This window comes from Azospirillum brasilense (assembly GCF_007827815.1).
GTDB lineage: Bacteria > Pseudomonadota > Alphaproteobacteria > Azospirillales > Azospirillaceae > Azospirillum > Azospirillum brasilense_C.
The window spans coordinates 1-54,583 of the sequence record NZ_VITH01000024.1; the positions used below are offsets into that span (position 1 = coordinate 1).

At 69.8% G+C, this 54,583-nt stretch carries 57 protein-coding genes and 1 pseudogene (1 of these 58 cut by a window edge); 33 read left to right on the top strand and 25 right to left on the bottom strand.

Translation table 11 applies throughout. The features are described 5' to 3' along the window. Nucleotides 1–302 precede the first annotated feature (302 nt). The 5 genes from FBZ83_RS29755 to kduD all read left to right on the top strand — a co-directional run bounded on the left by FBZ83_RS29755 (nt 303) and on the right by kduD (nt 4,483). Nucleotides 303–674 (top strand): hypothetical protein, encoded by a 372-nt coding sequence (locus tag FBZ83_RS29755; protein ID WP_145690451.1) that lies wholly within the window; start codon nt 303–305, stop codon nt 672–674. Nucleotides 675–869: 195 nt separating this feature from the next. Then, on the top strand, nt 870–1,904 hold the full coding sequence (gene kdgT, locus FBZ83_RS29760) for a 2-keto-3-deoxygluconate transporter (protein WP_145690453.1): 1,035 nt from the start codon (nt 870–872) through the stop codon (nt 1,902–1,904). Nucleotides 1,905–2,041: 137 nt separating this feature from the next. After that, complete coding sequence (locus FBZ83_RS29765) at nt 2,042–2,794, top strand: GntR family transcriptional regulator (protein WP_145690455.1); 753 nt, start codon at nt 2,042–2,044, stop codon at nt 2,792–2,794. A gap of 56 nt (nt 2,795–2,850) precedes the next feature. Further along, nucleotides 2,851–3,687, top strand: a complete 837-nt coding sequence (gene kduI / locus FBZ83_RS29770; RefSeq protein ID WP_114862031.1) for a 5-dehydro-4-deoxy-D-glucuronate isomerase — start codon at nt 2,851–2,853, stop codon at nt 3,685–3,687. Between the two features lie 31 nt (nt 3,688–3,718). Continuing rightward, a complete protein-coding gene (gene kduD, locus FBZ83_RS29775; protein ID WP_145690457.1) occupies nt 3,719–4,483 on the top strand; it encodes a 2-dehydro-3-deoxy-D-gluconate 5-dehydrogenase KduD in 765 nt (254 codons plus the stop codon). A gap of 115 nt (nt 4,484–4,598) precedes the next feature. Here kduD and FBZ83_RS29780 read toward each other — a convergent pair whose 3' ends face one another. Together FBZ83_RS29780 and FBZ83_RS29785 are read right to left on the bottom strand one after the other, a co-directional pair. Then, a complete protein-coding gene (locus FBZ83_RS29780; RefSeq protein WP_145690458.1) occupies nt 4,599–5,483 on the bottom strand; it encodes a lipid kinase in 885 nt (294 codons plus the stop codon). Next, nucleotides 5,480–6,157: an HAD family hydrolase gene (locus FBZ83_RS29785; protein WP_145690460.1), complete on the bottom strand. Its 678-nt coding sequence runs from the start codon at nt 6,155–6,157 to the stop codon at nt 5,480–5,482. Before FBZ83_RS29785 ends, FBZ83_RS29780 begins: the two co-directional genes overlap by 4 nt. A gap of 204 nt (nt 6,158–6,361) precedes the next feature. Here FBZ83_RS29785 and FBZ83_RS29790 point away from each other — a divergent pair, with 204 nt between their 5' ends. From FBZ83_RS29790 to FBZ83_RS29800, 3 genes are all read left to right on the top strand, one after another. Then, complete coding sequence (locus FBZ83_RS29790; RefSeq protein ID WP_145690462.1) at nt 6,362–7,480, top strand: AI-2E family transporter; 1,119 nt, start codon at nt 6,362–6,364, stop codon at nt 7,478–7,480. Between the two features lie 314 nt (nt 7,481–7,794). Then, on the top strand, nt 7,795–8,418 hold the full coding sequence (locus tag FBZ83_RS29795; protein WP_247888538.1) for a DUF2076 domain-containing protein: 624 nt from the start codon (nt 7,795–7,797) through the stop codon (nt 8,416–8,418). A 387-nt stretch (nt 8,419–8,805) separates the two neighbouring features. Then, on the top strand, nt 8,806–9,864 hold the full coding sequence (locus tag FBZ83_RS29800) for a Glu/Leu/Phe/Val dehydrogenase dimerization domain-containing protein (protein ID WP_145690466.1): 1,059 nt from the start codon (nt 8,806–8,808) through the stop codon (nt 9,862–9,864). Between the two features lie 10 nt (nt 9,865–9,874). Here FBZ83_RS29800 and FBZ83_RS29805 read toward each other — a convergent pair whose 3' ends face one another. Beyond that, nucleotides 9,875–10,540 (bottom strand): MarC family protein, encoded by a 666-nt coding sequence (locus FBZ83_RS29805; RefSeq protein WP_145690468.1) that lies wholly within the window; start codon nt 10,538–10,540, stop codon nt 9,875–9,877. A 236-nt stretch (nt 10,541–10,776) separates the two neighbouring features. On the opposite strand from FBZ83_RS29805, the gene FBZ83_RS29810 reads away from it, so the two are divergent. The 3 genes from FBZ83_RS29810 (at nt 10,777) to FBZ83_RS29820 (ending at nt 12,898) form a co-directional block, all read left to right on the top strand. Continuing rightward, a complete protein-coding gene (locus FBZ83_RS29810; RefSeq protein WP_247888539.1) occupies nt 10,777–11,781 on the top strand; it encodes an alpha/beta hydrolase family protein in 1,005 nt (334 codons plus the stop codon). Beyond that, nucleotides 11,750–12,526 carry a class I SAM-dependent methyltransferase gene (locus tag FBZ83_RS29815; protein ID WP_282186919.1) on the top strand — a complete coding sequence of 259 codons (777 nt, stop codon included), beginning with the start codon at nt 11,750–11,752 and terminating at the stop codon, nt 12,524–12,526. Before FBZ83_RS29810 ends, FBZ83_RS29815 begins: the two co-directional genes overlap by 32 nt. Before the next feature lie 123 nt (nt 12,527–12,649). Then, nucleotides 12,650–12,898: a hypothetical protein gene (locus FBZ83_RS29820; RefSeq protein WP_145690475.1), complete on the top strand. Its 249-nt coding sequence runs from the start codon at nt 12,650–12,652 to the stop codon at nt 12,896–12,898. A gap of 17 nt (nt 12,899–12,915) precedes the next feature. On the opposite strand, the gene FBZ83_RS29825 is transcribed toward FBZ83_RS29820, so the two are convergent. Further along, a complete protein-coding gene (locus FBZ83_RS29825) occupies nt 12,916–13,746 on the bottom strand; it encodes a hypothetical protein (RefSeq protein WP_145690477.1) in 831 nt (276 codons plus the stop codon). Nucleotides 13,747–14,097: 351 nt separating this feature from the next. On the opposite strand from FBZ83_RS29825, the gene FBZ83_RS29830 reads away from it, so the two are divergent. Continuing rightward, on the top strand, nt 14,098–14,877 hold the full coding sequence (locus FBZ83_RS29830) for a response regulator transcription factor (RefSeq protein ID WP_145690479.1): 780 nt from the start codon (nt 14,098–14,100) through the stop codon (nt 14,875–14,877). 145 nt (nt 14,878–15,022) lie between these two features. Here the strand turns inward: FBZ83_RS29830 and FBZ83_RS29835 are convergent, their stop codons facing one another. From FBZ83_RS29835 to fliF, 8 genes are read right to left on the bottom strand one after another with little or no spacing between them, the layout of a single operon-like run. Continuing rightward, entirely contained in the window at nt 15,023–15,367 is a 345-nt protein-coding gene (locus FBZ83_RS29835; RefSeq protein WP_145690481.1) for a hypothetical protein, read from the bottom strand. Further along, nucleotides 15,367–15,672, bottom strand: a complete 306-nt coding sequence (locus FBZ83_RS29840; protein ID WP_211101717.1) for a hypothetical protein — start codon at nt 15,670–15,672, stop codon at nt 15,367–15,369. The genes FBZ83_RS29835 and FBZ83_RS29840 overlap by 1 nt, the downstream gene beginning before the upstream one ends. 39 nt (nt 15,673–15,711) lie before the next feature. Then, a complete protein-coding gene (locus FBZ83_RS29845; RefSeq protein ID WP_348982524.1) occupies nt 15,712–16,734 on the bottom strand; it encodes a flagellar motor switch protein FliG in 1,023 nt (340 codons plus the stop codon). Nucleotides 16,735–16,749: 15 nt separating this feature from the next. Next, entirely contained in the window at nt 16,750–17,073 is a 324-nt protein-coding gene (locus FBZ83_RS29850) for a hypothetical protein (RefSeq protein WP_247888540.1), read from the bottom strand. A gap of 4 nt (nt 17,074–17,077) precedes the next feature. Then, on the bottom strand, nt 17,078–17,860 hold the full coding sequence (gene fliP, locus FBZ83_RS29855; protein ID WP_175428873.1) for a flagellar type III secretion system pore protein FliP: 783 nt from the start codon (nt 17,858–17,860) through the stop codon (nt 17,078–17,080). Nucleotides 17,861–17,892: 32 nt separating this feature from the next. Next, nucleotides 17,893–18,234, bottom strand: a complete 342-nt coding sequence (gene fliN / locus FBZ83_RS29860) for a flagellar motor switch protein FliN (RefSeq protein WP_094305794.1) — start codon at nt 18,232–18,234, stop codon at nt 17,893–17,895. Next, nucleotides 18,222–18,953 (bottom strand): FliH/SctL family protein, encoded by a 732-nt coding sequence (locus FBZ83_RS29865; RefSeq protein WP_145690488.1) that lies wholly within the window; start codon nt 18,951–18,953, stop codon nt 18,222–18,224. The genes fliN and FBZ83_RS29865 overlap by 13 nt, the downstream gene beginning before the upstream one ends. Then, nucleotides 18,953–20,653, bottom strand: a complete 1,701-nt coding sequence (gene fliF / locus FBZ83_RS29870; protein ID WP_145690490.1) for a flagellar basal-body MS-ring/collar protein FliF — start codon at nt 20,651–20,653, stop codon at nt 18,953–18,955. The genes FBZ83_RS29865 and fliF overlap by 1 nt, the downstream gene beginning before the upstream one ends. A gap of 238 nt (nt 20,654–20,891) precedes the next feature. Between fliF and FBZ83_RS29875 the strand changes: the two genes are divergently transcribed. Genes FBZ83_RS29875 through FBZ83_RS29900 form a run of 6 tightly spaced genes read left to right on the top strand, consistent with a single transcriptional unit; the run spans nt 20,892 to nt 25,884 of the window. After that, nucleotides 20,892–21,341: a flagellar basal body-associated FliL family protein gene (locus FBZ83_RS29875; protein ID WP_247888541.1), complete on the top strand. Its 450-nt coding sequence runs from the start codon at nt 20,892–20,894 to the stop codon at nt 21,339–21,341. Nucleotides 21,342–21,358: 17 nt separating this feature from the next. Next, complete coding sequence (gene fliM, locus FBZ83_RS29880) at nt 21,359–22,462, top strand: flagellar motor switch protein FliM (protein ID WP_145690494.1); 1,104 nt, start codon at nt 21,359–21,361, stop codon at nt 22,460–22,462. Next, on the top strand, nt 22,443–23,114 hold the full coding sequence (locus tag FBZ83_RS29885) for a DUF6468 domain-containing protein (protein ID WP_145690496.1): 672 nt from the start codon (nt 22,443–22,445) through the stop codon (nt 23,112–23,114). Before fliM ends, FBZ83_RS29885 begins: the two co-directional genes overlap by 20 nt. Nucleotides 23,115–23,117: 3 nt before the next feature. Beyond that, a complete protein-coding gene (locus FBZ83_RS29890) occupies nt 23,118–23,852 on the top strand; it encodes a MotE family protein (protein ID WP_145690498.1) in 735 nt (244 codons plus the stop codon). A gap of 31 nt (nt 23,853–23,883) precedes the next feature. Further along, complete coding sequence (locus FBZ83_RS29895; RefSeq protein WP_145690500.1) at nt 23,884–25,218, top strand: flagellar hook-length control protein FliK; 1,335 nt, start codon at nt 23,884–23,886, stop codon at nt 25,216–25,218. 15 nt (nt 25,219–25,233) lie between these two features. Beyond that, nucleotides 25,234–25,884, top strand: a complete 651-nt coding sequence (locus tag FBZ83_RS29900) for a flagellar hook assembly protein FlgD (protein ID WP_145690502.1) — start codon at nt 25,234–25,236, stop codon at nt 25,882–25,884. A gap of 74 nt (nt 25,885–25,958) precedes the next feature. On the opposite strand, the gene FBZ83_RS29905 is transcribed toward FBZ83_RS29900, so the two are convergent. The 10 genes from FBZ83_RS29905 to flgF form a co-directional block, all read right to left on the bottom strand. Further along, entirely contained in the window at nt 25,959–26,579 is a 621-nt protein-coding gene (locus FBZ83_RS29905) for a NapC/NirT family cytochrome c (protein WP_014200142.1), read from the bottom strand. After that, nucleotides 26,576–27,058, bottom strand: coding sequence for a nitrate reductase cytochrome c-type subunit (locus tag FBZ83_RS29910; RefSeq protein ID WP_035682930.1), 483 nt, complete (start codon nt 27,056–27,058; stop codon nt 26,576–26,578). Before FBZ83_RS29910 ends, FBZ83_RS29905 begins: the two co-directional genes overlap by 4 nt. A gap of 11 nt (nt 27,059–27,069) precedes the next feature. Then, a complete protein-coding gene (gene napA / locus FBZ83_RS29915; protein WP_145690504.1) occupies nt 27,070–29,580 on the bottom strand; it encodes a nitrate reductase catalytic subunit NapA in 2,511 nt (836 codons plus the stop codon). A 44-nt stretch (nt 29,581–29,624) separates the two neighbouring features. Then, nucleotides 29,625–29,918 carry a chaperone NapD gene (locus tag FBZ83_RS29920; protein ID WP_035682956.1) on the bottom strand — a complete coding sequence of 98 codons (294 nt, stop codon included), beginning with the start codon at nt 29,916–29,918 and terminating at the stop codon, nt 29,625–29,627. Between the two features lie 7 nt (nt 29,919–29,925). Beyond that, on the bottom strand, nt 29,926–30,102 hold the full coding sequence (locus FBZ83_RS29925) for a periplasmic nitrate reductase, NapE protein (RefSeq protein WP_035682958.1): 177 nt from the start codon (nt 30,100–30,102) through the stop codon (nt 29,926–29,928). 211 nt (nt 30,103–30,313) lie between these two features. Then, nucleotides 30,314–30,808 carry a hypothetical protein gene (locus tag FBZ83_RS29930; protein ID WP_145690507.1) on the bottom strand — a complete coding sequence of 165 codons (495 nt, stop codon included), beginning with the start codon at nt 30,806–30,808 and terminating at the stop codon, nt 30,314–30,316. 19 nt (nt 30,809–30,827) lie between these two features. Next, nucleotides 30,828–31,574, bottom strand: a complete 747-nt coding sequence (gene flgH, locus FBZ83_RS29935) for a flagellar basal body L-ring protein FlgH (protein ID WP_145690509.1) — start codon at nt 31,572–31,574, stop codon at nt 30,828–30,830. A gap of 130 nt (nt 31,575–31,704) precedes the next feature. After that, nucleotides 31,705–32,424 (bottom strand): flagellar basal body P-ring formation chaperone FlgA, encoded by a 720-nt coding sequence (flgA, locus tag FBZ83_RS29940; protein ID WP_247888542.1) that lies wholly within the window; start codon nt 32,422–32,424, stop codon nt 31,705–31,707. A gap of 5 nt (nt 32,425–32,429) precedes the next feature. Then, entirely contained in the window at nt 32,430–33,215 is a 786-nt protein-coding gene (gene flgG / locus FBZ83_RS29945; RefSeq protein WP_137142720.1) for a flagellar basal-body rod protein FlgG, read from the bottom strand. Between the two features lie 18 nt (nt 33,216–33,233). Beyond that, nucleotides 33,234–33,962, bottom strand: coding sequence for a flagellar basal-body rod protein FlgF (gene flgF, locus FBZ83_RS29950; protein WP_145690513.1), 729 nt, complete (start codon nt 33,960–33,962; stop codon nt 33,234–33,236). Between the two features lie 143 nt (nt 33,963–34,105). Between flgF and FBZ83_RS29955 the strand changes: the two genes are divergently transcribed. The 3 genes from FBZ83_RS29955 (at nt 34,106) to FBZ83_RS29965 (ending at nt 38,432) form a co-directional block, all read left to right on the top strand. Beyond that, complete coding sequence (locus tag FBZ83_RS29955; RefSeq protein WP_247888543.1) at nt 34,106–36,514, top strand: hypothetical protein; 2,409 nt, start codon at nt 34,106–34,108, stop codon at nt 36,512–36,514. 70 nt (nt 36,515–36,584) lie between these two features. After that, nucleotides 36,585–37,472: a flagellar motor stator protein MotA gene (motA, locus tag FBZ83_RS29960; RefSeq protein WP_109070357.1), complete on the top strand. Its 888-nt coding sequence runs from the start codon at nt 36,585–36,587 to the stop codon at nt 37,470–37,472. 9 nt (nt 37,473–37,481) lie between these two features. After that, nucleotides 37,482–38,432: a flagellar motor protein MotB gene (locus tag FBZ83_RS29965; protein WP_145690515.1), complete on the top strand. Its 951-nt coding sequence runs from the start codon at nt 37,482–37,484 to the stop codon at nt 38,430–38,432. Nucleotides 38,433–38,437: 5 nt separating this feature from the next. Here the strand turns inward: FBZ83_RS29965 and FBZ83_RS29970 are convergent, their stop codons facing one another. Together FBZ83_RS29970 and FBZ83_RS29975 are read right to left on the bottom strand one after the other, a co-directional pair. Next, on the bottom strand, nt 38,438–39,646 hold the full coding sequence (locus FBZ83_RS29970) for an arabinose transporter (RefSeq protein WP_145690517.1): 1,209 nt from the start codon (nt 39,644–39,646) through the stop codon (nt 38,438–38,440). Between the two features lie 290 nt (nt 39,647–39,936). Then, the gene (locus FBZ83_RS29975; RefSeq protein WP_211111671.1) at nt 39,937–41,013 is read right to left on the bottom strand and encodes a LacI family DNA-binding transcriptional regulator; all 1,077 of its coding nucleotides are present in this window, start codon (nt 41,011–41,013) and stop codon (nt 39,937–39,939) included. A 318-nt stretch (nt 41,014–41,331) separates the two neighbouring features. Between FBZ83_RS29975 and FBZ83_RS29980 the strand changes: the two genes are divergently transcribed. The 10 genes from FBZ83_RS29980 (at nt 41,332) to FBZ83_RS32435 (ending at nt 52,857) form a co-directional block, all read left to right on the top strand. Then, entirely contained in the window at nt 41,332–42,096 is a 765-nt protein-coding gene (locus FBZ83_RS29980; RefSeq protein WP_145690519.1) for an SDR family oxidoreductase, read from the top strand. Nucleotides 42,097–42,163: 67 nt separating this feature from the next. Beyond that, complete coding sequence (locus FBZ83_RS29985) at nt 42,164–43,417, top strand: CaiB/BaiF CoA transferase family protein (protein ID WP_145690521.1); 1,254 nt, start codon at nt 42,164–42,166, stop codon at nt 43,415–43,417. Beyond that, on the top strand, nt 43,399–44,550 hold the full coding sequence (locus FBZ83_RS29990) for an extracellular solute-binding protein (protein WP_145690523.1): 1,152 nt from the start codon (nt 43,399–43,401) through the stop codon (nt 44,548–44,550). The genes FBZ83_RS29985 and FBZ83_RS29990 overlap by 19 nt, the downstream gene beginning before the upstream one ends. A 10-nt stretch (nt 44,551–44,560) precedes the next feature. Beyond that, a complete protein-coding gene (locus FBZ83_RS29995) occupies nt 44,561–45,358 on the top strand; it encodes an enoyl-CoA hydratase/isomerase family protein (RefSeq protein WP_145690525.1) in 798 nt (265 codons plus the stop codon). Between the two features lie 31 nt (nt 45,359–45,389). Next, the gene (locus FBZ83_RS30000; protein WP_145690527.1) at nt 45,390–46,574 is read left to right on the top strand and encodes a fumarylacetoacetate hydrolase family protein; all 1,185 of its coding nucleotides are present in this window, start codon (nt 45,390–45,392) and stop codon (nt 46,572–46,574) included. Nucleotides 46,575–46,620: 46 nt separating this feature from the next. Further along, on the top strand, nt 46,621–48,201 hold the full coding sequence (locus FBZ83_RS30005; RefSeq protein WP_145690529.1) for an aldehyde dehydrogenase (NADP(+)): 1,581 nt from the start codon (nt 46,621–46,623) through the stop codon (nt 48,199–48,201). 100 nt (nt 48,202–48,301) lie between these two features. Continuing rightward, on the top strand, nt 48,302–49,567 hold the full coding sequence (locus tag FBZ83_RS30010; protein ID WP_051658308.1) for an ABC transporter substrate-binding protein: 1,266 nt from the start codon (nt 48,302–48,304) through the stop codon (nt 49,565–49,567). Between the two features lie 229 nt (nt 49,568–49,796). Continuing rightward, complete coding sequence (locus tag FBZ83_RS30015) at nt 49,797–50,735, top strand: carbohydrate ABC transporter permease (RefSeq protein WP_145690531.1); 939 nt, start codon at nt 49,797–49,799, stop codon at nt 50,733–50,735. A 4-nt stretch (nt 50,736–50,739) separates the two neighbouring features. Then, complete coding sequence (locus tag FBZ83_RS30020) at nt 50,740–51,561, top strand: carbohydrate ABC transporter permease (RefSeq protein ID WP_035677626.1); 822 nt, start codon at nt 50,740–50,742, stop codon at nt 51,559–51,561. A 60-nt stretch (nt 51,562–51,621) separates the two neighbouring features. Continuing rightward, nucleotides 51,622–52,857: an ABC transporter ATP-binding protein gene (locus FBZ83_RS32435; protein ID WP_145690534.1), complete on the top strand. Its 1,236-nt coding sequence runs from the start codon at nt 51,622–51,624 to the stop codon at nt 52,855–52,857. A 179-nt stretch (nt 52,858–53,036) separates the two neighbouring features. Here the strand turns inward: FBZ83_RS32435 and FBZ83_RS30030 are convergent. After that, a pseudogene (locus tag FBZ83_RS30030) lies at nt 53,037–53,290 on the bottom strand (transposase); the annotation flags it as partial. A 319-nt stretch (nt 53,291–53,609) separates the two neighbouring features. On the opposite strand from FBZ83_RS30030, the gene FBZ83_RS30035 reads away from it, so the two are divergent. Together FBZ83_RS30035 and FBZ83_RS30040 are read left to right on the top strand one after the other, a co-directional pair. Beyond that, entirely contained in the window at nt 53,610–54,392 is a 783-nt protein-coding gene (locus tag FBZ83_RS30035; protein ID WP_145690536.1) for a class I SAM-dependent methyltransferase, read from the top strand. Further along, nucleotides 54,389–54,583: the beginning of an alpha-ketoglutarate-dependent dioxygenase AlkB gene (locus FBZ83_RS30040; RefSeq protein ID WP_145690538.1), read on the top strand. The gene runs 408 nt beyond the window's last position; the window shows 195 of its 603 coding nt (coding positions 1–195); it begins with the start codon at nt 54,389–54,391; the stop codon falls past the right edge of the window. Before FBZ83_RS30035 ends, FBZ83_RS30040 begins: the two co-directional genes overlap by 4 nt.

The window sequence follows — 54,583 nt, forward strand, 5'->3', positions numbered from 1 at the left end:
ATCGACGGCAACTTCGTCCGCATCATGACCTGGTACGACAACGAGTGGGGCTTCTCCAACCGCATGAGCGACACCGCCGTCGCCATGGCCAACGCGAAGTAACGTGACGGTTCCGGTTTTGCCCCCACCCCGGCCCTCCCCCGCTGACGCGGGAGAGGGTGCCTTCCGCGAAGCGGCGGCAGTCCCCTCCCCTGCGTTAGCGGGGGAGGGTTAGGGTGGGGGCAATGCGGCTCCCACCCCAAAAACTAAAATACCAGTTTTCAAAACCCATTTTTGAAAACGCCCTTTCAAGGAGCCGCGGCATGCCCCGGACCTCCGACCCGCCGACCGCGCGCATCGCCGCCCTGGAGCGCGACGCCGACGCCCTGCGGCGGGCCTTCCTGACCACGCCGGTCTTCGCCCTGGACGACCACGGCCTGCACGCGCGCTTCGAGGACTTCGGCCGCACCGCCCTCGCCCTCTTCCGGGAAACCGCCCGATCGGCCGGTGGCGAACAGGCCGCCCAACGCATCGAGGCCGCCTACCACCGCGTCCATGAAGCGCTGCAAGCCGTTGCCATGCTTGCGCTTTCCGACACGGAGGCGGGCTTCCCGGTGCACGGGAACGGCACCGCCGAACCACCGCCGCAGGACCTGCGACAGAGTGTCATCCGACGGGGTACGCAGTTCTCCTGACTTGCCTCGCAGCGCTGATATACTAGTATCCACTCTATCGGCGGCGCGATCCACGGACAGGCCCGACGGCCACCGGACCGGCGCCGCTCCCGCAGGGGATGCGCGGCACGCTCCCCCTCCATGCGCCGCAACCGGCAGCCACCACCCCGGACTTTCCATCGACGGCCCAGTCGGACCGCCCCAGGAGTACCGACTATGAACATCAAATCCCGGATCGACCGCATTCCCGGCGGCATGATGATCCTGCCCCTGTTCCTTGGCGCCTGCCTGAACACCTTCGCGCCGAACACGGGCAAGTTCTTCGGGTCCTTCACCAACGGCCTGATCACCGGAACCCTGCCGATCCTGTCCGTCTGGTTCTTCTGCATCGGCGCCAGCATCAGCCTGAAGGCCACCCCGCTGGTCCTGCGCAAGAGCGGCGTGCTCGTCACCGTCAAGATCCTCACCGCCGCCACCATGGGCATCGTCGCCTCCTGGTTCATCCCGCACGAGGGCGTCAGTTCGGGCTTCTTCACCGGCCTGTCGGTGCTGGCGATCATCGCCGCCATGAACGACACCAACGGCGGCATGTACATGGCGCTGATGCAGCAGTACGGCACCAAGGAGGAGTCCGGCGCCTTCTGCCTGATGTGCCTGGAATCCGGCCCCTTCATGACGATGGCGACGCTGGGTCTGGCCGGTCTGGCCGCCTTCCCCTGGCAGACCATGGTCGGCGCGCTGCTGCCCTTCCTGGTCGGCTTCGCACTCGGCAACCTCGACCAGGACTTCCGCAAGTTCTTCGGCCAGGCCGTGCCGGTGATGGTGCCCTTCTTCGCCTTCGCGCTCGGCAACAACCTGAACTTCGCGGTCATCCTGAACACCGGCCTGCTCGGCATCGTCCTCGGCCTCTCGGTCATTGCCATCACCGGCTTCACGCTGGTCGTCGCCGACATCCTGCTCGCCAAGGGCAACGGCACCGCCGGCATCGGCGCCGCCTCCACCGCCGGCGCGGCCGTGACCGTCCCGCCGATCATCGCCTCCATCGAGCCGAGCTTCGCGCCGAGCGCCCCGGCCGCCACCGCCCTGGTCGCCACCAGCGTCGTCGTCACCTCGCTGCTCACCCCGATCCTCACCGCCTGGTGGGCGCGCCGGTTCGGCGTCCTCTCCCCGCGCTATCTCGCCGCCCAGAAGGCCGCCCAGGAGAACACCCAAGCGCAGCCCCTGCCGGTCCAGCCCGCCCCCGCCGAGTGACGGCGCCCGGCTGAGCGCCGCCCCACCCCGGACGAAAGCCGGAGATTGCGGACCCCGTGATTTCCGGCTTGCGCCGCGGCACTGATATACTAATATGCTCCCTTAGGACCGGCCGAGCCGGCGCAACAGGTGCAGCCATGGACATGCCGACCACCCCGACGCCCGACGCCAGCAACGACCGCCCCGCCACCCAGCGGAGCGCCGTGAAGCCCTCCCGCGGGCCGGCGCGCGGCGCCTCCACCATGGCGGCGATCCACCGGTCGCTGCGCGCCGAGATCGTGGAGATGCGCCGCAATCCGGGCGAACCCATCGTCGAGAAGCACATCGCCGAAGCCTTCGGCGTCAGCCGCACCCCGGTGCGCGAGGCGCTGCAGCGATTGGCCGACGAGGGGCTGATCGAGATCTTCCCGCAGGTCGGTACTTTCGTCGCCCGCATCCCGGTCAACGCCCTGCCCGAGGCCATCGTCATCCGCACCTCGCTGGAGGGCACCGCCGTCCGCTACGCGGCGCAGCGCGCCACCGGCAGCCAGATCGCCGGCCTGCGCGCCAACCTGCTGCTCCAGCAGGAGACGGTGGAGGACGGCGACCTCAACGCCTTCCACGAGGCCGACGAGCGGTTCCACGCCCTGATCGCCGAGATCGCCGGCTATCCCGGCCTGTGGAGCATGGCCCAGCAGGTGAAGGTGCAGGTCGACCGCTACCGCCGCCTGACCCTGCCGGAGCCGGGGCGCCTGACCAACGTGCTGGCCGAGCACGCGGCGATCGTGGACGCCATCGCCGACGCCGACCCAACGCTGGCCGCCGACCGCATGGCCGTCCACCTCGACGGCCTGCTGACCTCGATCCCCCAGGCCCAGGGGGCGAACCCGTTCTTCTTCACTGGTCCCTGATCTGGCCCCTGAATTGGCCCCCACCGGCCCTGAAAAACACACACGAGGATACCGCCATGAAGATCACCGTCCGCCACGCGTCACACCAGGATGACGTCCGCAACTACGACACCACCAAGCTGCGCGACCATTTCCTCGTCCCGTCCATCTTCGAGGCGGACGACATCGTCCTGACCTACAGCCACATCGACCGCTTCGTGGTCGGCGGCGCCATGCCGGTGTCCGGCCCGCTGAAGCTGGAATCGGCCAAGGCCATCGGCTCGGCCAACTTCCTCGACCGGCGCGAGCTGGGTGCGGTCAACGTCGGCGGTCCGGGGCGCATCACGGTGGACGGCGCGGTGTTCGAGCTGGCCCCGCGCGACTGCCTCTACATCACCATGGGCAGCCTGGATGTCCGTTTCGAGAGCCTGGACCCGGCCAACCCGGCGAAGTTCTACCTGAACAGCGCCCCGGCCCACGCCCGCTTCGAGACGATGAAGATCTCCATCGCGCAGGCCAAGGCCGTGCACATGGGCGACCCGGCCCAGTCGAACGAGCGCACCATCTACCAGATGATCCACCCGGACGTCTGCCGCACCGCGCAGCTCGTGCTCGGCATGACCGTGCTGAAGCCGAACAACATGTGGAACACGATGCCGTGCCACACGCACGACCGCCGCTGCGAGGTCTATTTCTACTTCGACCTGCCGGAGCCGGCCCGCGTCTTCCACTTCATGGGCGAGCCCACCGAGACGCGCCACGTCGTCGTCGCCAACGAACAGGCGGTGATCTCGCCGAGCTGGTCGATCCATTCCGGCGTCGGCACGCGCAACTACACCTTCATCTGGGCCATGGCCGGCGACAACCAGGACTTCACCGACATGGACTTCATCCCCATGGAAGACCTGCGCTGATCCCCGGACGCCAAGAATAAGGAGCAGGACAATGGCTCAGGCACATCCCTTCGATCTCTCCGGCAAGGTCGCGCTGGTGACCGGTGCCCACACCGGCATCGGCCAGGGCATCGCCCTGGCGCTGGCCCAGGCCGGCGCCGACATCGCCGCCGTCGATGTCATCCCCCTCGACGAGACCAAGAGCCTCGTCGAGGCCACGGGCCGCCGCTTCCACGCCATGACCGCCGACCTGACCAGCATTGCCCCGGTGCAGGGTCTGGTTGAGGAAGCGGTGGGCACGCTCGGCGGGCTTGACATCCTCGTCAACAACGCCGGCATGATCCGCCGCGCCGACGCTGTGGACTTCACCGAGGCCGACTGGGACCTCGTGATGAACATCAACATCAAGACGGTCTTCTTCCTCTGCCAGGCCTTCGGCCGCTACGCCATCAGCCAGGGCCGCAAGGGCAAGATCATCAACATCGCCTCCATGCTGTCCTTCCAGGGCGGCATCCGCGTGCCCTCCTACACCGCCTCCAAGAGCGGCGTGGCCGGCATCACCCGCCTGCTCGCCAACGAATGGGCGGGCAAGGGCATCAACGTGAACGCCATCGCGCCGGGCTACGTCGCGACCAACAACACGGCGGCGATCCGCGCCGACGAGCAGCGCAGCGCGGAGATCCTCGGCCGCATCCCGGCGGGCCGCTGGAGCGTTCCCGCCGACATGGGCGGCCCGGCGGTGTTCCTGGCCTCCGACGCGTCGGACTACATCCACGGCACGATCCTGCCGGTGGACGGCGGCTGGCTGGCTCGCTGACCCACTGGCCCGCTGACCCGCTGAGGCGAGGATTGCCGGTTCGGTGACGACGGCCGGGCGTCCGCAAGGGCGCCCGGCTTTTCTTTGCGGTCTTCCGAGAACGGTCCCCCTCGCCTCACCGCGGCGGCGCGATCACCGCGACGGCGCCCGGCCGCACGCGGAAGCGCGCCGGGGTGTGGGTGGTGATGTCGCCGTCGGTGTTGACCGGGCGGCGGTGGCGGGTGGTGATCTCCACCTCCTGCCCGTACCAGGCGTGGACGTTCTTCCAGTGGCCGTGCCGCCCGCGGCGGAAGTCCGGGTACAGCAGGGGCCACTCCCACCAGCCGCGCAGATCGATGCTGTAGACGTCGAGTTGCCCGTCGTCGGGGGCGGCGTTTTCCTGCACGGTCATGCCGCCGCCGTAATGGCGCCCGTTCCCGACGCCGATCTGCACCGATTTGACGCGGTGCCGCTCCCCGTTGATGCGGATCTCGGCGCGGAAGGGCGCCATGCGCCGCGCCACGCGGAAGGCCGCCACGGCGTAGCCGAACACGCCCCAGCGCCGTTTCATTTCGCGCGTCAGTTCGCGGGCCAACTCGACGCTGAGCCCGATGCTGGCGACGTTGAAGAAGGCCACGCCGTTGACCTCGCCAAGGTCGATCCGGCGCACCGGGCCGCTGACCGCCAGCTTCGCCGCCTCCCGCACATCCAGCGGGATGCCCAGCGTGCGCGCCAGATCGTTGGCCGTGCCCATCGGCAGGATGGCCAGTGGCAGGCCGGTGTCGGCCAGCGCCGGGGCGGCGGCGTTCAGCGTGCCGTCGCCGCCCCCGATGACGACCATGTCCACCGAGTCGGCGTGGTCGCGGATCGCCCCGGCGATGTCCTCCCGCTCGCGGCACTCGGCGCGGATCAGGGTGACGCCCGCCTTCGCGGCCTCCTCCCGGATGTCGTCGAGCGCGCGCTGCCCCTGGCGGGCCTTCCCGTTGACGATCAGCAGCGCGCGGCGCCGTTCGGCGCTCAGCGGCGGCCTCCCACCTCGTCCAGATGCTCCAGCAGGCTGGCCGGGTCCTCATAGACGCGGAAGGCGCCGGCCCGCTCCAGCTCGTCCTGCCCGTAGCCGCCGGACAGCAGCCCGATGCTGAGCGCGCGGGCGCGCCGCGCGGCCAGGATGTCCCACACGCTGTCGCCAACCACGATGGCCGTTTCGATGGGCACACCAAGCCGCTCCGCCGCGGCCAGGAACAGGTCGGGGTCGGGCTTGGCGTATTTCACCTGATCGCGCGTCACCACGGGCACCCGGTCCGGGTCGACGCCCAGAGCCTCCAGCCCGGAGCGCGCCGTCTCGATCCGCCCGCTGGTCGCGATGGCCCAGGGGATGCCCGCCGCCGTCAGGTGGGACAGCAGCTCCTGCGCGCCGGGCAGCGGACGGACGCGCCCGGCCAGCCCGCGGAACGCCTCGGCGTGGCGGCGGCGCAGCCGCTCCAGAAGCTCAGGGCTGATGGCGAGCCCGGTCTCGCGCAGCAGCATGTTGGCGAACAGGCCGCCGCTCATGCCGATCTTGCGGTGGATGCGCCAGACCGACAGCTCGATCCCTTCATGGTCCAGCGCCTCCTGCCAGGCCAGAACGTGCTGGTAGACGCTGTCGATCAGCGTGCCGTCGAGGTCGAACAGGAAAGCCGTGTTGATGCGGTCCATGGCGTGAGTCCCCAAGGCTGAATCCCGCTCCGGCGGAGCCGGCCCCAGTGAGTTGGTGGCAGCCCCGCTGCGCCGCAACGTCCCCCCGGTGGCAATTCTGCGCTCCCGCCGGGACCAGGGCGTTGCGGAACTTCGCGGCCGGTTTCGCGTCAAGCTCATGCTGCCCGACCGGCAGCACGGCGCAACGGCGGGGAGCGGACGGTCTTGGCACAGCGGGAGGACGCGGACGGGAATCGGCGCTGGTCCATCGACCGGATGACGCTTGGCCTTTGGCTGCTCGGCCTGCTGGCCGCCGTCGCCGTCCTATGGGTCGTGAGCGCCGCGTCACCCGTCCTCATTCCGCTGGCCGGAGCCTTTTTCGTGGCGGTCGCCGTGGCGCCGGTCGGGCGCTGGGTGCGCAACCGGGTGCCGCCGCGGCTGGCCCTGCTCGGCCCGCTCGCCGCCATGCTGACGGTGCTGCTGGTGCTGGCCGTCTTCGCCGGGGGCCTGTGGTTCATCGGCCAGCGCGTGGCCGGCGAGGTGCCGCGCCACGCCGAGGAGTTGCAACGCCTGTGGGGGCAGGCGAACGGCTGGATCGAGGGATTGCGCGAGCAGTTCCTCGGCGATCCGGGTGACGGCTCCGACGCTGGAGGAGGCGGGGCGGAGGCGCTGTCCGGCCTCGTCGCGGCGGTGCTGACAGCGGCGCGGGAGGCCGTCTCGACGGTCGTCATCGTGCTGTTCCTCGCCCTGCTGATGCTGGTCGAGGCGCCGGTCTGGCGCGAGAAGATCGTCAAGACGCTGGGGCCGGAGCGCTGCGCCACCACCGTCACCGCGGTCATCGCCATCGCCCAGCAGTTCCGCCGCTTCCTGCTGGTCAGCACGACGCTGGGGCTGATCACCGGGGCGCTCTACATCGGCTGGCTGTCGCTGTTCGGGATCGACTTTCTGTTTCTGTGGGGCTTCCTGGCCTTCCTGCTGAACTACATCCCGGTGATCGGGTCGGTGACGGCGGGAGCGCTGCCGGTGCTGATGGCGCTGGCCCAGAGCGGATCGACCACCGCCCTGATGGTCGCGGGCGGGCTGCTGGTGATCGAGCAGGTGATGGGCAACTTCATCGGCCCAAGGCTGGAGGGCAAGCAGCTCGCCATCTCGCCCCTGGTGATCGTCAGTTCGCTGCTGCTGTGGAGCTGGCTGTGGGGGGCCGCCGGGACCGTGCTGGCCGTGCCGATGACCGTCCTGATCGCCATCGCGCTCAGCCACATCGACGCGCTGCGCCCCTTCGCCTTCGTGCTCAGCGACAAAAGCGATCGCCGCCGCTTCGAAGCGCGCACCCGGCCCGAGTAACGCAGCGCTGTTTTTGCGTAATTTTTCTGGCGCCCCCCTCTCTTGACAGGGTTCCCGGCCCTCCCCACGTCTCCGGGACCTGTGATCCGGGCCCCTCTGGCGACTTAGACGTGGTCGCGATGTCGGATCTCTTCACCTGCTCTTGCGCCGACGGGCGTGACCGCACTTGGAGGGACTGAATGCTCCCATGGACCCGCGATCCCCAGACCTCTCCCACACCCTCCACACCTGTCCGGCCCCCTCCGGACGCCGTCGCCCACCCAATGGACGACGCGCCGGGGCATAGCCGGACCCTCCCTCAAACCACCGAGAGCATGAGCACCGCCATGGACCAGACCGAACGCCAGATCATTGACGACCTCTTCGCCAAGCTGCGTCAGGCCGAGGCCCAGTCCGGCCCGCGCGACCCGCAGGCCGAAGCCCACATCCGCGACACCATCGCCCGCCAGCCGGGCGCGCCCTACCTGATGGCCCAGGCCATCGTCATGCTGGAGCAGGCGCTGGCCGCCTCGCAGAACCAGAACCAGGAGCTGGAGCGCCAGCTTCAGGAGCGTCCGGCCGCGGCGGCCGGCGGCGGCGGCATCTTCGGCGGCCTGTTCGGTGGCGGCGCCGCCAAGCCCGCCCCCGCCCCGCAGCAGCGCCCCGGCGGCTCGCCCTGGGGTCAGGCGCCCGGCGCCGCCCCGGCCTACGGCGACCCGCGCGTCGCCGCCTACGCCCAGCAGCCGCAGCGCGCCGGCGGCGGCTTCATGGCCGGCGCCATGCAGACCGCCATGGGCGTGGCCGGCGGCATGCTGATCGGCAGCGCGCTGTCCAGCGCCTTCTCCGGCGGCGGCGAGGCCATCGCCCAGGAAGCCCAGGGCGCCGTCGATCAGGTGGCCGAGGAGATCCCCAGCGAAGACGATTCGTGGGGCGGCTTCGGCGGGGACGAGGAATTCTGATCCCCGCGGGGACCGGCCGGGCGGCCTCCTCCCACCGCCCGGCCGGTCCCCGGCCATCCTTCCCCTCTTGAGAGCGGACCGGAAATGATCGTTCGCGGTCCCGTCCGCGACACTTTCCCGATACCGGACCGATCCGGCGCTCATCTCCTTGCTTTTTGCAGAGCGGCCAACCATCCGTCTTGCCAGCAATTTCACGCACATCTAGTTTCCTTCAAGAGAACGCCCCATCGCTCCCCCGCCCGATCAAGACAGGGTGAAGCACAGGGCAAGGAAAAGCGGACACGCCGAACCATCGCACGGCGCGCGGAACCCTGCTGCGCGCAACGCCCGAGCTTTGCGCGCCGGTGATTTCCGCTTTTTCAAAAAGAAAAAGATCAGGAGGAAACCGTGCCGCTGTTCGATCATCCCGATTTCGACGACCATGAGCAGGTGGTCTTCTGCTCCGACGCCGCGTCCGGCCTGCGCGCCATCGTCGCCATCCACGACACCGCGCTCGGCCCGGCGCTGGGCGGCTGCCGCATGTGGCCTTACGCCAGCGACGAGGAGGCCCTGCGCGACGCGCTGCGCCTGTCGCGCGGCATGACCTACAAGTCGGCCCTGGCCGGCTTGCCTCTGGGCGGCGGCAAGTCGGTCATCATCGGCAACCCGCGCACCGACAAGAGCGAGGCGCTGCTGCGCGCCATGGGGCGCCACGTCGAACGGCTGGGCGGACGCTACATCGTCGCCGAGGATTCCGGCACCGGGGTGCCTGACATCAAGACCATGGCGCTGGAGACCGCCCATGTCTCCGGTGTGGTCGAGAAGGCGACGGCAAGCGGCGGCACGCGCAGCGGCGACCCTTCCCCCTCCACCGCATACGGCGTCTTCGTCGGGCTCCGCGCGGCGGTGCAACACCGCCTGCACCGCACCGACCTGGAGGGGCTGACCGTCGCCATCCAGGGCGTGGGCAGCGTCGGCGGGCATCTCGCCCGCTATCTGGCCGAGGCCGGGGCGCGGCTGTGGGTCGCCGACATCGACGAGGCGCAGGCCCGCCGCGTGGCCGACCGCGTCGGCGCCACGCCGGTCTCCGCCGACGCCGTCTTCGATCTGGAAGTGGACGTCTTCGCCCCCTGCGCGCTGGGCGCCGTCCTCAACGACACCACGATTCCGCGGCTGACCTGCCCGGTCGTCGCCGGGGCGGCCAACAACCAGCTCGCCGAGGCCCGGCATGGGCAGGCGCTGGCCGACCGCGGCATCCTCTACGCCCCCGATTACGTCATCAACGCCGGCGGGGTGATCGACGTCTATTACGAGCGCGCCGGATACGACCACACCCGCGTGATGGGCCACATCGAGCGGATCGCCGACACGCTGACGGAAATCTTCGCGCGCGCCGACATGGAGCTCAAGCCGACCGCCGCCGTCGCCGACCGCATGGCCCGCCAGCGCGTGGGCCGCAGGCGCTGATCCGGGCTGGTCAGCGCCCCGAGGCCAGCACGGGGAAGGCGTCCAGAATGCCGGTCAGCAGGATCTGGACGCCGACGCAGAACAGCAGGAAGGCGAACAGCCGAGTCAGCACGCGGGCGCGCGTGTGGCCGAGCAGCGCCACCAGCCGGTCGGCGGAGCGGTAGGACAGCCAGATCAGCAGCGCGATGGCCAGCGCCGCCGCCGACACCCCGATGAAGAATTCGGTGAGCCCCTCGCTGCCCCGGGGGCGGGTGGCGCCCAGCGCGATGGCGACGGAGATGGTGCCGGGGCCGGTGGTGAAGGGGATGGTCAGGGGGAAGAAGGCCGACTCCCCGACATCGGATTCCGCCGCCTCTTCCGCCGGGGCGGCCTGCTCCTGCTTGCGGGCCTCGTGCGCTTCCGGCGCGCTCAGCAGCGCCCAGGCGCGCTCCGCCACCACGAAGCCGCCGGCGATCCGCAGCGCCGCCAGGGAGATGCCGAAGAAGTTCAGCACGTAGGACCCCGCCCACAAGGCGGTCAGCATGACGATGGCCGAATAGACCGCGACCAGCGTGGCAAGCTGCGCCCGTTCCTTCGGGCTGCGCTCCGCCGTCACCTGGCTGAAGATCAGCGCCATGGCGATGGGGTTGACGATCGAGAACAGCGCCGTGAAGGCGAGAAGGAAGCTGTCGAGCATGGGACGGGCCGACCTGTGCCTTGGCGGTTGGCGGGGCGCACCGCCGTGGTACAGGCCGGCCCGTTTCTTGGCAAGGCGCCATGATTTGCAGACCTCATTGTTCAGGCACGAAACACCGTGCTTGCCGTTCGACCGGCAAGACGGCCACACTCCCCCCAACGGGGAAGGCTTCGTGACGTGATGCCGGAGGGGTTGCGATGGGTCCGCGGACACGGCGGTGGGTTCTGGCTCTTGTGATGACCGGGCTGCTTCCGGCGGCCCTGCCCGCGCGGGCGGAGACGCCGGCCCAGTTCCGGGCGGCGGTGTCGCAGATCGGATACGCCGATCCGGGCACGGGCAAGACGGTGCCGATCCTTCTGCTCTACCCGACGCGCGACCACGTCCAGCCGATCCGCCGGGGCCCCTATCATTTGAACGTCGCCCCGGAGGGTGGGCCGGCGCTGGATTCCGTGCCGCTGGTGATGATGACCCAGGGACCGGCGCGCAACGGGCTGGCGATGGTCAGCGTCGCCCTGTTCCTGGCGCGCCGCGGAATGATGACCGCCATCGTGACCCATCTCGGCGGCCTGGAACCGGACGCGGACCCCAGGGCCGGAAAGGGCGATCGGGTCGGCACCGTGCCGCTGTGGCCGGAATTGCCGTTGCAGCTCCGCGCCGCGCTGGACGCCGTGCTGGACTCCTCGCCCATGGGCTTCCGGGTGGACCGCCAGCGCATCGGCGTGCTCGGCTACGCGGCCGGCGGCCATGCGGCGCTGGCGGCGGCGGGCGGGGTCGCCGATCCGGGCCGTCTTGCCCCGATCTGCGCCGCCCATCCGGACGACCGGACCCTCTGCCCGGCGGGCGCCAAGACCACCGCCGCCGCCGCGCCGAAGCGGCTGGAGGCCGCCACCGATCCGCGCATCCGCGCGCTGCTGCTGATGGACCCGATCGGCGCCCTGTTCGCGGACGGCGCGCTGTCCCGCGTCACCGTCCCGGTCCGGCTCTACGAGGCGGAGAAGGGCGACGAGAGCGGCGCCCTCCAGGTGGCGCGGGTGCGCGGCCTGCTGCCCCGCCCGCCGGAATACGACCTCGTTCCCGGCGCCGGCCACTACGCCTTCCTGACGCCGGTCCCGGCCAGCGCCGCCGCCCGCTTCGGCGCGACGGTGCAGGACCCGCCGGGCTTCGATCGCGCCGGCTTCCACGCGCGGCTGAACGACGAGGTTCTCGACTATTTCCGGCGGACGCTCAACGCCGCCCCCTGACCCGCCGGGGCCGGAACGCCGCCCAACACCTGCCAACCATCAAGAAAAACGGAAACGCACCATGACGACGATGACCCTGAAGGAAGCCCTGGCCGAGATTCTGGACCCGCGGGACCGGACCGTGGTGGATGTCGGCTGCGGCGACGGGGCGCTGACCCGCCATTTCGCGGGGCTCGGCGCCCGGGCCATCGGCATCGAGATCAGCGAGTGCCAGCTCGCCCGCGCCCGCAAGGCGGAACCGGTGGCCGGCGCCGACTACCGCGTCGGCAAGGGGGAGGCATTGCCCCTGGAGGACGCGTCGGTGGACGCCATCGTCTACTCCAACAGCTTCCACCATTTGCCGCTGGCGGTGATGGCCGACGCGATGGCCGAGGCGGCGCGGGTTCTGAAGCCCGGCGGCACGCTGGTGGTGGTCGAGCCGATCGCCGAGGGCGCCTATTTCGAGGTCATCCTGCCCATCGAGGACGAGACGGAGGTGCGGGCCGCCGCCTACGACACGCTGAAGCACCCGCCGCTGCCGTTGCAGGCGGTGGACGAGACGGTCTACGGCACGGTGGTGCGCTACCGCGACGCCGATCATTACCTGACCCACGTCACCGCCGTGGACCCGGCGCGGCGCGAACGCCTGCCCCCGGTGGAGGCCGAGGTCCGCCGCCGCTTCGCCGCCAGCGGGCGGATCGACGCGGAGGGCATGACCGCCTTCGACCAGCCGATGCGGCGCATGGTCTTCAAGAGGCTGCCGTAAGCACGGACCGCTTGGCGGCGACACGGCGGCGTGCCAGCATGAGCGCCGCCGTTTGGTCACAGGCGCGCCATCGCGCGTCCGGGGCATAGTGGAGCGGCATCACCCTTTCGAAGGCCGAAGACCATGCCCCGCCCCTCCTTATCCCGCTCCGGCCTGCCCCGCTTCGGCCTGCCCCGCTTCGGCTTTTCCGCCGCCGCTCTGATCTGCCCGGCGGCTTTGCTTCTGACCAGTTGCAGCGTGGTGGTCGCCACGGTGGACACGGCGGCCAGCGTCGCCGGGTCCGCGGTCAGCGTCGCCGGCGACGTGGTGTCGGCCACGGCCCATGTGGCGACCGCGCCCTTCCGAGGCGGCGACGACACGAAGGACGAATAACGCTCAGCGCCGGACGCTCACCTCCGGAGCAGGCGGCGCCACCAGGGGCTCTGGCGCCGCGCCAGCTCGGTCACCAGGACGCGGCACTGGTCGCGCATCGCCTCGTACGCGGCGACCTCGGCCTCGCGGTCGCGGCGCAGGCCGTCCAGCGTGCCGGTCAGCCGCTCCACCCGCTTCTCCAGTTCCGCGCTGGTCCGGCGCTCCTCCTCCAGAGCCGCCTGCGCCTCCTCGCTGCGGCGCTCCGCCGCCTCGATGCGCTGACGGAAGCCGCGCTCCCGCACCTCGGTGTCGGCGATCAGCCGTTCCACGAGGTCGCCGATGCGCTTGCGCTCCGCCTCACGGTCGGCCTGGAGCCGGTCCAGCGCCACCGCGTGGGACAGGCGCAGGGCGGCGATCTCCGCGTTCACCGCGGACAGCCGGTCCTCCGCGTCCTGAATCGCGCGGGACATGCCCTGCTCGCGCGCGGAGGTCTCGGCGATCAGCGTCTCGACGAGCTGGTTGACGCGCTCGCGCTCCGCCTCGCGGTCGCCCTGGAGGCTGCCGACCTCCCCGGAGCGCGCCCGCTCCACCGCCCCGATGGCCTCGCGCCAGCGCTCGCGTTCCGAGGCGTGCTCGGCGATCACCCGCAGCCGCTCCGCCCGTTCGCTGTCCGCCGCGGCCTCCGCCTTGGCGATCTGTTCGCCTAGCGTGGCGACCTGGTCGCCGTAGACGCGCAGGAGTTGCGTGGTTTCCTCCGACGGCGCCCCCAGGGGCGCCTTTGGCGCGCGCGGACGGGTGGCCCGCTTGGCCGGTGCCGCCGGCGGAGGCGGCGTATCCTCAGCGTTGGAGAGCGGCATCATCTCGGTCATCGCGGCTTATCCTGACAGTCGGGCCTGCATCGTCACAGTAGCGCGTCCCGCGTCCTGCGCACAGGAACCTTTTTCCATAGGCCCGGGCCGGAAAACCGCCCGGCAACCGGACCGTCGAGAATTCATCGCGTATTTTCATGGATTTCGTCGGCAAATTTTCCAAAATCTTTTCTGTTAACGGGTTTTAAAACCGCTTTAACGCCGACTCCCGCCTCTCGCCAAGGTATTAACACCAACGATTGACAGTACGGATTTCGATTGGTTTTTTGAATGATGTTTGCAGGCGCGAAAAAGACTTTTCCTAAAAAGCAAATCAATCGCCCTGGCCGATTCGATGTTGCGGAGAACCCCATGCGTGCTGTTCTGGTTGAACCGAACCCCCTGATCGCCGACGCGCTCGGCCGTCAGCTCGGCATGGGGAAGATCCGCTACGACCGCCAGGACTGGGCCGGGCTGGAGGAGCTTCTGCAACAGCAGGGTGCCGACGGGCTGGGCTACGACGCCATCGTGCTCGGCAGCGTCGACGACCCGGCGCGCTGCGTGGCGGCGCTGCGGGCGCATCAGGTCGGGGCGGCGATCCTCTGCCTGCTCGACCGGCGCTGCGTGACGACGACGGTGGAGCTGCTGCACGCCGGGGCCGACGACGTGCTGGTCAAGCCGGTGGTCAGCGCCGAGGTGCGGGCGCGCATCGAGGTGGCGCGGCGGCGCTCGCGCGGCCTGCTGAGCAACGCGGTGCGGGTCGGGCAACTGACGGTGTTCCTCGACGGGCGCGACCCGGAGGTCGCCGGCGAGCGGCTGCGGCTGAGCCAGCGCGAGCACGCCATCCTCGGCGTGCTGGCCGCTCATCACCGCCGCGTCGTCTCCAAGGAGCACATCTACGACGAGGTCTACGGCCTGTCCGGCGCCGACCCGCTCGACAAGGTCATCGACGTCTACATCTGCAAGCTGCGCAAGAAGATCGCCGAAGCCACCGGCGGCGCCCGCTACATCGAGACCGTCTACGGCCGCGGCTACAAGTTCGAAGCCCCGCCCGAGCATGAGGACCCTGCCCCGGCCCTGCCGGCGCGCCGCGTGCTGCCGGGGTACGTAGGGTTCGGGCGCGGGATTGGCGAGACACGGCTGGCGGGGTGAAGACGTTGTCGCGTTGAGCCCCCACCCTTCCCACGGCTCACGCCGTGGGCCCCTTCCCTCCCCCGCTTCGCGGGAGAGGGAATTGATGCCCTCCCCTGCGGAGCGGGGGAGGGTTAGGGTGGGGGCCCGGCGCGACCACTCCCCCCTACCCCGACCAATCCGCGCTGAGCGCCTCCTCCTCCAGATCCAGCCACGCTCCGGCCACCGGCCCCACCGTCAGGTCGCCGCCCAGACCCGCGTCGCCCATCGCCCCGGCGAATCCGTCCTGCATGTCGGCCAGCGCGGCGGAGGACAGGCCGCCGCCGGTCTGCAGCGTCACGTCGAACCGCCGCCCCTCCCCCGCCGCGACGAGTTGCACCGCCCCCAGCGCCGGCAGCCGCATCTGCAGCACCAGCGCGCTTCCCGTCTGAAGGTCCGCCCCGTCGGAAATGGCGCAGAGCAGGCCGCGGCAACCGCCCGCCGCCGTGCCGTCCATCACGGGGATGCTCATCACCCGCCACTCCCGGCCGTCGGCGGTGCGGCGGTGCGGCGGTGGCGCGGCGCCAGCGCCAGGTCGAGGTCGTCCAGCAGGGCGCCGCCGTCGAGCTGCTCCAGCAGGCGGCAGCGCTTCGGCCCCAGCCACGCCCGCGCGCCATTGGCGGTCGCCGCCAGGAAGAAGGCCAACCCGAGACCGAAGGTGGAATCGCAGCGCGGCAGCCCGCCGCGCAGCTCCTGCGCCGCCCGCGGGTCCAGCGCCTCGACCACCGCCAGCAGATGGCCGACCTCGGCGACCGCGTCCGGCATGAACACACCCATCGGTAGACGACTCAGCAGACGACCATCAGTACACAACCATCAGTACACAACGGCGTCCGATTCGTCCGTTTGCGGAAGGACGATCGCCCCGTCGTCGGCCATGGCCTTGGCGACTTGGACGATCTCCGCCTGCGCCTCGTTGACGTCGCGCATGCGCACCGGCCCCATGTTCTCGATCTCGTCCTGCAGGATCATGCGGGCGCGCTCGGACAGGACGGACAGGAAATGGTCGCGCTGCAGCGCCTCCGCCCCCTTCAGCGCGATGGCGAGCTGGCCGGTGTCGCAGCGCCGGATCACCGCCTGGAGCGACACGCGGTCGAGCCGCAGCAGGTCCTCGAAGGTGAACATGAGCTGGCGGATGCGGTGGGTCGAATCCGGCATCACGGCGTCCAGGTCGGTGAAGATGTCCGCCATGGTGTCACGGTCGATGCGGTTGAAGATGTCGGCCATCCGCTCGTGCGTGTCGGCGCCGTGGGTGCGCGCGTAGTTCGCCATGAACTCGTTGTGCAGGATGGATTCGATGTCCAGCAGCACCTCGCGCTGCACGGATTCGATCTGGATCATCCGCTCGATCACCTCCAGCCGCAGCGCCGGGGCCAGCAGCGGCAGCACCTTGGCGGCGTGGTCGCTGCGCATGCGCGACAGGATGACCGCCGCCGTCTGCGGGTACTCGCCCGCCAGATAGGTGGCGAGCACGCCCTCGTTCACGTTGGACATCTTCTCCCACATGGTGCGGCCGGCCGGGCCGCGGATCTCGCCCATGATCTCCACCACCCGGTCGTCGGGCAGGAAGCGGGAGAGCATGCGCTCCGTGCTGTCGTAGGAGCCGACGACGGAGCCGGTGTTGGCGAAGCGCTCCGTGAAGCTGCGCAGCAGCGCCTCGACGAGGTTGGAGGTGACGTTGCCCAGGCTGGCCATGGCGCGGCTGACCATGCGGATCTCGTCGTCGTCGAGCTTCTCCATCAGGCGGGAGCCGCGTTCCTCGCCCAGCGCCAGGAAGATCACCGCGGTCCTCTCCGACCCGCTCAGGCTCTTGAAATTGTCTCGGATCTTGATCGGCATGCCCATGCTGGCACCTCAGAAGAAGCGGTCGGCGGTCAGGGTGGAGTGGTCGGAGTCGTCATCCCGCTCCAGCGGGCGGTCGCCCTGCAGGCGGTCGTGACGGAAGGCGTTCGCCAGGACGCTGCCGGCGACCAGCACCATGCGGTGCGGCACCAGCGGGCTGGGGTCGAGCGCGTTCAGGAGGGTGACGACGGCCGTCTCGTCGTCCACCGTGACGCCCCGCCGCCGGGCGAAGGCGGTCACGCTGTCGGCCATCCCCGACACCCCGGCGGGGGGTGCGGCGGGCGGCGCCGACAGGCCGGCGGAGGGGATGGCGGGCAGCAGCCGGGGCTCGGTCATCGCGTCAGGTTCCCCCATAGGAGCGGATCAGGCTGTTGGCGATCAGGAACCAGCCGTCGGTCAGCACGAAGAAGATGATCTTGAAGGGCAGCGCGATCATCACCGGCGGCAGCATCATCATGCCCATCGCCATCAGCACCGCCGCCACCACCATGTCGATCACCAGGAAGGGCAGGAAGATCAGGAAGCCGATCTCGAAGGCGCGGCGCAGCTCCGACAGCAGGAAGGCCGGGACCAGCACGCGCAGGTCGGCGGTGGCCGCCGTCTTCGGCTGCTCCGCCTCCGGCTTGCCGGTGAAGCCGGCGAAGGCCGACAGGTCCTTGTCCCGCACCTGGGAGGCCATGAAGTTGCGGAAGGGCTCGACCATCCGCTCCAGCCCCTGCTCCTGGGTCACCTGCTCGTTCAGCATGGGGCGCAGCCCGTCCTGCCACGCCGCGTCGAAGACCGGCCCCATGATGTGGAAGGTCAGGAACATGGCGAGGCTGATCAGCACCATGTTCGGCGGCGACTGCTGAAGCCCCAGCGCCGAGCGCAGCAGCGACAGCACGACGATGATCCTGGTGAAGGAGGTCGCCATGACCAGCAGGCCCGGCGCCACGCTGAGCACCGTCAGCAGGACGATGCCCTGAATGACGCGCCCGGACAGCGACCCGCTCTCCCCCGTGGCGCTGCCGAGCGCGCTGCCGATGGAGGACAGGTCCAGACCGCCGCCCTGCGCCCAGGCCGCCGCGGGAAGCAGCGCGGCGAAGGCCAGGGCAAGGGCGGGCGGAAGCAGGCGTCGGATCATGGCGGGACCCCGTGGATGCGGCACAAGGGGGGTCAATCGATCGCCAGATCGGTGCGCACGATCTCGGTCAGCGTGACGCCCAGCCGCTGGTCCTCGACGATCACCACCTCGCCGCGGGCGACCAGACGGTGGTTCACCAGGACCTCGACCGGCTCGTCCACCTTGCGCTCCAGCTCCACCACGGCGCCGCGGCCAAGCTTCAGGAGCTGCGCCACCAGCATGCTGGTGCGGCCGAGCACCACCTGGACGTCCACCGGGACGTTGTAGATGGCGTTCATCGATCCGCCGGCCACGGCCGCGGCGGGGATGCCGGCGGCGTCTTTCTCGGCGGGCTTGGCGTCGTCTTCCAGGACGTCGAGGTTCAGTGGGGCCATGATGCGGTGCTTTCCGTGTCGGTGAAGAGGTCATGTTCGGTGGACAGGGCGGCCAGCGCGCGGTCGCACAGGCCGTCGACGGCGCGCTCCACCGCGGCGGGGTCGTAGCGCAGGCCCCCGGCTTCCCAGGCGGCGTCGAGCCCGCCGGGCGGCAGGGACGGGTCGGCGACGACCTCCAGCGTGCCCTTGAAGCCAAGCGACTCCGGGTCGGCCAGCCGGGCGCGGACGGGCTCCGCCAGATCGGAATGGACGCGCAGCCGCAGCCGCGGCGACCCGCCGGCCAGCCGCAGGGCGTCGGTGGCGAGCCGTTCGGTCTCCGCCGCGCCGATCCGCTCCAGCAGCGCCGGGGCGAGGCGGCGGACGAGCGCCAGCATCACCGCCGACCCTTGCGCCTCGACCCCGCGCAGGGCGTCGGCGAAGCGGTCGTCCAGCGCGGCCAATTGCTCGTCGAGGTGGGAGAGAGCCTGTGCCAAAGCGGCGTCGGTGCGGGCCGCGGCCTCCGCCGCCCCCTCGCGCCGGCCCTGCTCCACGCCCTCGGCGAAGGCGCGGACCTCGGCGCCGTAGACAGCGGCCTGGAGATGGCGTTCGGAATGGACGATTTCGTCAAGCGGGTCGACGGGGTCCGGTTCGGGAGGGGCGCCGAACTCCGCCGCCGCCTGCGCGGCGGCCTGGGCCGTGCTGTCGAAGCGCTGGTCGAAGCGGTAGCGCGGGTAGCCCATCAGACCGCCTCCTCGTAAAGCCAGGAGCGCAGGATGTCGATCGCCTCATCCGGATACTGGTCGACGATGTCGCCCAGCCGGCGGATGGACGAGGCGCGCACCCGGCCCTCCACCGTGCGCAGCTCGATGAGCTGGTCCATCGTCTCCTCAATGCCCGGCAGGGCCGCGGTTGCCGGATCGCCCGCGTCGGTGAGCTGGGCCGCCTGCATGGCGGGATCGCCGCCCATGGCCGGGCCGGTGAGCTGCGGCATCGCCGCTCCCGCGGCCAGCGCCGGGGCGGCGGCTTCGGCCGCCACCGGCTCCGGCGCCGGGAAGACGCGGCGGATCAGCGGGCGCAGCCCCAGCACGATCAGCAACCCGCAGAGCACCAGCAGGATCACCCACTGGATCAGCGTCATCACGTTGCGGCTGAGCGTGTCGACGATCTCCGCCATCGGCTCGCGGGCGCCCAGCTCAGGGGCGAGGTTGACGAACTCCAGGTTGTCGACGGTGACCCGGTCGCCGCGCGCCTCGCTGAAGCCCATGGCGGAGCGCACCAGCTCGGTGATGCGTTGCAACTCCTCGGGCGCGCGGGCCTCGTAGCGGCGCGTGCCGTCCTGCGCCGTCGCCCAGGTGCCGTTGACCAGCACGGCGACGCTGACCCGGCGGATGTCGCCCGGCTCGATCACCGTTTCGCGGGCGACGTTGGAAATCTCGTAATTGACCGTCTCCTCCTGGCGCTTGGAGTCGGAGGAGGAGCGGTTGTTCTGGGACTGGGCGCGGACCTCGCGCTGCGGCAGGTTCTGCTCGGCGGTGACCGGCGGCTCGCCCGTGCTGTCCAGGCTGCGGTCCTGCTCCTGCACCGTCTGGGTGGAGCGGACGACTTGGCTGTTCGGGTCGAAGCTCTGGCTGCGCACGACCTCGCGTTTGGTTTCGACGTCGACAGCAACCTGAACGCGAACATTGCCTTGCCCAAGCCGAGCCACCAGCATCTGCTCGATGGCGCGGGAGATGCGCGTCTCGTGCCCGGCGCGCAGCCCGTCCACCTTCGCCGAGGAGCGGGCGTCGCCGTCCTCCTCGGTCAGCAGCACCTCGCCGGAGGCGTCGAGAACAGTCACCGCGCTCGGCTTCAGGTTGGGCACGGCGGCGGAGACGAGGTGGCGGATGGACAGCGCCTGCCGCCGTTCCAGCGGCGCCCGCCCCCGCATGCGCACCACGATGGAGGCGGTGGGGGTGGGGGCGGCGCGCGAGAACTCCTCGCGGTCGGGAAGCACGATGTGGACGCGCGCCGCCTCGATGCCGGACAGCGTCTCGATGGTGCGGGCCAGCTCGCCTTCCATGGCGCGCAGCCGGTTCATCCGCTGCATGAAACTGGTGATACCCAGCGGCTTGTCGGTGTCGAACAGCTCGTAGCCGATGCCGCCGCGCGACGGCAGGCCCTTCTCGGCCAGCAGCATGCGCAGCCGCGGCACCTCGGCCTCCGGCACCTGGACGGCCGTGCCGTCGAAGGCGGCGGACACCGGCACCCCCATGGCTTCCACCGCCTTGACGATGCGCCCGGCCTCCGCCGGTTCCAGCCCGGTGTAGAGCGGCGTCATGTGCGGCCGCGACAGCAGCACCGCCATGGTGGCGACCGCCAGGACGATGCCGACACCCGTGCCGGCCAGCACCAGAAGGCGCGTGCGCCCAAGCGTCCGCAGATTGTCGATCAGTCCCGTCACGACACCCGCACCTTTAAAGTTTCCGAAAAGCGGGGACCGTAATGTTCACCCCGTGAGCCTTCACAACCTACCGGGATGACTTTTAAGCGGAGTAAAAGCCGCGAAGATCGACCGGAAGGAAGTCGCTAAAACTTGATCGTTTAAAACAGTCTCTCAAATTTTCGGTATTTTGGAGGCGCCGGCCGCGATGAATACAGATGCTGGAAAGGCAAGGACGGGAACGCCGGGCCGGCAGCGGATGTACGTCATCGTGCTGCCGCTGGCCCGGCTGGCGTTGGGGGCGGCCGCCCTGTGCGGCGTCGCCGCGGCCGGGTTCGGCGGCTACTGGATGGCCGTCGGGCCGGACGGGGTGACGCGGCTGTTCGAGGGCACGCCCATCGCCGAACCGGCCCAGGCGACGCTCGACATGCCGGAGCTGCTGGTGAACCTGCGCCCCGACACGCCGTCACGCTTCATGAAGATCGGGGTGACGCTGGCGCTAGCGCCCAAGGACCGCGGCCGGGTGGAGCAGGCGATGCCCCATCTCGTCAACGCCCAGCAGGAGTTCCTGCGCAACATCGACCAGCACGACCTGCGCGGTTCCGCCGGCCTGCTGCGGCTGCGCGGGGAGCTGCGCCGCCGCTTCAACCTGATCCTCGGCCCGGACACGGTGTCCGACGTCCTGCTGCGCAGCCTTCTCACCCAATAGCCGACCCAGAGGAACGGATGAGCACTCCCATCGACACGGACGACGGCGGTTCCGGGAACGGTTCCGGGGACGACCTCGACTGGGGCCTTGAGGCCGGTTCCGGTGAGTCCGAGGCCGCCGCCCTGATGGCCGACACCAAGGAGCTGAGCCAGGAGGAGATCGACCGCCTGCTGAACTTCGCCGTCGGGCCGCAGACGGAATCCGCCGGGCAGACCCGCGCCATCGAGCGGCTGATCAGCACGACGACGGTCAACAAGGACCGGCTGCCGATGCTGGACGTGGTCTTCGACCGCATGGTCCGGCTGCTCAACACCTCGCTGCGCCAGTTCTCCTCGACCAGCGTGGAGGCCAGCCTGCTGCGCATCGACTGGCTGCGCTACAACGAGTTCCTCGACACCATCGAGCTTCCGGCCCTGGTCGGCGTCGCGCGGGCGGAGCAGTGGGACAACCACATCGTCGTGTCGGTCGACAGCGCGCTGATCTACTGCATGATGGACGTGCTGCTGGGCGGCCGGCGCAGCCGCGCCCGGCGCATCGACGGGCGCACCTACACCTCGATCGAGCGCAAGATCACCGAGCGGCTGATCAAGGTCATCCTCCAGGACCTCAGCCAGTCCTTCGACCCGATCACGCCGATCGACTTCACCTTCGACCGGCTGGAGACGAACCCGCAGTTCGCCACCATCACCCGCGCCACCAACGCGGTGATCCGCGTGCGCATCGCCGTGGAGGTGGAGCGTCGCGTCGGCCACGCCGAGGTGGTCATCCCCTACGCCACGCTGGAGCCGGTGCGCGGCAAGCTGGTGCAGACCTTCATGGGCGAGAAGTTCGGCCACGACACGGTGTGGGAAAGCCACCTGAAGGCCGAGCTGATGCGCGCCAAGCTGGACCTCGTCGCGGTGCTGCAGCAGACGCAGGTGTCGCTGGGCGAGGTGCTGAACTGGCAGAAGGGCACCTCGCTGAAACTGCGCATCGACCCCGACGCGCCGGTGGTTCTGCAGAGCAAGACCACCCCCCTCTTCGCCGGCCACATGGGCCAGCGCAACGGCAACATCTCCGTCAAGATCGACACCGACCTGGAGACCAAGCAGGAGCTGATCGATGGTCTCATTCCTCATTGACGCCGTCCTGGCGATCATGCTCGTCACCGCCACGGTGTTCCTGGTGATCGTCAACAAACGGCTGAAGGTGATGCGCTCCAGCCAGGCCGAGATCGGCGCGCTGATCGGCACCTTCTCCAAGACCATCGACGAGACGGAGGCCTCGGTGCAGCGGCTGGTCGCCGCCGCGACGGAGGCCTCGGCCAAGCTGTCCGACGGGCTCGACCGCGCCAAGGGCGTGACCGAAGAGGCGGCGCTGGTGCTCGGCTCCTGCGAGCGGGCGTCCAAGCGCATCGAGGCGTCCGTGCAGGAGGCCCGCGCCCTGGTCCGCCGGCTGGAAGAGGGTCCGGTGCCGCGCCCGCGGCCCCGCCCAGTGCCGCCCGCCACAGCGCCCGCCACAACAGCACCCACCGCCGTCACGGAGACGGCGCCCGCTCCCGCGAACGCCGCTCCCGCTCCGGGCAGCGACGCGGCGGAGGACGAGGACGGTTTCCGCCCGATGCGCGTCGCCGCCCTGGCCGGGACCGCCGTCCGCCCAGCGGAGGGGATGACGCCCGCCCCGGAGGAAGCCGCCATTGAGACCGCCGAGTCCGCCGTGGACACCGGCGGCGCGCGGCAACAGGCCGCCAACGCCTTCTACGCCCGGCTGCGGGCCATCGGACCGGAGCGCTGAGCCATGCTGCGCGTACTTCCCATCACGCTGGTGGCGATCCTGATGGTGCTGCCGCTCAAGCTCGGCTCGCTGATGGAAGGGTTGCCGGTCGTCGCCCAACAGTTCGACCGCGAGTTCGGCAAGCATGAGCGCCCCTGGGCCAAGGACCTGAAGGGCGGCGCGGAGGCATCTCCGGACGCCGCGGCGGAGCCGGCGTCCACCCTGGCGGGCCCCGCCGTGGCGGCCTTGCCGGCGACCCCGGCGGCCCCGCCCATGGACGCCGCCCTGCCCGCGGCGAGCTGCACCGACCCGGCCCTGCGCGCCGCCATCTCGGAGCAGAAGGCCGACGTGACCGCCCGCACCCGCCATCTCGGCGAGGCGGAAGCCGTGCTGGCCGCCGCCGAGACCCGCGCCACCGCCCAGATCCAGAAGCTGAGCGCCATCAAGCGCGATGTGGAGGCGCTGATGCAGCAGCGCTCCAACCTCCAGGCGGAGGATCTGAAGCGCATGGTGACGATCTACGAGACGATGAAGCCGCGCGACGCCGCGCGCATCTTCAACGACCTGGAAACCGACATCATCATCGACGTGCTGGACCGCATGGCCGAGCGCCGCTCCGCCCCGATCATCGCGGAGCTGGAAGACGGCAAGGCGCGCGAGGTCACCCGCCTCGTCCTGCAACGCCGCGCCCTGCCCGGCGACCGCCCGCCGCCGCCCGCCCCGCTTCCCGTCCGCCTGATGCCGACGCCGACGAACTGAACCGGTCGCGGTTCTCTCACGAAGAGACATCATGCCCAGCCTTCCCGACGTCCTCACCGCCCCGCCGCCCCGCCCCGCCCGTTCCGCGGAGGCGACGGCGGCGCCGTCGCCCGGCGCGCCGGGAGAGCGCGAGGCGTCCGGCACGCCCTTCGCCGACCTGCTGGACGACGCGGCGGCGCGCGGCGGCGCCGATCCCGGTGGCGATCTCGGTGGCGATCCCGCCGACCAAGCCGATTCCGCCGCCCAGACCGGCGGCGCGCCGGCCGGCGCCGACGCCGCCCTGGCGGCGCTCCTGCCGCTGCTGACCCCGCCACCGACGACGGCGGCGCCGGGCCTCGCGGCGGCCGGGCCCTTGCCGGAGCCGGTGCCGTCGACCACCGGCCTGCCCACAGTGCCTCCCGTCGCGGCGCCCCCGGCGGAGGCCGCCGCGGCGCCGCAGCCACAGCCGCAGGCCCAACCTGGTCCGCAGCCGCCGGCCGCGCCGCCGCTGCCCATCGCGCCCATCGCGCCCATCGCCGCGGCCGTCCCGGACGCCAGGCCGGACGGGACGACGCCGGAGGCCGCGACCGGCTCCGCGGCGCCCGCCACCCCGTCCATTCCGCTGCCGGCTTCCGGCGCCAAACCGGACTCGCCCCCGCTGTTCCAGGCCAAGGACCCCGCCACACCCGCCAAGGGCGAGGCGACGCCGGGCCCATCCCCCCAGCTTCAGCAGGCAATGGCCCAGGCGGGCGGCAACGCGGCATCCAACGGCGGCACCGGCCAAAATCCGGGCCAGGGGCAGGGCCGCGGCAGCCCGCCGGCCGGACCGGAAGCGCTGACGGCGCTCTCCTCCCCGGCGGACCCCGCCGCCGCCCCGCCGCCCTCCTCCGCCCTCGCCCCGCCGGCGGCCCACGCGGCGGCCCATTACGCGGCGCATCCCGGCGACACCGCCGCGGCGCGGCTGCCCGCCGCCCAGGTGGCCGGCCCGTTGGTGCGCGTCGTCGAGGCCGGGGGCGGCGAGTTCCACATCGATCTGAAGCCCGAGGAGCTTGGCCCCGTCCGCGTCGTCGCCGAGCTGAGCGGTGCCCGCGTCGCCCTGCATGTCCAGGCCGAAAGCCCGGAGACGCTGGCCCTGCTGCGCCGGGACATCCATCATCTGGAGCGCGCCCTGTCCGACGCCGGGTTCGAGCTGGACGGCGGCACCCTGAACTTCTCGCTGCGCGGCGACGGCGAGCCGCGCGGCTTCGCCTTCTCCGGCCAGGGCGACGGGACGGGCGGACGCCAGGACAGCCCCGGACGGGCCTTCCGCCTCGCCGATTCCTCCGGCGCCCTGCCACCCGAACGCGCCGCCCGCCCCATCGACGGCCTCGTCGACATCTCCGTCTAGCCGCAAGGACCCGCCATGACCACGACCGCGGCCACCAACACGGCCACCGCAACCCCCTCAACCGCCGCGAAGAAGCAGACGGTGGATTACGAGGCGTTCCTGAAGCTGCTGACCGCGCAGCTGCGCAACCAGGACCCGCTCTCGCCCATGGACGCCACCCAGTTCATGACGCAGCTCGCCCAGCTCTCCACCGTGGAACAGGGCGTGCGGACGAACGAAACGCTGGGGCAGGTTCTGGACACGCTGAAGAACAGCGGCATGCGGCTGGACATGGCCTATCTGGGCCGCAAGGTGGAGGCCGCGTCGGACCGCATCAGCCTGTCGGAGGGCAAGGCGGAGATGGCCTACGCCATCGACGGGGCCGCCGCGTCGGTGAAGATCGAGGTGGTGAACGACGCCGGGCAGGTGATCTACAGCGCCCCCGGCAGCCCGAAGACCGGCCGGCAGACCTTCACCTGGGACGGCAAGCGCAGCGACGGCGCCACCGCCGCGGACGGCACCTACCTCGTGCGCGTGACGGCGAAGGACAAGGCGGGCACGTCGCTGACCACCGCCACCGTGACGACCGACACGGTGAAGGAGGTGCGCAGCGTCAACGGCGAGACGCAGTTCGTCCTGAAGGGCGGCGCCGTCGTGAAGGGCACGGACATCCTGTCCGCGTCCTGACCATCATTCCCCCCAAACGAAAAACCCCTTCTCCCGGGACCGGAAGAAGGGGTTTTTCGTTTTGAAGAGACGCGTCACTTCGCCGACACGGTTCCGGTCCAGCCGGGCTCGACGCCCTTCATGTCGGGAAGCCGGTGGGCGATGCCCTTGTGGCAGTCGATGCAGGTCCGCTCGCCGGTGAACAGGTAGGTCTCGTGCATCTTGGCCGCCCGCGGGTTCTGGCGGGTGATGTCCATGGATTCCGCGCTGTGGCAATTGCGGCATTCCAGGGAGTTGTTGGATTTCAGCCGGTCCCATTCGTGGGTGGCCAGTTCCAGCCGCTTGTCGAGGAACTTCTCGCGGGTGTCGATGGTGCCGAAGATCTTGCCCCAGACCTCCTTCGACGCCTGCATCTTGCGGCCGATCTTGTGCGTCCAGTCGTGCGGGACGTGGCAGTCCGGGCAGGTGGCGCGCACGCCGGAACGGTTGGTGAAGTGGATGGTCTGCTTCAGCTCCTCGTAGGGGTTGTTCTTCATCTCGTGGCAGGAGATGCAGAAGGCCTCCTTGTTGGTGACCTCAAGGGCGGTGTTGAAGCCGCCCCAGAACATCACGCCGGCCAGGAAGCCGCCCAGCGTCAGGAAGCCCAGGCTGAAATGCACGCTGGGCCGCGAGAAGACGCGCCAGAAGCGTCCGGCGAAGCTCAGAAGGCCCTTCATTTGGCGCCTTCCTTTCCACCGGCCAGAATGCTGTCGATGTCGCGGAAGCGGTTGCCGGTGATCGGCTGGGCGTCGGTCTGCGGCACGTGGCACTGGGTGCAGAAGTAGCGCCGCGGGCTGACCGCGCCCAGCGTCTGGCCGTCGCGGTCCTGGAAGTGGGTGACCGAGATCATCGGGGCCTGCGAGCCCTCGGTGTTCTTGCGGTCATGGCAGGTCATGCATTTGTTGATGTTCAAGTCGATCTGATAGTCGCGGATCGCGTGCGGGATCAGCGGCGGCTGGTCGGCGTAGTTCCGCGCCCGCTTGTGATCGTCGGTGATCTCCTTCGCCATCGGGTCGGCGGGGATCTCCTGGGTGATCGGGTGCGGGCCGGAGGGAACCTTCGCGGGGGCGGCCCCGTCCGCGGCGAACACGCCGGACACCAGGAGCGGCATGGCCGCGGCCAGCGCGAGGGCGGCAAAGGTGATGCGGGTCTTCATGGACGGGCTCCTCACGCGACGGGAATGATCTTGACCGCGCATTTCTTGAAGTCGGTCTGCTTGCTCAGCGGGTCGGTGGCGTCCAGCGTCACCTTGTTGATGAGCACCGTGTGGTCGAAGAAGGGCACGAAGACGAGGCCCCGCGGCGGCTTGTTGCGGCCCCGCGTCTCGACCCGCACCCGCACCTCGCCACGGCGGGAGGCGATGCGCACCTCCTGCCCGCGCCGCAAGTTCAGGTCCTTGGCGTCGTCGGGATGGATGAAGACGACGGCGTTGGGGAAGGCCTTGCGCAGCTCCGGAACGCGCAGAGTCATGGAGCCGGAGTGCCAATGCTCGACCACGCGGCCGGTGCAGAGCCAGAACGGATAATCCTTGTCCGGCGATTCCGCCGCCGGCTCATAGGGCAGCGCGAAGATGTTCGCCTTGCCGTCCTTGTTGCCGTAGAAGCGCACGCCCTCGCCCGCCGGGACGTAGGGGTCGAAGCCCTCGCGGTAGCGCCACTTCGTCTCCTTGCCGTTCACCACCGGCCAGCGCAGGCCGCGCTCCTGGTGGTACAGGTCGTAGGGGGCGAGGTCGTGGCCGTGGCCGCGCCCGAAGGCGGCGTATTCCTCGAACAGGCCCTTCTGGACGTAGAAGCCGAAGGCCTGCGACTCGCGGTTCTCATAGGCCGGGTCGCAGTCGGACAGCGGAAAGGCGTTGACCTGGCCGTTGCAGAACAGCACGTCGTAGAGCGTCTTGCCGCGCACGTCGGGCTTCTTGGCGATCAGCTCCTCCGGCCACACCTCCTCGATCTTGAAGCGCTTGGAGAACTCGACAACCTGCCAGAGGTCGGAGCGCGCCTCGCCGGGCGCGCCGACGAGCTGGTGCCAGACCTGGGTGCGGCGCTCCGCGTTGCCGTAGCCGCCTTCCTTCTCCACCCACATGGCGGTCGGCAGGATCAGGTCGGCGGCGAGCGCCGTCACCGTCGGATAGGCGTCCGACACGACGATGAAGTTTTCCGGGTTGCGATAGCCCAGGTAGGTCTCGTTCGCCGTGTTCGGCGCCGTCTGCATGTTGTTGTTGCACTGGACCCAGTAGGCGTTGAGCTTGCCGTCCTTCAGCATGCGGTCCTGTTGGACGGCGTGGTAGCCGACCTTGTCCGGGATCGTGCCGTCCGGCAGCTTCCAGATTTCCTCGGCGTGGTGCCGGTGTTCCGGGTTGGTGACCACCATGTCGGCGGGCAGCCGGTGGGCGAAGGTGCCGACCTCGCGCGCCGTGCCGCAGGCCGACGGCTGGCCGGTCAGCGAGAAGGGGCCGCAGCCCGGCTGGCTGATCTTCCCGGTCAGCAGATGGATGTTGTAGACGAGGTTGTTGGCCCAGACGCCGCGGGTGTGCTGGTTGAAGCCCATGGTCCAGAAGGACATGACCTTCACCTTCGGGTCGGCGTACAGCTCGGCCAGCGCCTCCAGCCGATTCTTCGGCACGCCCGACAGCTCGTGCGCCTTCTCCAGCGTGTAGGGCTCGACGAACTTGGCGAACTCCTCGAAGGAGATCGGGTCGGACTCGTTGGCCTTGGCGACGTTCTTCGCCTTCTGCTCCAGCGGATGCTCGGGCCGCAGGCCGTAGCCGATGTCGTCGCGGCCGCGCTTGAAGTTGACGTGCTTGGCGATGAACTCCTGGTTCACCCGGCCCGTCTTGATGATGTGGTTGGCGATGTAGTTGAGGATCGCCAGATCGGACTGCGGCGTGAAGACCAGACCGATGTCAGCGAGGTCGAAGCTGCGGTGCTCGTAGGTGGACAGGACGGCGACCTTGCAGCCCTCATGGGTCAGCCGGCGGTCGGTGACGCGGGTCCACAGGATGGGGTGCATCTCCGCCATGTTGGAGCCCCACAGCACGAAGGCGTCGGCCTGCTCCATGTCGTCGTAGCAGCCCATCGGCTCGTCCATGCCGAAGGTGCGCATGAAGCCGACCACCGCCGACGCCATGCAATGGCGGGCGTTGGGGTCCAGGTTGTTGGAGCGCAGGCCCGCCTTCATGAACTTGGAGGCGGCGTAGCCTTCCATGATCGTCCACTGGCCGGAGCCGAACATGCCCACGGCGGTCGGACCCTTCTTCTTCAGGGTCTCCTTCCACTTGGTGGCCATGATGTCGAAGGCCTGGTCCCAGCTGATCGGGGTGAATTCGCCTTCCTTGTGGAACTGGCCGTCCTTCATGCGCAGCAGCGGCTGGGTCAGCCGGTCCTCGCCGTACATGATTTTGGACAGGAAATAGCCCTTCACGCAGTTCAGGCCGCGGTTGACCTCGGCCTTCACGTCGCCGTGGGTGGCGACGATGCGCCCCTCCTTCACGCCGACCATGACGCCGCAGCCGGTGCCGCAGAAGCGGCAGGGGGCCTTCGACCAGGTGAGCTTGGCGTCGGCGCCGGCCGTCAGGGTGCCGGCCTCGGCGGGCTGGATGACGGACGGCAGGCTCACACCGGCCGCGGCCGCCGCTGTCACGGCTGCTTGGACCTTCAGATAATCACGGCGGGTCAGGGACATAGGGGGGTGCCTCCTGGGGCGGGTCGTCTTTTCTTGGACGGACGTCAATGGGCGTGGGGGACGAGGGCGGTGTCGGCGGGCATCGGCTCCGCGCAGCGCTCGGCGTCCTCGTAGTGGTGGTAGACCAGCGTGGTGGTGTGGACGCCCGCCATGGCGTTGATGTCGGCGATGCGGTCCAGAACCTCGGCCTCCGTCGCGGTTTCCAGCGTGACGATGGCCTTGCCGTTCTCCGACGCGTGCCAGTCGGCGCCGTCGAGCGCCAGGACCACCTCCTTCAGGGCGGCGGTGCGGTCGGGCGCGTGCTGGATGACGAGGCTGGAAATGTGCAGTTCGGGCATGGCCGCCTCACATACCGCCGGAGTGGGACAGGATCTGGTACATCCAGACGGAGAAGCCGTAGGCCCCGACCATGCCGATCGCCAGGAACGGCCATATCAGGATGGAGAGGGCGAAGAAAACGAACCCCTCGAAGCGGCGGGTCGGGGCGGCGGTGTCGGCGGTGCGGGCGGGCGGCGCGGTCATGGCGGTCCCATGGATTGATCGAACGGTATCGCCGCGGAGCTTCATCCTTTCGCATCATGAGTGGCTTGACCGAGGTCAAGTGCCGGCACCGACTCAGTCCCTAAGTACCGGTACTTTCGTTGCTTTGGACGTTTTGCCGCACGCCAACGCAAAACTCCTCCCCCGCCATGTGCGGGGAAGGGGTTGAGGAAGCGAACCGGGATTGAGCAGGTTACAGCCGGGTGTTTTCCTGGCGCATCAGCCGGTCGATCAGCACGCCGCGCACGAGGTCGGGGCCGAGCTGTTCGGCGGCGGCCTGCTTCAGGGATTTGGCGACGGCGGCGGGATCGACCGATGGGCCGTCGAAGGCGCCCGCCCCCGCCATGCCGAACAGGGCCTGGAGCAGGGCGTTGCGCGCGTGGGGCAGATGGCGGCGCAGCAGGTTGGACTGCTCGACGCTGCCGGTCTGCAAGGTGATCTGGGTCAGAATGAAGGCGTTGGTGCGGCCCTCCACCAGCACCGGCACCATCAGCTGACCGACCTCCACGTAGAAAGGGCCGGGACCGTCGGTGGGCAGGTCCGGCCCCGCGCCGGCCGCCTGCTCCGCAGCCTTCTCCTCGGCGCCGAGCGTCAGCTGCAGGCGTCCGATGCCGTAGCCCACCGCCGCCGCCAGCGCGGCGCACAGCACGAAGACGGAATAACGGCTGGGTCCGGGACGGTCCGCCATGATCGCGTTTCCCCGCCGCTCAGAAGGGCATGATGATGTCGAAGACCTGCTGGCCATAGCGCGGCTGCTGGACGTCGGTGATCTGGCCGCGCCCGCCGTAGGTGATCCGCGCCTCGGCGATCTTGTCGTAGTCGATGGTGTTCACGTTGGTGATGTCCTCGGGCCGGATGACCCCGGCGATGCGCATCTCGCGCAGTTCGTAGTTCACCCGCACCTCCTGCCGGCCGGCGATCACGAAGTTGCCGTTGGGCAGCACCTCGGTCACCACCGCCGCGGCGCGCATGGCGATGCGCTCGTTGCGCTGGATCGTCCCGGTGCCGGAGGAGGAGGAGGAACTGTCCATGTCGACGAGGCTGGACGGATTCACCGCGTCGGGCAGCACGGCGGGCAGCCGCGATTCCAGCCCGAAGAAGTTCGGCACGCCCGCCGATTCGGCGCTGGAGCGCTGGCGCTGCGTCTGGTTCTGCAGCTGCGCCTGATCGGCGATGTTGATGATGACGGTCAGCAGATCGCCCACCTGCTTGGCCCGCGGGTCACGGAAGAAGTCGCGCGACCCGGTGCGCCACAGCGAACTCGGCACCTGCTCGTTGGTGTTGGGGCGCGGCATCGGCATGGAAATGACGCGCGCCTCCGGCGCCATGGCGGGATTGGAGATTTCCGACAGGCGCGGCGCCTGCCCCACCTCGGCCAGCCGCCCGCAACCGGCGAGCGCCACCGTCAGGGCGAGGAAGGGAAGCAGGGTGCGGCGGTGCGGCAGGGTGCGCATGGGTGGTGTCCTTGATTGGAGCCTTGACGGGCGCAGAGGCGAGCCCCCTCCCCAGCCCTCCCCCTCTGCGAGGGAGAGGGTGCCTTCTGCGAAGCGGGGTCCGTCCCCTCCACCTCGCAGAGGGGGAGGGTTAGGGAGGGGGCTGGCTTTCCAAAGCCGGCGCGCTGGCGACGGTGACGGTCTGCGGCCCGGTGATGGTGCCGGTGACGACGATGTTGCTGGCGATGTTCATCACCCGCACCAGTTCCCCCACCCCGCCATCCTGCAAAGCACGGCCACGCGCCATCAGCTGCAGCGGCCCGTCCTCGTAGACGAGGCTGACCGGCTTGTTGCGCTGGACCACCAGCGGGGCGCCGACCGCCGAGGTCTGGATCAGCCGCCCTGCGGAGAGCTGGCGGCGGCTGGCCAGCCCGGCCAGAGCGTCGCGGGAGGTGACGACGGCGCCGTTCAGCCGCTCCAGCGGCATCGGGATGGTGGTCAGGTCGCTGTCGGCGATCACCTCGCCGGGCAGGATGCGGCGCGTCGGCACCGGCACCTCCACCATGATGTCGGCCTTGGCCTTCACCTCGACGATTCGTCCGTTGCTGCTCACCAGCGCGCGGACCAGCCCGCCGCGCGGGTCGTAGGACAGATCGCGCACCGCCTCCACCGGACCGGAGAAGGGCACGGTCAGCACCAGCGAGACCCGCGCGTCCGGCGGCACCGCCGGGCCGAGCGAAGCCGCCAGCTCCTGCGCCAGCAGCGCCTCCACGGCGCCCTCACCGTCGGAGAGATAGGCCGCTTGGGCGGGCGCACCGAGCAGATGCAGGGCGACCGCGAGTCCGGCCAGATGACGAACGGAACGCCGCATGGCGGTCACCGCATGTTCGACAGGGTGGAGGCCATCTGGTCGCCGGCCTCGACCACCTTCGCGTTCATCTCATAGGCGCGCTGGGCGGAGATGAGTTCGGTGATCTCCTGGACGACGTTGACGTTGGAGGATTCCAGATACTTCTGCCGGATGGTGCCGAAGCCCGCCTGCCCGCCGGTGCCGTCCTGCGGCTCGCCCGAGGCGGGAGTGGCGCGGTAGAGGTTGTCGCCCATCGCCTCCAGCCCGGATTCATTGACGAACACGGTCATCACGAGCTGGCCGAGCACGCGCGGGCGGGTCTGACCGTCGACGAAGGCCTGCACCTCGCCGGAGCTGTTCACGGCGATCTCCCGCGTGCCCTGCGGCACGGTGACCTCCGGCAGCACCGGATGGCCGTCGCTGGTCACAATGGTGCCCTCCGGCGACAGCTTGAAGCCGCCGGCGCGGGTGTAGGCGGTCTCGCCCGCCGGCATGCGGATGTTGAAGTAGCCGCGACCCTCGATGGCGAGGTCCAGCTCGTTCCCGGTGGAGGTCAGGTTGCCGGTCGTGTTGATGCGGTTGACCGCCCCCGGACGCACGCCGAGGCCGACCTCGATGCCGGTCGGGATGATGGTGCCGGCGTCGGTGGACTGGCTGCCCTGGCGCCGCTCCGACTGGTACATCAGGTCCTGGAACTCGGCGCGCCCGCGCTTGAAGGCGGTGGTGTTGATGTTGGCGATGTTGTTGGAGATGACCTCGACGTTCAACTGCTGGGCCATCATGCCGGTCGAAGCGATGCTGAGCACGCGCATGGACGCAATCTCCTGGTTTTAAGCGGATTTGCCGAGGCGGTTGATGGCGGAGCGCAGCAGGTCCTGCCCGTCGTCCATCATGCGGGTGACCGACTGGTAGTCGCGCGTCAGCTCCATCATCCGCGACATCTCGGCGATGGACTGGACGTTGGACTGCTCGACCTTGCCCTGGATGATCCGGGTGTCGGGGGCCGGCAGCGGCTGGGCGTCCACGGCGTCGAACAGCACGTCGCCGGTCTGGGCGAGCGCCTGCGGGCTCTCGAAGCGGACGACGCGCAGCCGGGCGATCATCTCGTTGTCGGCGGAGACCAGCCCGTCGGTGCCGATCTCCATCCGGCTGCGGTCGGCCGGGATGACGATGGGCTGCTGGTTGTCGTCCAGATAGGGGAAGCCGCCGGCGTTCACGAGCTGCCCGTCCACGTCGCGCCGCATCCGCCCGTCGCGGGTGTAGCGCGGGCCATCGGGCGCCTGCACCTGGAGCCAGCCGTCGCCATCCAGCGCCACGTCGTAGGGGTTGTCGGTCGGCTTCAGGCTGCCGGCGGTGAAGTCGGTGTAGGTGGCGCGGTCGATGGTGAAGGCGATCTTGTCGGACGGCTTCATGCCGCCGCGCTCCATCGCCGCTTCGAACAGCATGCGCTCGCCGCGGAATCCCGCAGTGTTCATATTGGCGATGTTGTTCGCCACGACATCGAGCTGCCGGCGCAACGCCACTTGCCGCGACAATCCAATGTAAAGGGGATTCTCCATCGCCGGACACCTTCGGTTTGAACGCCGCCTTAACCTAGGTGATGCAGTTTAAAGCCGGGTTTCAACCTGGGGCGCCGCGACGGGAACTGACCGGTGTCTTGGGGGATTTGATTCCGATTTAGATAAAATTTGGGGCAGTCGCAATGCATCCCTGCCGGACCCTGTCCATCTCCCTGGCCCTGCTGTCGGCCACCACCGCCCTGACGGCGCCTCCCGCCGCGGCGGAGGCACCGGCAACGATCACCGTGCAGACGGGCGACCACGCCGACTTCTCGCGCTTGGCTCTGGTCAACGCGCAGGGCGCCCCGGCGGTCGATGTGGGAAGCTGCGGCGGGCGCGTTGCCTTCTCGCAGGCGGTCCCCTGGCCGCTGGAGGCGCTGAACGGCACCTATTCGCGGCGTCTGACCGGCTTCCAGACGGCTGAGGACGGACGCAGCCTGACCATGGACTGGCCCTGCGGCGCCCGCGTCACCGTGCGCCGGGAGCGGCGGATCACCTTCATCGACGTCACCGACCCGCCGCGGCCGGCGCGCAAGCCGGGTGCTCCCGTGCCGGCATCCGAAGGCATCCTGCTGGCCGAGGCGCCCGGCGCGTCGGTGTTCCCGGTGATCGCGCCGCCGCCGGCCCCTGAACCGGCGCCGGCCCTAGCGGCGCCCATCAGCCTCGCCGAACGGCTGAGCCCGGTCGCCAGCGCCCAGGCGCAGCCGATCGTCCCGGCGCAGCCAGCCGTACAAGCTCCGCCCGTGGCACAGGCACCGCCACCGGTTCAGCCACAACCGGTTGCCAAGGCTCCGCCACCGCCGAAGCCGGAACCCGCCCGGACGGTGGCCGCCGTGCCGCCGTCGGCCATGCCGCCGACCGCGGCCCCTGCCCCCGCCGTCCAGGCCGACCCGCCGATCCGCGCCTTCGACCTGGACGCCTGGGCCGGCGACGACTACCCCGCGCGCAAACAGCACCTGGAGCAGCGCATCGCCGAGAGCCAGGACCGCGCGCGGGTGGACGCGCTGCTCGCCATGGCCCGCTTCTCGCTGGCCCGCGCCCTGCCGGAGGAGGGCCGCGCCGCGCTGGACGCCGCGGAGAGCCTGACGCCGGGGCCGGACCAGCGCTACGAGCTGCGCCTGCTGCGCGACGCCTTCCGCGCGCTGGACGGCACCGCCGATCCCGACGACAGCCAGTTCGTCCGCGCCCAGCCCACCCCCGCCGCCGCCGACCATCACGTCTGGCGCAGCGCCACCCTGGCCCCCAGCCGCTGGGCCGCGGCGAAATCGAGCCTGCCCATCGCGCTGAAGCGGCTGCTGTCCTACCCCGCCGAGCTGCGCGGCCGCCTGCTGACCCTGCTCGCCGAATCGGCGGGCGAGGCGGCGGATGGCCCGTCGCTGAACCTGATCGTCCTGGAAATGATCACGCTGGACGGCATCGGCTCCACCGACGGGCGGCTCGACTTCTTCCGCGGGCGTCTGGCGGAGCTGCACAATGAGACCACCGAAGCGCTGACCCATTACAAGCGCGCCGCCGCCCTGCCCAACCTCTACGGCCACCGCGCCCAGGTCCGCTCCATCGAGCTGCGGCTGGCCAGCGGTTCTCTGGACGATCCCGGCGCCATCGCGGAGCTGGAAAGCCTGCGCTACGCTTGGCGCGGCGGCGATGTCGAGACGGACGCGCTGGCCGCGCTGGGCGCCGCCTACACCCGCGCCGGGCGGATCGACGCGGCGCTCGACATCTTCGGCCTGCTGGGCCGCCGCTTCGGCGCGACGGCGCGGGGTCGCGTGGCGCTGACCACCGGGCGCGGGCTTCTCGACGCGGTGATCGGCCATCTGGAGACGACCCCGGGCAGCGCGCTCGACGCGTTGTCCCTCCAGGTGCGCTACGGCCGCACGGTGGCGCTGACCGACGACGACGCCGGAACGCAGCAGCGCCGACTCGCCCGGCTGCTGGCCCGCGGCGGCTTCACGCTGGAGGCCGCGCGCCTGCTCCACACCGTCGCCGAGGCCACGCGCGGCACCGAACGCGCGGCGGTCGGTCTGGAGCTGGCCCGCGTGCTGCTGGACGCCGGGCGCGGGTCGGAGGCGCTGGCCGTGCTGGACCACACCGCCGGCCCCGCGCCGGACGCCGCCGCCGCTGAGCGCCGCGCCCTGCTGCGCGCCGAGGCCTTCGCCGCCGAGGGCGAGGCGATGCGCGCCTTCGACGCGCTGCGCGGCCTGACCGGTCCCGACGCGGCGCGCATCCGGGCGGACAGCCTGTTCCGGGCCGGCGAGTGGCCGGCGGCCCGCGCCGCCTATGCCGAGCTGTTGGGCGGACCGGGCACGCCCCTGCCGGACGACATCGCCTTCCACGCGCTGGCCGCCTTCCGGGCGGGCGACGACGCAGCGGTCGCCGCCGCCGCGGAGCGCCACGGCAAGGCGCTGGCCGGGACCCGCTGGGCCGGCCTGCTCGACGCCCTGGCCGTCCCGCCCGACCCGCCGGGCAAGCCGCTGTCCAGCGCCACGGTCGGCGGCCAGCTCGCCGCCGCCGACGCGCTGGCCGGCATGGTGCGCCGGTGGAAGACGCCCTGAACGCTCCCGCCCCACACGACGGCTCCCTGAGCCCGATCCCTCTTTTCGGCCGAGCCGGAGGACACACATCATGCGTTTGCTGTTCGGAATCGTCGCGGTCTTCCTGAGCGTGCTCGGCGGCTTCGCCGCCATGGGCGGGCGGATGGGCGTGCTGTGGCAGCCCGTTGAGATCGTCATCATCGTCGGCGCCGGCATCGGCGGCTACGTCATCGCCAACTCCATGGCGGTGCTGCGCGCCACCGTGCGCACCATCGGCGCGGTGGCCCGCGGCCGGCACACCAGCAAGGACGAGTATCTCGACCTGATCTCCCTGCTCTACGCCCTGCTGCGGCAGGCCAAGTCCAAGGGCGTGTCGAACATCGAGAGCGACATCGACAAGCCGGACGACAGCCCGATCTTCGCCCAGTACCCCTCGGTCTTCCGCCAGCCGCGCTGCGTCACTTTCCTGTGCGACTACATGCGCCTGATCGCGCTCGGCCAGGACAACCCGCACGACCTGGAAGCCCTGATGAACGAGGAGATCGAGACCATCGGGCGCGAGTTGAACCAAGTGCCGAAGGCGCTGCAGAATCTGGCCGACGCGCTGCCGGCGCTCGGCATCGTCGCCGCCGTGCTGGGTGTCATCAACGCCATGAGCGCGATCAGCGAGCCGCCGGAGGTGCTGGGCCACATGATCGGCGGGGCGCTGACCGGCACCTTCCTGGGCGTGCTGCTGTCCTACGGTCTGGTCGGTCCGATCGCCGCCGCCGCCCGCCATCGCCGCGAGGCGGAGCTGACGCTGTTCATCTGCGTGCGCGCCGCGCTCGGCGCCTATCTGCGTGGCAGCCCCCCGCAGGTCTGCGCGGAGTTCGCCCGCAAGGTGCTGTTCGCCGACACGCAGCCGAGCCTCGCCGAGGTCGAGGTCGCCACCACCCTCTCCTCGCAGGCGAAGGCCCGCGAGGCGAGCCAGCCCGCCTGAGGCCCCGCCATGGCCCGCAAGCGCATCGAACCGACGATCATCATCAAGCGCCGCTACGGCGAGGAGGAGGAGGAGCACAACAGCGCCTGGAAGCTGGCCTACGCCGACTTCGTGACGGCGATGATGACCTTCTTCCTGATCATGTGGCTGATGAACATCACCACGGTGGAGCAGCGCAAGGGCATCGCCGACTACTTCAACCCGGTGGCCCTGTCGCAATCCAACTCGGGCGCCGACGGCATGCTCGCCGGGCGGGCGGTGGACAAGACGGGATCGCTGTCCACGCCCAACGCGCCGGGGGAGCACAGCGTGCCGGTGGCAGCACCGCCCGTCGTCGCCTCGCTGGGCGAGAGCGACCGCGAGCCCGCCGGGCGCAAGGACCCCATGCCCAACCCGCCCGGCGGCCGGAGCCAGACGGACCGCGACGCGCGGGCGGAGCTCGAGGCCCTGCTCGACCGCCAGACCGCGGCGCTCACCGAGCAGCAGGGGCTTGAGAAGGCCGAGCGCGACCTGCGCGCGGCGCTGGAGACGATGCCGGAGCTGGGAGCGCTCGCCGGCAGCGTGGTCATCGAGCAGACGTCGGTCGGCCTGCGCGTGCAGCTCACCGATCAGGCGAAGGTGTCGATGTACAACGTCGGCTCCGCCCAGATGAACGAGCAGGGACGCCGGCTGATGCGGCTGGTCGCCGGCGCCGTCGCGTCGTCGCCCAACCGCCTCAGCATCACCGGCCACACCGACGCGCTGGGCTATGCGGACGGGGCGAAGTACGGCAACTGGGAACTGTCCAGCGACCGCGCCAACGCCGCCCGCCGCGAGCTGATCGCCGCCGGCGTGCCGGCCCGCCGGATCGTCCGGGTGGAGGGCCGCGCCGACCTCGACCATCTCGACGCCGCCAACCCGCTGGCCCCGCAGAACCGGCGGATCAGCATCACCCTCCTGAAGGCCGCGGCGGGGGAATAGGCCCCTCAGGTCGGGCTGGTCTTCACCACCAGCCGCGCGCGGAGCAGTTGGACGGTGGTCAGGAAGCCCAGCACGGCGGCGGCGCTTCCCAGCAGGAAGACGCCGCCGTAGCCGACCCGGTCGGCGAGCAGCCCGGCCAGGGGGCCGGTCAGGCCGTAGGCGACGTCCTGGAACGCCGCGAAGGCGCCGAGCGCGGTGCCGCGGAGTTGCGGCTCGACGAGATGGACGACCTCCCGCCCCATGGCGGGAAAGACCAGCGAGCAGCCGAGCCCGGTCAGAAAGGCGCCGGCCAGCGCCGTGACGGGATCGCCCGCGCTCCACAACAGCGCCTGCCCGACCGCCTCGACCGCCAGCGACCCCATCGCCACGCGCAGACCGCCGAAGCGGTCGGGCAGATGACCGAGCGCGAAGCGGACGAGCACGAAGCCGAGCCCGAAGGCGGTCAGGCCGAGCCCGGCGTGGGGCCAGCCCTCGCGGACGAAGTGCAGCGAGAAGAAGGCGCCGATGGCGGCGAAGCCGATGCCCTGGAGGCTGACGACGGCGCCCTGCCGCCAGATCCGCCCCAGCACGCTGCGGAAGGGTGGGCGCTCGGCGTCGGGATGGGCCGGGGTCCCCTCCATGCGCCGGATCGCCAGAAGCCCGACGGCGGGCAGCAGCGCGCTGACCGCCATGACACCGGAGAAACCGAAGCGGTCGAGCAGCGCCAGCCCCAGCGGTCCGCCCGCCGCGAAGGCGCCGTAGAGCGCCGCCCCGATCAGCGCCAGCACACGGCCCGAGCGCTGCGGACCGACGATGCCGATCCCCCAGGCGACCACCCCGACCCCGACGAGGCTTTCGCCGACACCGATGAGCAGGCGGCCCGCCACCAGCACCGAAAAGGCCGACCATGGCGAGAACGACAGAGGACCGGCGGCCATCGAGACCAGCCCGCCGGCCACATAGAAGGCCAGCCCCCGCCCGACCGCCCTCTTCGCGCCCTGGCGGTCGGAAAAGGCTCCGGCGAAGCCGCGGCTGAGGATGGTGGCGAGGAAGGCGCTTCCCACGCCCAGCCCGGCCCAGACATTGCCCATCCCGAGATCCCCGGCCACGAACAGCGGCACGACGGGAAGGGACAGGGCGACACAGAGATAGGAGACGAAGAGGACGGCGGTGAGGACGATCAGGCGGCCTTGCGCCGCATCACGCGCCGGCGCCGGCCTTTGCTGGGGACCCATGGTGTGCTCCACACTGGTCCCCGCCGATGGCCGTCCGTCCGAACACGCGAACGCACTCCGATCGGCGAGGATCGTTGAGTGCGTTGGTTGACGTTGAACGCTTACGGCCAGCGTGGCTGGCGATGCGGGACAGGGTACCGATCCCGCGGAGAAATGCAACAGCCCGCGTCATGAAACCGGCACCGAACACCCGTCGCGGTTTTGTGCGTTGTTGGTGCCATGAGCTGGGATACACAGAATCTCTGCCAATGACCGGACGAAACTCCGGTCTCGGATCAACCCCGGCAGGCTCAGGCGCTGCCCCGCACCAGCAGTTCGAATCCCACATCCTGGGTGCGGTTCTCGACCTCGCTCCCCTGCATCCGCCGCAGCAGGAGGTTGGCGGACTCCGTGCCGATCCTGCGGCTGGCGATGGCGATGGTGGTCAGGCCCGGCGTCAGTTGCCCGGCGATGTCGTAATTGCCGAACCCGGTGATCGCCAGATCCTTCGGCACCGAGATCCCCAGGCCGCTGCAGGCCAGCAGGGCGCCGGAGGCCAGCACGTCGCTGACGAACACCACGGCGTCGGTGTCGGGATGCTGCTCCCGCACCAGCTTCAGCAGCTCCACGCCGGTCGCCATCACCATCGGCCCACTGGTGACCGTGACGACGCGCGGCGTCACGCCCGGGAAATGACGCTCATGGGCGTCCTGGAAACCCTTCAGACGCTCCTTGGCGCGGTGGTCGCCCGGCTTCATGACGCCCGTGAAGGCCAGCCGGCGGTAGCCGCGCCCCACCAGATGATCGACCACGCTCATCAGGGCGGCGTGGTTGGAGAAGCCGACCAGCATGTCGACGGGGCGGTTCGTCCAGCTCCAGCTTTCCACCACCGGCACCCCGGTGCGCTTCAGCAGGGCCGTGGTCTCCTGGGTGTGGCGGGTGCCGATGATGAAGAAGCCGTCGGGGCGCCGCCCGCTGAAGCTGCGGACCAGCGACTCCTCGCGCGCCGCCATGTAGTCGGTGTGGCCGAGGAAGACCTGATAGCCCTCCGGCAGCAGGACGTCGGTCAGGCCCTGGATGGTTTCCGCGAAGATCGAGGCGGAGATGGTCGGGATGATCGCCGCCACCGTCATGCTGCGGTTGGAGGCGAGGTGGCTCGCCGCCAAGTTCTGAACGTAGCGGGTTTCGCGAACCGCCTCCTCGATGCGGGCGAGCGTGTCCGGGCCGACGCTGCGCGGATCGCGGAGCGCGCGCGAAACCGTCTGCGTGGAGACGCCCGCGGCCTGCGCCACATCGGCCATCGTCACCGCGCGGGTCGCGGAGCGCCGCCGTGACTCCGCCTTCCTGAGCGAAAGCTGTCCTTCGTCCGACACCTGGGATGACCTCATATCCTGCTTCCGCCGGCCCGCCTTCGGGCACCGACCGGCCGCCTTCTTGTGCATGGCCGCGCCGCCCGTTGCAAGCCGGGTGCGGCACCCTTTCCACAATCCATAGCGCATTTCATGTTAGCGGTCACGCGAACGCTAACGTTATCGCTCACCAAAGATGCTTGATTGCCCCAACCAATCATGTTACCGGTCACGTTAGCGGTCACTCGGAACGAACGCGGAGGTGGACGATCCGGGGGACGCTGGGAGGGACACCGCGACGGCCCGATGGCCGCACGGCGGGCAAGCAACAAAGACAAGCAACGAAGCAGGCAAGACATGAGCGTTCTTGCGGACAGCGTCGCCTGGATCACCGGCGGCGGCAGCGGAATCGGGGAGGCCAGCGCGCGGGCGCTGGCGCAGGGCGGCGCCACCGTCGTCCTGTCCGGACGGCGCGAAGACGCGCTCGACCGCGTGGCGGAGTCCATCCGCGCCGCCGGCGGCAGGGCCGAGACCGCGGTCCTCGACGTGGCCGACGAGGCGGCGGTGCGGCGCGTGGCGGCGGCGATCCTCGACCGCCACGGGCGAATCGACACGCTGGTCGCCAGCGCCGGGATGAACCTGCCCAACCGCAGCTTCCGCGACCTCGGGACGGAGGGCTGGCGGCGGCTGGTCGACGTCAACCTCAACGGCACCATGCACGCCATCCAGGCGGTGCTGCCCGCCATGCGGGAGCACCGGTCCGGCACCGTCATCATCGTGTCCTCCTGGGTCGGGCGGCACGCGCTCGTCCTCGGCGGCCCCGGCTACAACGCGACGAAGCAGGCGCTGGTGACGCTGAGCCACAGCCTGAACATGGAGGAATGGCGCAACGGCCTGCGCTCCTGCGTGGTCATGCCCGGCGAGGTGGCGACCGACCTGCTGGGCCAGCGCCCCTCCCCGCCCCCGGCGGAGGAGATGGCGCGCCTGCTCCAGCCCGAAGACCTGGGCCGCACCATCCGCTTCGTGGCCGAGATGCCGCCCCACGTCTGCGTCAACGAAATCCTCATCAGCCCCGTCTGGAACCGCGCCTTCTTCGCGCAAGCCCCGGCAACCAACGGCTGACCACCCATCCTTCCGCCCCATCCTTCCGCCATGGCCGGCGGACCCACGGCAACAAGATCCGGACATCATGGACAAGAAACGCAACATCCTCAGCGGTTACCGTGTGCTCGACTGCTCCATCGCCATGGCCGGCCCGCTGGCGGCGCAGCGCCTGGGCGACCTCGGCGCCGACGTGGTGAAGGTGGAGCCGGTGACCGGCGAGTGGCAGCGCCACACCGCGGCGGGCGGCATCACCGGCAACAAGGTGAACGTCTCCTTCCTGTCGCTGAACCGGAACAAGCGCTCGCTCGCCGTCGACCTGAAGAACACCGAGGGCAAGGCCCTGCTGATGGAGCTGGTCAAGACCGCCGACGTCTTCCTTCAGAACTACCGGCCGGGCGTCGCCAAGCGGCTGGGCGTGGACTATGAATCGCTCTCCGCGGTCAACCCGCGCCTGATCTACCTGTCGATCTCCGGCTATGGCGAGACCGGCCCCTACGTCCAGCGTCCGGGCCAGGACCTGCTGTTGCAGGGCATGTCCGGCGCCATGCTGTCGGCGGGCCGCGAGGGCGAGGCCCCGACCCCCGCCGGCCAGTATCTCGTGGACGCGATCACCGGCTACACCGCCTTCGAAGGCGTGCTGGCCGCCCTGCTCCACCGCGAGCGCACCGGCGAGGGCCAGCTCGTCCAGGTCAACATGCTGGACGCCATCACGACGATCCAGATGCAGGAGCTGTCGGTCTTCACGGTCGGCGGCAAGCCGCAGACCCGCTCCGCCGAGCCACACGCCCACGTCTACATCCGCGCCCCCTACGGCGCCTTCGCCACCAGCGACGGCTTCATCATCGTGGCTTTCCCGCCGCTGAAGCTGCTGGGCGAGCTGATCGGCGAGCCGTCGTTCCTCGACATGGAGGACGAGACCGACAGTTGGTCGCGCCGCGACGAGATCTTCGCCAAGACCCGCGACCGGCTGACCGCGAAGACCTCCGCGGAGTGGCTGGAGCTGTTCAACGCCGCCGGGGTCTGGGCCGGGCCGGTCTACGGCTACGCCGACCTCGTGAACGACCCGCAGATCAAGCACAACGGCACCTTCGTCGAGTACGACCACCCGACCGAGGGCCGCGTCAAGACGCCGGGCTTCCCGATCAAGTTCTCCAAGACCCCGTCCGAGGTCGAGCGCGGCGCCCCCCTGACCGGCGAGCACACCCGCGAGGTGCTGGAGGCCGCCGGCTTCACCGCCGAGGCCGTCGACCGTCTGCTGGCCGCCGGCGTCGTCGCCGCCACCGAGCCGGAGGCGGAGGCGGAGGAAGAGGAGGTTCGGGCATGCGCTACCGCGCGCTGACCTGGGACCACCCGCGCGGCTACAACGCCTTGGCGGCCGCCGCCGCCGGGCTGGACGAGGCGCGCGACGGGCTTGCGATCGATTGGGACAAGCAGCCGCTCGAAGGCTTCGAGGCCCATCCGATCGGCGACCTCTGCGCCCGCTACGACCTGATCGTCCTCGACCACCCCCATGTTGGGGAGGCCGTGGCGGAACGCGGCCTGATCCCGCTGGAGGACCTGTTCACCGCCGAGGACATCGCCGGCTGGCAGCGCGACAGCATCGGGCCGAGCCTCGCCAGCTACCGCTTCGCGGACCGGCATTGGGCGCTGCCGCTCGACGCGGCGACGCAGGTCACGGCCTGCCGCGCCGACCTTCTGGACGGGCCGGTCCCCGTCACCTGGGCGGATGTGGCGAGCCTGTCCGAACGGGCGCCGGTCGCCCTGTCGCTGGCCGGGCCGCACGCCTGCCTGACCTTCCTGTCCATGGCGGCGGCCTTCGGCGATCCGCCCGCGGTGGCCGATCCCGACCGGCTGGTCTCGACGGAGGTGGGGACGCAGGTGCTCGACCTCATGGCGACGCTGGCCGGGCGGATGCCGGCGGCGGTGCGCGGGCTGAACCCCATCGGGCTGCTCGGCCACATGGCCCGCACCGACGGCGTGGCGCTCTGCCCGCTGGTCTACGGCTACGTCAACTACGCGGCCCCCACCGCAGCGGGCGAGACGCCGGTCACCTTCGCCGACGCGCCGCGCGCCACGGCGGACGGGCGTCCCGGCTCGACGCTGGGCGGCACCGGCATCGGCGTCTCCGTGCGCTGCGAGGTGACGCCGGCCCTGCTCGACCATCTGCGCTGGCTGCTTGGCGCCGAGGCGCAGCGGAGCTTCATCCCGGCCCATGACGGCCAGCCGAGCCGCCGCGACGCCTGGGCGGACGCGGCGGTGAACGAACGCTGGGGCGGCTTCTACCGCAACACCGCCGCGACGCTGGAGGCCGCCTATGTCCGCCCGCGCCACGCCGGCTACATCGCTTTCCAGGCCGACGCCGCCGCGATGATCCGCGACGCGCTGGCCGACCGCACGCCGCACCCGGCGTTGCTCGACCGTCTGCAACACCGCTACGCCGCCAGCCGCCCTGTTGCTGGCGCCGAACGATAAGGCCCATCCCATGGACTCGCTCAACACCCCCGATCCGGCGCTTGGCGCGGTCACCGTCACGGTGGACGGCTTCGTCGCCACCATCACCCTCGACCGCCCGCAGAAGCTGAACGCGGTGACCCCGGAGATGGCCGCGGAGCTGGTCGCCGCCGTGGCCCGCTGCAACGCCGACGACGACATCCGCTGCGTCGTGCTGACCGGCGCCGGGCCTCGCGCCTTCTGCTGCGGCTCCGACATCCGCGAGCTGGACCGCTACGACACCGCCTGGAACTTCCGCAACCGCGAGGACTATTGCGACGCCATCCGGTCCTTGCGCAAGCCCAGCATCGCCGCGGTCAACGGCTACGCCTTCGGCGGCGGGCTGGAGACGGCGATGAGCTGCGACATCCGCATCGCGTCCGAGAACGCGCAGTTCGGCGCGCCGGAGATTAAGCTCGGCTGGATCGGCGGCGGCGGCGTGGCGGCCTTCCTCTCGCACTCCATCGGCACCTCCAACGCCGCGATGATGATCCTGACCGGCGACCCCATCCCGGCGGACAAGGCGCTGGCCTGGGGCCTCGTCAGCGAGGTGGTGCCCGCCGACCGTCTGCTCGCCCGCGCGCAGGAGATCGCCGCCATCGTCGCCAGCCGCGCCCCCATCGCGGCGGAGACGGCGAAGCTGAACCTGAAGGCCGCCCACACCATGCCGGTGGAAAAGGCCATCGAGTACGAGCGCGACCTGCAGACCATCTGCTTCGCCACCGCGGACGCCGCCGAGGGGCGCGCCGCCTTCAAGGAAAAGCGCAGCCCGGTCTTCCGGCGCAAGTAACCACCCGGCGCAAGCAAGAGGAGAGGAAACCATGAGCAAGCGACCCCTTCCCCTCGACCCCGCCGCCGCCCTGCCGGCGGACGAGGGCGCGCTGCTGGTCGGGCGCGCCTGGCGCCCCGGCGTCGGCCCCTCGGTCATCGCCGTGCGCGGCCGGGACGTCTTCGACATCACCAGCAGCGACGCGCCCACCGTGCGCGATCTGGTGGAGACCGGCGCCGCCGCAGCCATCGTCCGCGACTTGCCCGGTGAATGGATCGGCACCGCCGCCGCGATCCTCGCCAACTCCGACGAGGACCGGCGCGACCCGGAGCGGCCCTGGCTGCTGGCCCCCATCGACCTCCAGGCGGTGAAGGCGTCCGGCGTGACCTTCGTGGTCAGCCTGCTGGAGCGCGTCATCGAGGAGCAGGCGCGCGGCGCCCCGGAAAAGGCGCTGGCCATCCGCGCCGACATCGACGCGCTGATCGGGCGCGACCTGTCCAGCCTGAAGCCCGGCTCGCCGGAGGCCATGGAGGTCAAGAAGGCGCTGATCGCCCGCGGGGTGTGGTCGCAGTATCTGGAGGTCGGCATCGGCCCCGACGCCGAGATCTTCACCAAGGGCCAGCCGATGTCGGCGGTCGGCACCGGCGCCCATGTCGGCATCCCGCCCTATTCGGTGTGGAACAACCCGGAGCCGGAAATCGCCGTCCTGGCCTCCAGCCGCGGGGACATCGTCGGCGCCACGCTCGGCAACGACATGAACCTGCGCGATGTGGAGGGGCGCTCCGCCCTGCTGCTCGGCAAGGCCAAGGACAACAACGCCAGCGGCTCCATCGGCCCGTTCATCCGCCTGTTCGACGACCGCTTCACGCTCGACGGCGTGCGCAGCGCCGAGCTTGGGCTGGTGGTCGAGGGCAGCGACGGCTTCCGGCTGGAGGGCTCCAGCTCCATGTCGCAGATCAGCCGCGACCCGATGGAGCTGGTCGAGGCCACCATCGGCGAGAACCACCAGTATCCGGACGGCTTCGTCCTGCTGCTCGGCACCATGTTCGCGCCGGTCGAGGACCGCGACCGTCCGGGCGAGGGCTTCACCCACAAGCTGGACGACGTGGTGACCATCACCGCCCCGGCGCTGGGCAGCCTGACCAACCGGGTCCGCCATTGCGCCGACTGCGCGCCCTGGGACTTCGGCGCCGCAGCGCTGATGCGGAACCTCGCGGGCCGCGGCCTGCTCGGCTGATGCCGCCCCGAGACCAAGAGCAGCGCGAACAAGAAAGGACCCGCCCGTGACCCTCACCGGCATGATGCTGATCGGCGCCGAGAGCCACCGCGGCCGCAACGGCGAGATCCACGCCATCGACCCGTCCACCGAGGCGACGCTGGAGCCCGCCTTCGGCGGCGGCGGGACGGCGGAGGTGGACCGCGCCTGCCAACTCGCCTGGGACGCCTTCGACCGCTTCCGCGAGACCGCGCCGGAGGACCGCGCCGTCTTCCTGGAGGCGGTCGCCCGCAACATCCTCGAGCTCGGCGACGCGTTGATCGTCCGCGCCATGGCCGAAAGCGGCCTGCCGCGCGCCCGGCTGGAGGGAGAGCGTGGGCGCACCGTCGGCCAGCTCCGCCTGTTCGCCGCGGTGGTGCGGGAAGGAAGCTGGATCGGCGCCCGCATCGACCCGGCCCTGCCGGAGCGGGCGCCCCTGCCCCGCCCCGACCTGCGCCAGCGCCGCATCCCGCTCGGCCCGGTGGCGGTGTTCGGAGCCAGCAACTTCCCGCTGGCCTTCTCGGTGGCCGGGGGCGACACCGCCTCGGCCTTCGCCGCCGGCTGCCCGGTGGTGGTCAAGGCCCACTCCGCCCATCCCGGCACGTCGGAGCTGGTCGGCCGCGCCGTCCAGGCCGCCGTCGCCGAATGCGGGCTGCCGGAGGGCGTCTTCTCGCTGATCTTCGGTGCCGGCTCGTCGGTGGGCACGGCGCTGGTCGCCGACCCGCGCATCAAGGCGGTCGGCTTCACCGGATCGCGCCGCGGCGGCGTAGCGCTGATGGAGGTGGCGGCCAAGCGCCCGGAGCCGATCCCCGTCTACGCGGAGATGAGCAGCATCAACCCGGTCTTCCTGCTGCCGGCGGCGCTCGCCGCGCGGGCCGAGGCTCTGGGCCGGGGCTTCGTCGCCTCGCTGACCATGGGCGCCGGGCAGTTCTGCACCAACCCCGGTATCCTGCTAGCGGTGGACGGGCCGGACCTCGACCGCTTCGTGACATCCGCCGTGGAGGCGCTGGGCGGCAGCGCGGCGCCGACCATGCTGACGCCGGGCATCCACGCCGCCTTCGACGCCGGGGTGGCCGCCCTGGCCGGCAACGCCCTCGTGGCGACGCTGGCCCGCGGGCTGGACGGCGAAGGCCCCAACCGGTGCCGGGCGGCGCTGTTCGCCACGACCGCCGACGCCTTCCTCGACGATCCGGCCCTGCGCGAGGAGGTGTTCGGCGCCGCCTCGCTGCTCATTCGCTGCCCGGATCTGGAGTCTTTGCGCGCCGTGGCGGAGCGGCTGGACGGCCAGCTCACCGCGACCCTGCAGATGGACGCGGCCGACGCCGGAGCGGCGGCGGTCCTGCTGCCGACGCTGGAACGCAAGGCCGGCCGCATCCTGGCCAACGGCTGGCCGACGGGCGTCGAGGTCTGCCACGCCATGGTGCATGGCGGCCCCTTCCCGGCCACGTCGGACGGCCGCACCACCTCGGTCGGCACGGCGGCCATCGAGCGGTTCCTGCGGCCCGTCTGCTACCAGGACATCCCGGCCGACCTGTTGCCGCAAGCCCTGCGCGACGGCAACCCGCTGGGGCTGTGGCGCCGGGTTGACGGAGCGTTGGGCCGGCACTGAACCCCAATCACCGGCCCGCATACTCTGGTATGGTTCCGGGATTGCGGGCTAAACCAACCAAAAAAGACAGCAAACGAACAAATTCGGAGGAGGACGCAGCATGAAGCCGTTTCTGAGCGCAATCACGGGCATCACCCCCCTTCTGGCCGGCGGGCTGGCCGCCGCCTTGGCGCTGGGCACCGCGTCGGTCGCCCTGGCCCAATCGTCGGGCAAGACGGTGGTGACCTTCGCTGCGTCCCACTTCGCCGAGGTCGGCCGCGGCGACCGGCTGAAGGCCTGGGTGGAGAAGTTCAACCAGTCCCAGCCCGACATCGAGGTGAAGCCGGTCACCATCCCCTTCTCCTCCTTCGCCACCACCATCTTCACGCAGATGGGCGGCAACGGCGGCCCCGACGTCATCCGCTTCGACCTGCCGGAGTTCTACGCCGCGGTGGCCGCCAAGTCGGTCCTGCCGATCGACGACATCGTGAAGGACGGCGCCCACAATTTCACCGCCGCCGACCAGTACATGAAGGTCGAGGGCAAGCGCTACGGCTTCGCCTTCGACACCGCCAACTACGCGATGGTCTACAACGCCGCGCTGCTGCCCAACGGCACGCCGCCCAAGACCTTCGAGGAGTTCGTGAAGCTCGGCAAGGAGGCGACGAAGGACGGCAACTACGGCTTCGCCTTCCGCGCCACGATGGCCGAGCGCGGCGGCGTCTGGTACGACCTGACCAACTTCGTCTACGGCTTCGGCGGGCGCTGGTCCAAGCCGGACGGCACGCCGACCTTCAACAGCCCGGAGGTCGTGGCGGGTGTCGCCGCCTACAAGACCGTCTATGACGCCGGCATGATCCCCAAGGGCACCGACGCCGCCACCTACCGGCGGATGTTCTGGGAAGGCAAGGTCGCCATGGAGATCGACAACGGCGGCGTCGCCACCATCCTGACCTCGCAGGGCAAGGCGCACCCCATCGCCGCCGCCCCGTCGCCCTTCCCGCACAAGGAGCAGGGCATGATCCTGGCCCCGGTGACCATCAACGCCAACACCAAGGTGAAGGACGCCGCCGGCAAGTTCCTGCAATGGGCGCTCCAGCCCCAGCAGCAGCAGGAACTCCAGACCCTTCTGGGTGCCGCCAACGTCGCGACGACGGTGGAGCGCACGCCGGAGGAGCTTCAGGCCATGCCCTGGCTGAAGGTCTACGACGCGCAGACCCCGAACAGCGTGCCGGCCCTGCCGCAGGGGCTTGAGACCAAGGCGCCGGAGATCCAGCAGATCATCGTCCAGCAGCTCCTCAAGGTGCTCCAGGGCGGCGTCGCCCCGCAGACCGCCATGGACGAGGCGCAGCGCCTGATCACCGCCCGCGTGCTCGCCCAGAAGTAACGCCCGCACCGGCGGTGCTTCGGTACCGCCGGTCCAACTCCACGGTGATCGTGTTCGACGTTCTAACCCTCTCCCCTCCGGGGAGAGGGTGGCCCGAAGGGCCGGTGAGGGGGTTGCGCGTGTCGTTGCATTCGGCACAAGCGCACCCCCCTCACCCTAAACCCTCTCCCCAGAGGGGAGAGGGAACAACGAATGCGATCGCCGTGGTCCCAACTCCGGATACCGCATCATGATGAGCAGGACCGTGAGCCAGCCCAGGGCCGCCGCGCGGCGCGCGCCGATCGACCATGGCCGCTGGGTTCCCGCGCTCTTCGTCGCCCCGGTGGCGCTCTATCTCCTGGTCTTCCAGGGCTACCCGCTGGTGCAGGAATTCCTGCTCAGCGTCACCTCCACCTCGCTGCTCTCGCCCGGCCAGCAGACCTACGTCGGGCTGGACAATTACCGCGAACTCGTCTTCGACCCGGAGTTCCATCAGGTCCTGCGCGTCACCGCGGTCTACACGCTGGTCTGCGTGGTCGCCTCCATCGGGCTCGGCCTGCTGGCGGCGCTGCTGCTCGACGGCACCTTCCGGGGGCGCGGCATCGCCCGCGCGCTGGTCACCATTCCGTGGGCCGCCCCGCCGGTCGCCGCGGCGCTGATCTTCGTGTGGATGTTCAACGCTCAGTACGGCCTGTTCAGCCACCTCGCCCAGTTCTTCGGCTTCGCCGACGGCGGGGTGAACTGGCTGGACGAGCCGTCCTTCGCCCTGCCGGCCATCCTCATCACCACGATCTGGCAGATCTTCCCCTTCTCCTCCGTCGTCATCCTGGCCGCCCTCCAGGGCGTGCCGTCGGAACTGCGCGAGGCGGCGGTGATCGACGGGGCCGACCGGCTGAGCATCTTCCGCGCCGTCACTTGGCCGACCATCCGCCCGTCGGTGGCTCTGCTGACCCTGCTCATCACGGTGTGGTCGCTGCGCCGCTTCGACGTGATCTGGCTGATGACCCAGGGCGGCCCGCTGGGCGAAACCAACACGCTGGTCATCGACCTCTACCGCCGCGCCTTCGTCTATCTCGACCTCGGCCGGGCGGCGGCGGTCGGCATCATCGGGCTGGTCGTCGCGATCCTGGTGACGCTGGTCTATTTCTGGCTGTCGACGCGGGCGGAAAAGGCCGCCGGGAAACGGTGATCTCATGAAACACAATTCCACGGCCCGCACGCTCGCCGTCCTGGTCCTCCTCGGGGTGGCGGCCTTCCCGCTCTACTGGATGCTGGTAACCTCGCTCACCCCGTCGGAGCGGCTGTTCGACGACACGCCGAACCTGCTGCCGACGCTGTCGCAGATCGGCACCTACGCCGCCGCCTTCACCGAGACCTCGTTGCGTCAATGGCTGGTCAACAGCCTGATCGTCGCGGTCGGCACGACGGTGCTGAGCATCCTGCTGTCGGTGCTGCCGGCCTACGCGCTGTCGCGCCTGACTTTCAACGGCAAGCTGCTGCTCGGCTTCGCGCTGTTCATGACGCAGATGCTGCCGGAAGCGATGCTGGTGGTGCCGCTCTACGACATCTTCACCAAGCTGTCGCTGCTCAACACGCTGCTCGGCCTGATCCTGGCCAACACGGCCTTCACGGTGCCGGTGGTGACCTGGATCCTGAAGGGCGCCATCGACGGCGTGCCGTCGGAGATCGAGGAGGCCGCAAGGGTGGACGGCTGCTCCCGCCTCGGCATCGTGCTGGCGGTGGTGGTTCCGCTGATCGCGCCGACTCTGGCAGCGGCGGCGGTGATCGCCTTCTTCCACGGCTGGAACGAGTATGTCTTCGCCCAGACCTTCATCAGCGACGACGCCCTGCGCACCGCCTCGGTCGGCCTCGCCAGCTTCGTGGGCGAGCTGAGCACGCCGGTCCACACGGTCATGGCGGTCGGCTTCATCTACACGCTGCCGGCGGTCGTCTTCTACCTGTTCGTCCAACGCTACGTGGTCGCCGGCATGACGACCGGCGGCGTCAAGGGCTGACCGTGGGCCGATCCCGCCCCCCTTGCACCGACACGCCCGAGAGATAAAAGGGAAAAGCCCATGGCTATCAAACTGCAGAACGTCACGAAGTCCTTCGGTTCCCTGACCGTGATCGACAACGTGAGCCTGGAGGCCGGCGACGACGAATTCCTGGTGCTGCTCGGCCCGTCGGGCTGCGGCAAGTCCACCATCCTGCGCATGATCGCGGGGCTTGAGACGGTGACCAGCGGCGAGATCCATCTCGGCGGCAAGCGGGTGGACGAACTGCCGCCCAGCGACCGCGACATGGCCTTCGTCTTCCAGTCCTACGCGCTCTACCCACACATGACGGTGCGCCGGAACATCGCCTTCCCGCTGATCATGCGGCAGTTCCGCTGGTGGTTCCACATCCCCTTCATCGGCGACTATTTCAAGCGCCGCATCGAGAACTCGCCGGAGGTGCGCGAGCTGGTGGAGCGCACCGCCGACACGCTGGCCCTGACCAAGGTGCTCGACCGCCACCCGCGCACCCTGTCGGGCGGCCAGCGCCAGCGCGTGGCGCTCGGCCGCGCCATGGTGCGCGAGCCGTCGGCCTTCCTGATGGACGAGCCGCTGTCGAACCTCGACGCCAAGCTGCGCACCGCCATGCGGGCGGAGATCACCCAGCTCCACCAGCGGGTCGGCGGCAACTTCGTCTACGTCACCCACGACCAGATCGAGGCGATGACCATGGGCACCCGCATCGCGCTGATGCGCGACGGGCACCTCCAGCAGTACGGCACCCCGCGCGAGATCTACGAGAAGCCGGCCAACACCTACGTCGCCCGCTTCATCGGCACGCCGCCGATGAACCTGATCGACGCCGAGGTCGAGGGCATGACCGTGCGCATCGGCAACAGCGTCCTGCCGCTGCCCGATAAGGCCGAGCGCCCTGGGGCCGAGCGGGCGGGCGGCGGCAGCCGCATGAAGGTCTGGCTGGGCCTGCGCCCCGGCGCGCTCGCCGTCGTGCCGCCGGGCCAGGGCAAGAGCCTGCCGGGCACTGTCACCCTGGTCGAGCATGTGGGGGCGGAATCGCTGATCTCGGTGAAGCTGTCCGGCGTCCACACCGCCCATGACGACGACGGCGGCCTGACCGATGAGGTGATGGTCTCTGTCCCCGGCTACAGCGAACTGCGCGTCGGCGAGGCGGTCGGGATCGACTGCCTGCTGAAGGACTTCTCCCTGTTCGAGAAGGACAGCGGCCTCCGCGTCGGCGGGCGGGCCGCGGAGGACTTCCTGGCCGGGGGACGTGTCGGGACCATCCGCACCGCCTCTTGATACCATCCGCGCGGACGGCGCCCGCACCTCCATCCCAGGGTGGGTTGGCAGGTGCGGCGCCGTTCCCAAACACTCCTTGTCAGAAAGGCACTTCCATCCCTTTCACAACCGGAGCCTCTGCTCGACTTTGCTCAGTCTCAGGTTCCCGGAACAGCCGTTCAGGCGGGCTCCGGGCATGATTATGCTTTGGTCAGCAGCCCGGGCGATCGGATCGGATTGTCGGCGGCGGAGGTCAACGTGAACATCCGGCCGACCCGGGCGGTGCCACGATAACGCGTTTTGCACATGCCGGCTCCCTTGAACCAGCCGAAGACTTCCTCGATCCGCTTGCGGATCGCAAGAACACGGCATAGTCAGGGTGGCGGGTGGTTCGGCCATTGATGGCGGAGCGGCGGTTCCTGGTGTGCTGTGCGGCATGCGGAGCAGCGCCCAGCCCATGCCGTTTGTCCGTTTCCATCCGCCGCCATCCGAGAAGTAACGCGGGGGAAATGATGGCGGAGCGGCGGCAACCGGGATTTAACATTCGCTGAAAATTTGTATTCGAAATCAGCGTATTACGAACCCATTGTCGTGGCGAGCGCGGAAACGTAGCCAGAACTCACGTCGCCGGACAGTCCAGACGTTGGCAATGATGATGCCCGCCAAATCGCTTGACACTGCACTCAATTTAGAACAAAATGGGAACGTATAGTACGCGACAGGATACCCGAGTATGAGCCGCGACCGTCACCTAACATGGGAATCGAACCGCGATGCCTTTAGAATTCCCGTCACCGCACGAAATTGACCGTCTCATCGGGTCATCTGCCTATCGCGATTCTCGTCACCCGCAAAGCGCATCAACGCATAATATTGTTACAAATTGGTTTGCGGCACGGTACGGCGCCGATCGCTGTATCGATGAGCAACCTTTTACTTCAGGTGACTTTGGCAACGTCCAAAATGCGCGCCAAAACCATATCGTTAGTCGGGCATTCAGCGGTAAGACTCTTCTCGTTGGGGAAGGAAATTTTAGTTTCACAGCCTCACTTGTTTTTGATCATCATGCCATACCGATGTCGATCACCTCGACAATACACGAAAGCAGCCGTGACATTTCCGATGACGCCAAAACCAATGTCCGGAAATTATCCAGAGTGGGGGTAACCGTACTCGATAATGTGGATGCAACAAATTTGGATCGGACGTTTCATCATCAGAAGTTTGATACGATCATTTTTCAATTTCCCAATGCCGGCAGCCGGGAACCGAACCGAGGACACAACCCTAACTATGTCCTTGTTCGAGGCTTTCTGAGGAGTGCCGTCGAACACCTTCGGCAGGACGGAGAAATTATCATCACCGTCGTTAATAGCTCATATTATGACGGACGCTTCCGCATGGATGAAGCGGCCGAATACGCCGGCATAAAGAATTTTTACGCCATTCCTTTCTCTCCGGGCGATTTTCCATCCTATTCGCACGTCAACACCAACGATGAAGACAGTGCTCTGAAAGAACATCAGTCGTTCGAAACATGGATTCTCCAACCATGAGCGCTGACGTTCCCTTGATCGCTGCCTGTGAGGAGGGGCTGCGGATTCCGGGTCTGGCCCTGAACAACGATTGGATCGGTAAAGCTGAGGAAAGCCAACTGCTTAAACAAGTGGACGGCGGCAACTGGCGGAATGACCTTAAACGTCGTGTTCAGCACTATGGCTTTCGCTATGACTATCGCGCCCGCTCT

Bases quoted from the DNA above. Each gene is read 5' to 3' on its own strand.
- FBZ83_RS29755 (WP_145690451.1), top strand. From the start codon at position 303: ATGCCCCGGACCTCCGACCCGCCGACCGCGCGCATCGCCGCCCTGGAG.
- kdgT (WP_145690453.1), top strand. From the start codon at position 870: ATGAACATCAAATCCCGGATCGACCGCATTCCCGGCGGCATGATGATC.
- FBZ83_RS29765 (WP_145690455.1), top strand. From the start codon at position 2,042: ATGGACATGCCGACCACCCCGACGCCCGACGCCAGCAACGACCGCCCC.
- kduI (WP_114862031.1), top strand. From the start codon at position 2,851: ATGAAGATCACCGTCCGCCACGCGTCACACCAGGATGACGTCCGCAAC.
- kduD (WP_145690457.1), top strand. From the start codon at position 3,719: ATGGCTCAGGCACATCCCTTCGATCTCTCCGGCAAGGTCGCGCTGGTG.
- FBZ83_RS29785 (WP_145690460.1), bottom strand. From the start codon at position 6,157: ATGGACCGCATCAACACGGCTTTCCTGTTCGACCTCGACGGCACGCTG.
- FBZ83_RS29795 (WP_247888538.1), top strand. From the start codon at position 7,795: ATGAGCACCGCCATGGACCAGACCGAACGCCAGATCATTGACGACCTC.
- FBZ83_RS29805 (WP_145690468.1), bottom strand. From the start codon at position 10,540: ATGCTCGACAGCTTCCTTCTCGCCTTCACGGCGCTGTTCTCGATCGTC.
- FBZ83_RS29810 (WP_247888539.1), top strand. From the start codon at position 10,777: ATGACCGGGCTGCTTCCGGCGGCCCTGCCCGCGCGGGCGGAGACGCCG.
- FBZ83_RS29820 (WP_145690475.1), top strand. From the start codon at position 12,650: ATGCCCCGCCCCTCCTTATCCCGCTCCGGCCTGCCCCGCTTCGGCCTG.
- FBZ83_RS29825 (WP_145690477.1), bottom strand. From the start codon at position 13,746: ATGACCGAGATGATGCCGCTCTCCAACGCTGAGGATACGCCGCCTCCG.
- FBZ83_RS29830 (WP_145690479.1), top strand. From the start codon at position 14,098: ATGCGTGCTGTTCTGGTTGAACCGAACCCCCTGATCGCCGACGCGCTC.
- FBZ83_RS29835 (WP_145690481.1), bottom strand. From the start codon at position 15,367: ATGAGCATCCCCGTGATGGACGGCACGGCGGCGGGCGGTTGCCGCGGC.
- FBZ83_RS29840 (WP_211101717.1), bottom strand. From the start codon at position 15,672: ATGGGTGTGTTCATGCCGGACGCGGTCGCCGAGGTCGGCCATCTGCTG.
- FBZ83_RS29845 (WP_348982524.1), bottom strand. From the start codon at position 16,734: ATGCCGATCAAGATCCGAGACAATTTCAAGAGCCTGAGCGGGTCGGAG.
- FBZ83_RS29850 (WP_247888540.1), bottom strand. From the start codon at position 17,073: ATGACCGAGCCCCGGCTGCTGCCCGCCATCCCCTCCGCCGGCCTGTCG.
- fliP (WP_175428873.1), bottom strand. From the start codon at position 17,860: ATGATCCGACGCCTGCTTCCGCCCGCCCTTGCCCTGGCCTTCGCCGCG.
- fliN (WP_094305794.1), bottom strand. From the start codon at position 18,234: ATGGCCCCACTGAACCTCGACGTCCTGGAAGACGACGCCAAGCCCGCC.
- FBZ83_RS29865 (WP_145690488.1), bottom strand. From the start codon at position 18,953: ATGGGCTACCCGCGCTACCGCTTCGACCAGCGCTTCGACAGCACGGCC.
- FBZ83_RS29875 (WP_247888541.1), top strand. From the start codon at position 20,892: ATGTACGTCATCGTGCTGCCGCTGGCCCGGCTGGCGTTGGGGGCGGCC.
- fliM (WP_145690494.1), top strand. From the start codon at position 21,359: ATGAGCACTCCCATCGACACGGACGACGGCGGTTCCGGGAACGGTTCC.
- FBZ83_RS29885 (WP_145690496.1), top strand. From the start codon at position 22,443: ATGGTCTCATTCCTCATTGACGCCGTCCTGGCGATCATGCTCGTCACC.
- FBZ83_RS29890 (WP_145690498.1), top strand. From the start codon at position 23,118: ATGCTGCGCGTACTTCCCATCACGCTGGTGGCGATCCTGATGGTGCTG.
- FBZ83_RS29895 (WP_145690500.1), top strand. From the start codon at position 23,884: ATGCCCAGCCTTCCCGACGTCCTCACCGCCCCGCCGCCCCGCCCCGCC.
- FBZ83_RS29900 (WP_145690502.1), top strand. From the start codon at position 25,234: ATGACCACGACCGCGGCCACCAACACGGCCACCGCAACCCCCTCAACC.
- FBZ83_RS29905 (WP_014200142.1), bottom strand. From the start codon at position 26,579: ATGAAGGGCCTTCTGAGCTTCGCCGGACGCTTCTGGCGCGTCTTCTCG.
- FBZ83_RS29910 (WP_035682930.1), bottom strand. From the start codon at position 27,058: ATGAAGACCCGCATCACCTTTGCCGCCCTCGCGCTGGCCGCGGCCATG.
- napA (WP_145690504.1), bottom strand. From the start codon at position 29,580: ATGTCCCTGACCCGCCGTGATTATCTGAAGGTCCAAGCAGCCGTGACA.
- FBZ83_RS29920 (WP_035682956.1), bottom strand. From the start codon at position 29,918: ATGCCCGAACTGCACATTTCCAGCCTCGTCATCCAGCACGCGCCCGAC.
- FBZ83_RS29925 (WP_035682958.1), bottom strand. From the start codon at position 30,102: ATGACCGCGCCGCCCGCCCGCACCGCCGACACCGCCGCCCCGACCCGC.
- FBZ83_RS29930 (WP_145690507.1), bottom strand. From the start codon at position 30,808: ATGGCGGACCGTCCCGGACCCAGCCGTTATTCCGTCTTCGTGCTGTGC.
- flgH (WP_145690509.1), bottom strand. From the start codon at position 31,574: ATGCGCACCCTGCCGCACCGCCGCACCCTGCTTCCCTTCCTCGCCCTG.
- flgA (WP_247888542.1), bottom strand. From the start codon at position 32,424: ATGCGGCGTTCCGTTCGTCATCTGGCCGGACTCGCGGTCGCCCTGCAT.
- flgG (WP_137142720.1), bottom strand. From the start codon at position 33,215: ATGCGCGTGCTCAGCATCGCTTCGACCGGCATGATGGCCCAGCAGTTG.
- flgF (WP_145690513.1), bottom strand. From the start codon at position 33,962: ATGGAGAATCCCCTTTACATTGGATTGTCGCGGCAAGTGGCGTTGCGC.
- FBZ83_RS29955 (WP_247888543.1), top strand. From the start codon at position 34,106: ATGCATCCCTGCCGGACCCTGTCCATCTCCCTGGCCCTGCTGTCGGCC.
- motA (WP_109070357.1), top strand. From the start codon at position 36,585: ATGCGTTTGCTGTTCGGAATCGTCGCGGTCTTCCTGAGCGTGCTCGGC.
- FBZ83_RS29965 (WP_145690515.1), top strand. From the start codon at position 37,482: ATGGCCCGCAAGCGCATCGAACCGACGATCATCATCAAGCGCCGCTAC.
- FBZ83_RS29970 (WP_145690517.1), bottom strand. From the start codon at position 39,646: ATGGGTCCCCAGCAAAGGCCGGCGCCGGCGCGTGATGCGGCGCAAGGC.
- FBZ83_RS29975 (WP_211111671.1), bottom strand. From the start codon at position 41,013: ATGAGGTCATCCCAGGTGTCGGACGAAGGACAGCTTTCGCTCAGGAAG.
- FBZ83_RS29980 (WP_145690519.1), top strand. From the start codon at position 41,332: ATGAGCGTTCTTGCGGACAGCGTCGCCTGGATCACCGGCGGCGGCAGC.
- FBZ83_RS29985 (WP_145690521.1), top strand. From the start codon at position 42,164: ATGGACAAGAAACGCAACATCCTCAGCGGTTACCGTGTGCTCGACTGC.
- FBZ83_RS29990 (WP_145690523.1), top strand. From the start codon at position 43,399: ATGCGCTACCGCGCGCTGACCTGGGACCACCCGCGCGGCTACAACGCC.
- FBZ83_RS29995 (WP_145690525.1), top strand. From the start codon at position 44,561: ATGGACTCGCTCAACACCCCCGATCCGGCGCTTGGCGCGGTCACCGTC.
- FBZ83_RS30000 (WP_145690527.1), top strand. From the start codon at position 45,390: ATGAGCAAGCGACCCCTTCCCCTCGACCCCGCCGCCGCCCTGCCGGCG.
- FBZ83_RS30010 (WP_051658308.1), top strand. From the start codon at position 48,302: ATGAAGCCGTTTCTGAGCGCAATCACGGGCATCACCCCCCTTCTGGCC.
- FBZ83_RS30015 (WP_145690531.1), top strand. From the start codon at position 49,797: ATGATGAGCAGGACCGTGAGCCAGCCCAGGGCCGCCGCGCGGCGCGCG.
- FBZ83_RS30020 (WP_035677626.1), top strand. From the start codon at position 50,740: ATGAAACACAATTCCACGGCCCGCACGCTCGCCGTCCTGGTCCTCCTC.
- FBZ83_RS32435 (WP_145690534.1), top strand. From the start codon at position 51,622: ATGGCTATCAAACTGCAGAACGTCACGAAGTCCTTCGGTTCCCTGACC.
- FBZ83_RS30035 (WP_145690536.1), top strand. From the start codon at position 53,610: ATGCCTTTAGAATTCCCGTCACCGCACGAAATTGACCGTCTCATCGGG.